The sequence below is a fragment of the Leucobacter fengyongliangi genome (assembly GCF_050971685.1).
GTDB lineage: Bacteria > Actinomycetota > Actinomycetes > Actinomycetales > Microbacteriaceae > Leucobacter.
The window spans coordinates 1-57,671 of sequence record NZ_JBPCEU010000001.1; the positions used below are offsets into that span (position 1 = coordinate 1).

Below are 57,671 nucleotides of genomic sequence, written 5' to 3' on the forward strand. Positions count from 1 at the left end.
CACCGGTGACTCACATAAGAATGCCCGCGTAATTCTCGAGCTTAGCTTGCCTGTTTCCTGCTCGCGCGGGCCGGCTTGACCCCGGCTGCCGCGTTTGGTGCTTTCGCGAGTTCGATCGCTTCGAGCGTGCGAGTCTTCTCGGCCGCGAGGTAGGTGAGGCGCTGCTGGATTCGGTCGATCTCGCGAGCGATGTGGGCCGGGTTCAAGCTGTCACGGTACCCGGTCAACTCGGCGGTCTTCTCGGCGCTGAGCACACCGGAACGCTGGAGCCGGTCGAATGGTGTCGCGAGCTCATCGTAGACACGTTTACGGCGCCCCCTTTGATCGGTCGCCCAACCGATGGGTTTCTTCGTGGGGGTGAGGAAATTATGGCGATCGTTCACCAGCGGCCATAACTCGTTCAATAGCTTCAGCAGAGGCGCGGTGTCGTACCTCCAGTAGAACGCGTACCGGCGCACGATCTGATTGTTTTTCGACTCGATCGTGGCCTGATCATTCTTCTTGTACGGCCGGGACCTCGTGAAGTAGATGTCAAGTTCTGCAGCCCAACCGATGACGTCGTAGTTGATGAACTCGGACCCGTTATCAAAATCCACCCCGGTCACCTCGAACGGCACTTCGCTGATGAATCGGTCGAGGGCGTCACGAATGTGCAGGTGTGCGTTGTTCCGGATCGAGCGCGTGTACGTCCAACCGGTGTGCATGTCGGTGAGATCAACACTGCGACAGAACTCACCCTTCAAGACGGGCCCGCAGTGTGCGACGGTGTCGCCCTCGAAGAACCCGGGTACGGCCTCGATCTCGTCACCGGCTTTCCTGATCGTGATCGAGTTCCGCAGCAGCGGGCCTGGCGTGGTGGTGGCGATCCCGCGGAGTGGGTCCCTCGCGCGGGCTGGGGCGAGGTAGCGGTCGATCGTGGCCGGTGACATTGCCAGCAACTCGTCCGCGACGTGGTGACTGTACCTGCCCCGGCCTGGGACCAGTTCGCCGTGCGCTTCCAGCAGCATGAGTTGGAGTTCCATTGACGCGGCCAAGTATTTCCCGCTGATCCCGCCCGCGAACGCCCACACTTTCTGCAGCACTTTCAACGCGTCATGTGAGTACTTCAGCGGGCGCGGCTTACGTTGCCGGGCCCCTACCCGACGCGGTTTCAGCGCAGCTTGTAACTGTCTGCGCGCGTTGTCTCTGGACCAGCCCGTGATCGCGCATACCTCGTCAAGGAGACGGCTCTTCTCCTTCTTGGCCGCTGCGGCATACTGCTTCGCGAACTTTCGTGTGATCTCGTGTCTGGCACGCATTGATAGCCCACTTCCCATGAAACTGATGATTCCGTTTCGCGGGCATTTTTACGTGATGCACCGGAAGTGTTTCGCGGGCATATTAGGTGAGGCACGTCGGATCGGTGCCCGGGAACACCGCGCGCGATAAGCTTGAGGGGTGACCAAAATCTCCCGTTTGTCAAAGAAAATCGGTGCAATCGCCGAGTCCGCCACCCTCAAGGTCGATGCCAAGGCGAAGGCCCTGCAGGCCGAGGGTCGCCCCGTCATCAGCTACGCCGCTGGCGAGCCTGACTTCGCGACCCCGGCTCACATCGTCGATGCCGCCCGCGCCGCGCTCGACGACCCGAAGAACTTCCGCTACACCGCGGCCGCGGGGCTTCCCGAGCTGCGCGAGGCGATCGCGACGAAGACGGCGCGCGACTCCGGCTGGGCGGTGCCCGCCTCGCAGGTTATCGTCACCAACGGTGGCAAGCAGGCGGTATACCAGGCCTTCCAGGTGCTGCTCGATCCGGGCGACGAGGTGCTGCTGCCCGCTCCGTATTGGACGACGTACCCCGAGGCGATCCAGCTGGCCGACGGCGTGCCGGTCGAGGTCTTCGCGGGCTCCGATCAGGGCTACAAGGTGACCGTCGATCAGCTCGAGGCCGCGCGCACCGAGCGCACCAAGGTGCTGCTGTTTGTCTCCCCCTCTAACCCCACCGGCGCGGTGTATTCGCCGGCCGAGACGAAGGCAATCGGCGAATGGGCCGAATCGCACGGGCTGTGGATTATCGCCGACGAGATCTACCAGAACCTGGTCTACGAGGGTGCGCGCGCGCAATCCATCGTCGAGGCCGTGCCAGCGCTCACCGACCGCACGATTCTCGTAAACGGAGTCGCGAAGTCGTATGCGATGACCGGATGGCGGCTGGGATGGATGGTCGGCCCCGCCGATGTGATGAAGGGTGCCGCGAACCTCCAGTCGCACCTGACCTCGAACGTAAACAACGTCGCCCAGCGCGGCGCGATCGCTGCGCTAAACGGGCCGCAGGAGCCGATCGAGCAGATGCGTTTGGCCTTCGACCGCCGTCGCAAACTCATCGTGAGCGAGCTCAACAAGGTGCCGGGGTTCCATTGCCCGACCCCCGAGGGCGCGTTCTACGCCTACGTCGACGTGACGGCAGCGCTTGGGCGCGAGATCGCGGGCGTCACGCCCACGACGTCGCTCGAGCTCGCCGACCTGATCCTCTCCGAGGCTGAGGTCGCCGCGGTTCCCGGCGAAGCGTTTGGCCCGAGCGGCTACCTGCGCTTCAGCTACGCGCTCGGCGACGACGCGCTGGTCGAGGGCATCCAGCGCATCCAGCGCCTACTCGGGGCGTAGCGTCGGGGCTCCTGCTCTCCACCGCCCACCTCCCACTTCCGACTTCCATCGGGTGGACAATGACGCGGGGTTCATACGTCGCGAACCCCGCGTCGTTGACCACCCCGCGACGTATCGCCGCGGCACGGAGGACTGCCACCCAGCGGAACCCGCTGATCCACTAGGAAATCGTGTACGATTTAGTGAACCACGACGAAGAAGCGAGAGCCAGCGATGACTGAGGTTTTTGCGCGCGAGCGCACCATGCACGATCTCCACACACGCCGAGTACGGGTGCTGCGCACCACCCCGGTGGCGCCGAGCATGGTGCGGATCACGCTCGGTGGTGACGATCTCGCGAGGTTCAGCGCCGACGGTCCCGCAGACCACGTCAAGGTATTCTTTCCCGACCCAGAGACTGGAGTGCTGACGGTTCCCGAGCCCGGTGGGTTCCGGAAGCCACGCGCTGAGGGGGCTCCCGCCATCATCCTGCGCGACTACACGCCACTCGCGTTCCGACCCGATGCCGAGGGCGGCCCCGAACTCGACCTCGACTTCGTCTTGCACGGAGACCACGGTGTTGCCGCGGCCTGGGCCGCCCGGGCGAAGCCAGGAGACGAGTTGGGCATCGGCGGGCCACGCGCGTCGGTTCTCGCCCCAGCCGGAGCCGACTCGGCGATCATTGTCGCCGACGAGTCGGCGCTCCCCGCAGCCACCCGCTGGCTGCAGGCGTTCGATGCCTCCGTGCCCGTGACGGGCCTGTTCTTCGTTAAGGATCCCGAGACCTCCGCGTATCTCGACGGGGCAGACGGCGAGAAGCGCGAGTTGCACTGGTTCACCGGAGCGGATCGCGCATCCGCACTCGAAGCTGCACTTCGCGCGCTGCCCATCGGCGAGCGCACCTTCGTGTTCCTTGCGGGCGAGGCAACCACCCTCATCCCACTGCGCCGCTACCTCCGCCGCGAGCTCGGCCTGAGCAAGGCACAGGCCGACGTACACGGGTACTGGAAGCGGGGCGAAGTCGCGCTCGATCATCACGCTCCGCTCGATCCGGCCGACCCCGAAGACTAATCGGTACGCCGCACACGCGACAGGGGGGCAGATCCACTGTGGATCTGCCCCCCCCGTCGCGTCAGCGATTAGCTAATGCTCAGCGCCCGTGTAGTAGCCGTCAGCGACCGTGAGCGCCTCGTCGAGGGCATCGAGGCCCTTCACGAGGTCTTCCTCGGAGATCACGAGCGGTGGCGCGAGCTGCAGGCGGTTGCCGGCCGCGAACGGCCATACCCCGCGTGCCTTGCATGCACCGACAACCGCGTTGAACGGGGCTGCCGCCTCGCCCGACGCGTTGAACGGCACGAGTGGTTCGCGCGTCTCGCGATCGAGCACGAGCTCGAGGGCCCAGAACAGCCCCTTGCCGCGGTACTCTCCGACGGAAGGATGCTTCTCGGCGAACTCACGCAGGCGCGGTTCGACGACGCGGACGCCGAGGTCGCGCACGCGCTCGATGATGCCCTCTGCCTCGAAGATGTCGAAGGTCGCGACGCCCGCCGCGCAGGCGAGCGGGTGCCCCGAGTAGGTGAGGCCGCCCGGGAAGGGGCGATCCACAAATGAATTGTGCACGGCCTCGCTGATGACCACACCACCGAGCGGCACGTACCCTGAGTTCACGCCCTTCGCGAAGGTCACAAGGTCGGGAGTCACGTCAAAGCCCTGGTAAGCGAACCACTCGCCGGTGCGGCCGAAACCGACCATGACCTCATCGCAGATCAGCAGGATGCCGTATTTGTCGCAGATCGCGCGCACGCCGGACAGGTAGCCGGGCGGCGGCACGAAGACACCATTTGTGCCGGTGACCGTCTCGAGCACGATCGCGGCGATCGTGCCGGGGCCCTCAAGCTGAACCTGCTGCTCGAGGTGTGCGAGCGCACGCTCGGTCTCCTGCTCGGGCGTCTCAGCCCAGAACGCGCTGCGGTACTGGTATGGCCCGAAGAAGTGCACGACCGAGGTGTCGATCGTGTCATTCGCCCAGCGACGCGGCTCACCGGTCATCGTGATCGCGGTGCCGGTCGAGCCATGGTACGAGCGGTAGCGGCTCATGATCTTGCGACGGCCGGTGTGCTGGCGCGCGAGACGCACCGCGTACTCGATCGCCTCGGCGCCACCATTGGTGAAGAACACCGAGCGGGCACCCTCGAAGGAGTGCTCGACGATGCGCTTCGCGAGTTCGCCGCGCGCGTCGTTGGCGAAGGCGGGCTGGATCGTGGTGAGGCGCCCGGCCTGCTCCTGGATCGCCTTCACGAGGCCAGGGTGCTGGTGCCCGAGATTCAGGTTCACGAGCTGCGACGAGAAATCGAGGTACTCGTTGCCGTCGTAATCCCAGAATCTTGCGCCCTCGCCCTTCGCGATGGGGAGCGGATTGATCTGCCCCTGCGCCGACCACGAGTGGAAGACGTAGCCCCGGTCGTTCGCGCGTACTTCGCGCTGAGCCTCGGTATCGCCGAACTCCTGCGGCGCACCGTACAGGTCGATGTAGTCAGTCATTGATTTCTCTCAAAGGTAGTGAATTGCACATGGGAAGAGCGTGGGTCAAAGGATCCCCTAAGCGGAGCCTGGCCGGGTCTGGCGGGAGCGGTGGGCGAAACGCCCACCGCGGATGGATCGGCTCCGCGTGCAGATCCTGCCCTCGCTCTGGCGAGCTACTGGTTGCTCGGGAATCCGAGATCCACCTTGGAGGTGGCGGGATCGGGCCAGCGCGTGGTGACGACCTTAGAGCGCGTGTAGAAGTGGATCGACTCCGGGCCGTAGATATGCGAGTCGCCGAACAGCGAGTCCTTCCATCCACCGAAGGAGAACGAGCCCACGGGCACGGGGATCGGCACGTTGATGCCGACCATGCCGGCCTCGACCTCGAACTCGAACTGGCGGGCGACGCCGCCGTCGCGGGTGAAGATCGCGGTGCCGTTGCCGAACTGGTGCTCGTTGATGATGCGCACACCCTCCTCGTAGGTGTCGACGCGCACGACGGCGAGCACCGGCCCGAAGATCTCATCTGAGTGGATCTTGCTGCCGGGCTTGACGTGATCGATGAGCGAGACCCCGGTGAAGAAGCCATTGCCCTCGAACTTGTGTTCGCGGCCGTCGACCACCACGGTCGCGCCCTCGGCCTCGGCGCCGGCCACGTACGACTCGACGCGATCCACTGCTTCGCGGGTGATGAGCGGACCCATCTCGCTGGCCGGATCGGTGCCGTCGCCGATGACGAGCTTCTTCATGCGGCTCTGGATCGCGGGCACCAGGTCATCGGCCACGCCACCCACGGCGACGACAACGGAGACCGCCATGCAGCGCTCGCCGGCCGAGCCGTACGCGGCCGAGACCGCGGCATCGGCCGCCATGTTGATGTCGGCATCGGGCAGCACCAGCATGTGGTTCTTCGCGCCGCCGAGGGCCTGCACGCGCTTGCCGTTGGCGGCCGCGCGCTCGTAGATGTACTTGGCGATGGGGGTGGAGCCGACGAAGCTGATGGCCTTGACGGTGCGGCTGTCGAGCAGCGTATCGACCGCGACCTTGTCGCCGTTGACCACGTTCAGCACGCCGTCGGGGAGGCCCGCCTCGCGGAAGAGGTCGGCGATGAAGATTGAGGCGGAGGGATCGCGCTCGGAGGGCTTCAGCACCACGGTGTTGCCGCACGAGATCGCGCTCGCAATCATCCACAGCGGCACCATGACCGGGAAGTTGAACGGGGTGATCGCCGCGACCACACCAACCGGCTGCTTCACCGAGTGCACGTCCACGCCGCCCGCGACCTGCTCGTCGCGCTCGCCCTTCAGCAGGTGCATGAGACCGGCCGCGAACTCGACGTTCTCGAGGCCGCGAGCAATCTCTCCGGCAGCGTCTGAGAGCACCTTGCCGTGCTCGCTCGTCACGATCGCCGCGAGCTCGGGGGTGCGCTCCTTGAGCAGCTGGCGCAGACGGAAGAAGACATCGGCACGCTTGGTGAGGCTCGTCGCGCGCCACCCGGGCAGCGCGGCCTGCGCCGCGGCGATGGCCTGCTCGACCGTCTCGGCCGAGGCGATTCCCACCTCGTGCTGTGCTTCGCCGGTTGCCGGGTTAAAGACAGTCTGGAAGCGCTCGCCGGCTTCGACCTTTTCGCCTGCGATCAGGTGGGGGATACGTGCCATGTGTGGATCCTCGGTTCTCTCGGTGCTGTTCTGCGGGTGTGTGAATCAATCAAAATGTCTGGGCCGCGGCGAGCCACTGGTTCCCAGTCTCGCAGGGAGAAGCGAGCGAGGCCACCGTCAGACCATCCGCATCTCAACACATCGTCGTACACTTTGTATGAGAGCCGGGTGTCGCTGGGCAGCCCGACCAGATTTCCTTGCGTCCAGCATTGGTGGGCAGTAGGTGCTGGAATAGGCGCGCATTCCAGCACCTACTGCCCAGCTAAACGATCCGAAGGAGCAGGCATGCGAGACACCGGCGACCAGACCGCCCTCCCGAGCGTGCGCGACGTGCTCGCGCTTCCCGAGTTGCAGGCGGGCCAGCCCGAACTGGTCGCGGGGTCGCAGGGGGTGGATCACGACGTGCGCTGGGCGCACGTCGCCGCGGGCTCGGGCGTGGCCGAGCTGCTCGATGGCGGTGAACTCATCCTCACCACTGGCGCGGGCTGGCCCAGTGATCCCCGTGAACTTGCCGACCTCGCCGAGGGGCTCGTCACCGCTGGCGCGACCGGAGTTGCGGCCATCGTGCTCGAGCTGGGCCAGAGGTTCACTGCGGCACCGGAAGCCCTGATCCACGCGTGCGAAGAAAACGGGGTGCCTCTGATCGTGCTGCACCGCGAGGTGCGCTTCGTGCAGATCACGCAGCGGGTACACCAGCGCATTCTTGCCGCGCAAAACGAGGCGCTGCAGGCGCGCGCCGAGGTGCACGCGATGCTCACCGAGCTGGGCCTCAACCGCAGCCCGGTTGACTATGTGGTCGAGCGGCTCGCTGAGACCCTCCGGGCCCCGGTGCTGCTCGAAGACACCGGGCACCGAATCGTGGCCTTCGCCGGGCTCGGAGCCGACCCTGCCGAGGCGCTCGCGCCGTGGGTGCGGGCCGACGGGCGGGAACCGCAGCCGCCGAAAGGCGAGACCTGGGAGCGAGTCGCCGTCGAGGCGCGCGGTCGACGCTGGGGGCACGTGACCGCGCTCGCTGGCCCGCCGCACCCGGCTGGCCGTCGCACAGTGCTTGAGCTCGGGGCCTTCGCGCTTGCCCTCGGTCGGCTCGCTGACGCAGAGGGTGACCAGTGGATGCAGCTGGGCTCGAAGCGGCTGTTCGAGGCGCTTCTCGGGGGCCGCTACCGCAGCGACGCGGAACTTGCCGCGCAGCTTGCCGCTTCCAGCCTCACGCTTGACGGACGCACCGTCATCGCCGCGACGCTGCGCGGCACTGGCGACTTCGGCGGGCACGCCACGCTCGAGCGCGCCACCCTCGAGACCGCGCTCCGGCGGGCGATCGCACCCGAGGGCCGGGCCCTGATTGCCCCCGATAATGAGGCAGCCGAGAGCGGGCACGTGCTGCTCGCCCTGCTCTCGTTTCCGACCGAAGACCCGAGGCTCATTTCGACAGTGGATCGCGACGTTCCGTCGCTCGCCACCCGCCTGGCACACGAGCTCGGCATGCTCGTGCCCGGCACGACCCCATCGTCGTGGCGGGCCCACCTCGCACTTGCCACACCCGCGCGAAGGCTGCGACAACTCGTCGCCGCGCTCGAACAGGTGCGCGCGGCGGGCCGGATCGCGCCCACCGGCGAGGTCGGTCGGGTGACGGTGCAACAGGCGGAACGTCAACCACTCGCACACCTCGTGCGCGCGCTTGCCGGCGCACCCGAGCTGCAGGAGTTCGCGACCGACACCCTCGCGCCGCTTCTGGCCCACGACCGGGCGGCCGGCGCGGCGGGTGATCTCCTGCGGGTGCTTGCCGCCTATACCGCTCACCCAACGAACCGCTCGCTCGCCGCGAAGGAGGCGCGGCTGTCTCGGTCGGTGTTTTACCAGCGACTCGCGCTGATCGAGGATCTTTTGGATGTGGATCTCAGCAGCGGTGAGACCATCGCGACGCTCACCGTCGCGCGGCTTGCGCTCGATACGCCGACTCACTCCCCGTAAGACAGAGGATCCAGGCCACCCCGTATCCCGGCCTGCTCACGATGCAGACGCCAATACGCTCCCTCGCGCGCAAGCAACTCAGCGTGCGTGCCACGCTCGACAATCCGACCTGCCTCCAGCACGAAAATGCGATCCGCATCGATCACGGTGGAGAGCCGATGCGCGATCGCGATCGTAGTTCGTCCCGATCGCGCAACGTCGAGTGCACGCTGCACGATCCGCTCGCTCACCGTGTCGAGCGCGCTCGTGGCCTCGTCAAGTACGAGTACCGCCGGGTCCTTCAACAGCACTCGAGCAATCGCGATCCGCTGCTTCTCGCCTCCCGATAGCCGGTACCCGCGTTCGCCGACAACCGTGTCATAACCCGCCTCGAACGACACGATCGTGTCGTGAATGTTGGCTGCCCGCGCAGCCGCCTCGAGTTCCGCGTCAGTTGCCTCGGGGCGGGCGTAGCGCAGATTCTCGGCGATGGTGGCGTGGAAGAGATACGGCTCCTGTGTGACCATGCCCACTTGCTCCATGAGCGAGACGTGACTGAGCTCGCGCACGTCATCACCCGCGAAACTCACCGTTCCGTCGGTCGCGTCATACAGGCGCGGGATGAGGTAGCTGATGGTGGTCTTGCCCGATCCACTGGGTCCAACGAATGCGACGAACTCACCGGGCTGCACACTGAATGACACCTCGTTCAAGGTGTGCAGGGAGTGCTCTGTTGCGTCGGGATAGCGGAAACACACCCGGTCGAATTCGATGAGTGGGGCCGCAGTCGGTGTGATGCCGTCCGAGGTTGCAGGCTGTGCGGGTGCGGCGGCAAGCAAACGCACCGGGCGGGCGTCTGGTCGATCCACAATCTGCGGCTTGAGATCGAGGTACTCGAAAATTCTTGCGAACAGCGCACCCGAAGTCTGCAAGTCGAGGGCGACGCGCATGAGCCCCATCATCGGGAACAGGAGGCGTGCTTGCACCGTTGTGAACGCGACGACCGTGCCAGCGGTGATGCCCACGTCGCCCCCCGTGATCAGCCACCCGGCGATGAGGTAGACGATCGCGGGCACCGCTGAGAGGAAGACCTGCACCACCGCAAAAAACCACTGCCCACTCATGGCGAGGCTCGTCTGCAGCGAGATGAGCCGCGAATTCTCGTCGGAATACCGCTCAGTTTCCTCCTGCTGTCGGGTAAACGACTTTGAGAGCAGTACGCCCGAGACGCTCAGCGCCTCCTGCGTGATGGCGCTCATATCCGAGAGCGATTCCTGCGTCCTGCCCGCAATCTTTGCACGCACCTGGCCCACGCGGCGCTGCGCAATCACGAGCGCCGGGAGCAGGATCACCGCAACGATGGTGAGTTGCCAGCTCAGCGCGAGCATCGCGATGAACGCCGCAATCACGGTCACCGTGTTGCCGATCACGCTCGAGACCGTGTTGGTGAGCACGCTGGCTACGCCGCCGACGTCGTTCTGCAACCGTGACTGGATGACTCCCGTCTTCGTGCGGGTGAAGAACGCCAGCTCCATCTTCTGCAGGTGCGCAAAGAGCCTCACCCGCAGCTCGCCCATCACTCGGTTACCGGTCCGCGCGGTCAACCGCGTCTGCACGATGCCGATGGCTGCGCTCGCCAAAAAAGTGAGCAGCATCACGCCAGAAAGCCACGCGATGACCGTCAGGTTCGGCGGACCACCCTTGGGAAACAGCCCCTCATCAAATATTCTCGCAGTGAGCAGCGGAGGAACGATTCCGAGAGCTGCGCCAACCACCACCAGCACCACGACCACGAGCAGCTGCACCCGGTACGGGATGAAGAGTTCCCGAATCCTCGCGCCCAGGTTGGCGATCTTCGGCGCCTCACTGTTCGCACGCTTCTGCGCCTCATAGTCGGCGCTAGACACCCGGGCTGCGCCTCGGGGCCCGCCACCGCCCATGCTCATGGTTCGAAGCCTATGCTCACCGCGGGCGCAGCGGGGAATGCTGCTGCACCCACGCGTACATCGAGACGGCGGCGGCGGCCGACGCGTTGATCGAGCGAGTGGATCCGTACTGCGTGATCTCCACCACCGCCTCGGCCGCGGCAATCGCCTCGGGGGTCAGCCCGGGCCCCTCTTGCCCGAAGAGCATCACGCAACGCTCGGGCCAGTCGAAGGTCTCCATGGGCACGCAGCCGGGCACGTTGTCGATCGCAATGATCGGAATCCCTTCGGCCGCGGCCCACGCGACGAGCGCGCCCACATCTTCGCGGTGCTCGACGTGCTGGTACCGGTCGGTCACCATCGCGCCGCGCTTGTTCCACCGACGACGACCCACGATGTGCACCGTGTCGGCGGCGAACGCGTTGGCGCTGCGCACGATGGACCCGATGTTCATGTCGTGCTGCCAGTTTTCGATCGCCACGTGAAACGGGTGCCGGTGCCGATCGAGATCCGTGCGGATCGCCTCCATGCGCCAGTACCGGTAGCGATCCACCACATTGCGGGTGTCGCCGTGCTCGAGCAGCTCGGGGTCGAAGTGGTCGCCCTCGGGCCACGCGTCACGCCCGCCCGGCCACGGGCCGATGCCGGATGTCGTGCGCTCGGGGTGCGGCTCGGCCTGCACTCCGGTCGGCGGTTCGATCGGCGGTTCGGGGTGCGCTTCGGTTGGCTGTTCGGGCTGCGCGGCCATATTTTCCAGTGGATCGCCGCTGCCGCTCGTGGTGTCTGTCACCCGCCCATTCTTCCACCTGGCGGGCAATGCCGTCGCCGGCCACGAAGTTCGCGCGTGCTGGGGTTCCGGAATCAGGGGCGAGGCCTTCGGTTTCCAGCCAGACGTTGCGTCTTCACGCCGTGGCCCCACAGGATGCCACATCGCTCAGCCGCAAAATGGCCAGAAACCGAAACCCCCGCCCCTGATCCCTGAGCGCGCGCGAGTCACTCGGAGGCTGCGGAAAGCTGATCCACCTCAGCGTGTGTGAGTTCGAGATCGAGCGATGCGAGGAGCGCGGGAAGCTGCGCGGTGTTGCGGGCGCTCGCGATGGGTGCGGCAACCGTGGGCTGCTGTCGGAGCCAAGCGAGCGCGACCGTCGCGACCTCGACTCCGTGTGCGGCGGCCACCTCGTCGAGTGCCGCGAGCACCGCGCGTCCGCGATCGTTCAAGTACGCTACCGATTCCTCGGCTCTGGGGCTCGCCCCTGGCGCATCGGCGTCTGTGACGTCGCGGTACTTTCCGGCCAGAAACCCGTGTGCGAGCGAGTAGTAGGGGAAGACCCCGAGCCCCTCGCGCTCTGCCACCGTGCGCTGGCCATCCGTCTCGAAGCCCCGCTCCATCAGGTTGTAGTGGGGCTGCAGCGCCACCGGCACATGGTAACCGCCCTCCCGGGCGATGCCGATCCACTCGCTCACGCGATCGGCTGTGAAGTTCGATAACCCGATCGCACGCACTTTGCCAGCATCGACCAACTCGGAGAACACGGCGACCGTCTCGGCCAGCGGGGTGTCGGGATCGTCTTGGTGAGCGTAGTAGAGATCGATTCTGTCGGTTCCGAGTCGCTGCAGTGACGCGTCGGCCGCGGCGCGCACGTTGTCGGGCGCGAGCCCCAAAAAATCGGGGTGGGAGAAGACCTTGGTCGCGATGGTGACGCGGTCTCGGCTGCCGCGGGCCGCGATCCACTCACCAATCAACGTCTCACTCTCGCCGCCCGTATTGCCGGGCACCCAGTGCGCGTAGCTGTCTGCGGTGTCGACAAAGTCTCCACCACCGGCAACGAACGCGTCGAGCACCGCAAACGTGGCCTCGCGGTCGGCGGTCCAGCCGAACACGTTGGCGCCGAGCGCGAATGGCGCGATCTCGATGCCGGAGTGACCAATTCGAGTGCGGTGAGCCATGGTGCTTCCTTTCGGGGTTGCCTTCACTCGGAGATTCTCGCGAGCCAGGGCCGATTCTGGCATTTCCGCCCTGAAATGTGCAGATCTCCGAGTGAGGCGAGGGTCTGGCTAACGCTGACGTTCCAGCCCTACTGGATGGTCTTCTCAACCGGACGCTTGGCGGCCGCCGCGCGCGCCTTCGGCTGATGAGAAGTCGCCGAGTCATCGCCGAGCCTCGCATCGAAGCCCTCGGGCACCAGGAAATCCTCGCGGCTGAGCTCGGAGATCGACTTGTGCCCCAGACCCAACACTGCAGAGTCGAGACCCATGCGCAGCAGGTCGAGCACATTCTCCACACCCGTCTGCCCATTCGCGCCGAGGCCCCACAGGTACGCGCGACCGATCAGCACTGCACGTGCGCCGAACGCGAGTGCCTTCGCGACATCCCCTCCGCGACGCACCCCACCGTCGAGCAGCACCTCAACCTGGTCGCCCACCGCGTCTGCGATCGGCCCGAGGCAGCGGATCGCGGCCGGTGTCGTGTCGAGGTTGTTGCCGCCGTGATTCGAGACCGAGATCGCGTCAACCCCGGCATCAACCGCGCGCTTCGCATCGTCAATGCGGGTCACGCCCTTCAGCATGAACGGGCCGCCCCACTCCTTGCGCAGCCACTCCACGTCCTCCCACGACGCGGGCGGGGTCTGCATCCACTCCCCGTACGCGCCAAAGAACGTCGGGGCCGGGCCGTCCGCAGGCTTCAGATTCGGCGCGGTGAGATCCGGCAGGCCCGCCTTCAGCCACTGCATCGTCCACTTCGGGCGGATCATGCCTTCCGGCGCGAACTTAATCAGCGCGGGCAGGTTCATCTTCTCGGGGATCGACGGGCTGCCCCAGTCGCGTCCAACCGAGAACGACCAGTCGGTGGTGAGGATCAGTCCCTTGGCACCAGCTGCCCGGGCACGCTCCACGCGAGCAAGAATCTGGTCCTTGGTACCCGTCCAATAGATCTGGAAGAAGGTGTTTTCGTTCGCCGCAGTTATCTCTTCGACCGGCTTTGACGCGAACGAGCTGAGCCCCATGATCGTGCCGCGGGCGGCCGCCGCGCGCGCCACGGCTACCTCACCGTCGGGGTGGATCGCCTGCACGCCCGTGGGGGAAATCATCACCGGCATGGAGACCGGGATTCCCATGATCGTCGTCGAAAGATCGCGCGGCGACTGATGGCCCGCCACGTGCGGCGCGAACTGCAGCTTCGCAAACGCATCCATGTTCTCCTGCGGGGTGCGCCCCCGCTCCGAACCCGCGACCAGCGCCGCGTACACCGACGGCGGGATGTTCCGCTTCGTGCGACGCTGCGCCTCAAGCACTGACTCAAACCAAGGGTTCTGCTTCCACGGCCACAAGCTCATTGGTCGTCTCACTTTCTTCGTCGTTGAATCTCAGCACCGATGCCGATAGGCGTTGCTGCGCAATGCGGTGAAGCTGCGCAACCCAATACCGACATCATAATGGCACCGAGTGCCAATAAGGAAGCGCATCTTGCAGATCACGTGTAGGCGCATCGCACGGCAGACCTCTAGCGCGTGTCGGTGCCAAACATGTGAGAAATCGCTGGCGCAACGTCTCTGTGGGTGCGGATGATCCGGCACATTCCTCGGCCCCGAGTCGCGAGTTGGCGCCCCAGGTCAATATCTTTCTCGCCACTCGCATCAAGCAGTACGTCGAGCCTGGGCAGCTTCGCGGCGAGGGGTCGCGGATCGGGCCCGGCGTTGTGCACGCAGTCCGATAGCAGCACCACGCGCGCGTGCTCAGCCGGCACTCCCGCGAGCTGCTTGGCCGCGATCTCAAGCGGAAACGCGACGTTGGTGAGCCCGCGGGCCGGAAGTCGGAGCACCCGATCCAGCAGCTCGCGTGGCCTGACCTCGTCACCCAGCTTCAGGAGCACCGCGGCATCCGACCAAAAGGCCACGACGGCGAGGGAATCGTGGGCGAGTTCCGCAGAGAGCGCTCCGACGGTCGCGGCCGCGGTCTTGATCCGCTCGCCCTTCATCGAACCAGATACATCGACGAGCAGCACCACCGAGCGGCGGGTGAGAAGGCGCTCGCGCACCTTGATGTCCTCGTCCTCCGGCACCGGTCTCTCGGCGAGCACCTCAATCGTCGCGTCGAGATCGATCTCGTCGGATGCCCCACGATACGGCACGCTGTGCAAGCGTCCCAGCCCGCGGATCGCCGCGCTGTCACGGCGTGGCTTCGGGATCGCGAGCCGCTCAGCAATCTGCCGCGCGAGGCGCTGCACCTCGGGGTCGAGCTGGGTGTCGGGATCGGCGAGACCGAATGCGTCAACCAGGCCCGCCGGTTCATCCGTTTCGCCGGGTGCGGAGCTTCCGGGCATGGGCGGTTTGCCCGTGGCGGTGGTGCCGTCTCCCGGCATCACCAGGCCTCCCTTACCGCTCATGTCGTGGAGCGCCGGGGCCTCATCCAGTTGCTTGGGCGTGCGCTTCAATGGTGCTCCGCGCTTCGAGCTCTTCCTGTCACTCCGTTTCCGAATGGGTGAGTCGGCGGCGATTTCTCTTCAACCCGGCGCGGCCTGGTGCGGATTCAGAATGAAATGGTCCTCCCAGATCTCGCGCAGCACCTGTTCCGGGGTGAGTTCGGCAGCTTCGTCGACGTGGATCCGGCCCGAGAGCCCCACGATCATCGCGTCGTAGAACATGTCGGCGTAGCCGTCGTCCTCTGCAGAAAGGATGTCACGGCCTGCCGCCAGTTGCACGACGATCATCGCGGTGTCGATCGCGCCGCGCACGCTGGAACCCTGCCGCACGTCGTCGTGCTCGCGGGTCGCGCGCGTAACCGCCACGGCATCGGCCGCGATCCGCTCACCAAACTCGCCACTCACGCCCGCGCGCCGCCGCACGATCTCGACCTCGGCGGCCTCGTCTTGATAGCCGATGGCCAGTCGGTTCAACCGATCGTGCACGCTGGTCGACAGCCGCGAGGTACCAACGTTGTCGTAGGGGTTCATCGAGGCGATCACTCGAAAGGTGGGAAGTGCCTGAATCTTGCCAACCCGCGGCACCGTGATCGAGCGGTCTGCCATAGCGGTGAGCAGCGTGTTCAGCGTGTCTTCGGGGGCGCGATTGAACTCTTCGATGTAGAGAAAACCGCCGGTCTGCATCGCCTCAAGCAACGGGCCCGCGACGAAGTTCTCGGGCGAGTAGTCTTCTCGCAGCACCCGCGAGGGATTGTGGTGCCCGACGAGTTTCGCCGGGGTGAGATCTGCGTTGCCCTCGACGAAGAGCAGCGGGATGCCCCATTCGGCGGTGATCGCCGACAGGATCGTGGTCTTGCTGGTGCCGGGAGGGCCCTCGAGCACGATGTCGCGACCGGCTGCCACCGCGGCGAGGGTCAGCTCGAGCTCTCTCTCACGTCCAACAACCCGGGACGCAATGCGATCCCGACTCGCCTTCGAAAGCTGCGGGGTGGTCGTCTGACCGCTCATCTTATTCCTCTCTACAAATAGATCGGTGCGGGCCGAATCACCGGCCCGCACCGAAACCAGCAAACTAGTACTGCGAGAGACCGCCGTCGACGGCCATCGCGTGGCCCGTGACCCACGCGGATTCATCGGATGCCAGGAAGAGGACAGCATTCGAGATCTCGCGGGCTTCCATCATGCCGGGGATCCACTGGGTGAGCATCCCCGTCAGCGAGGGATTCTCGGCCATGCCCTTGACAAAGCCGCTGTCTTCGACACCCATGATGCCCTGCGCCATTGGCGTGTCGACACCGCCGGGGTGCACGCTGTTGACGCGGATGCCGTCCTTCGCAAGTTCCTGCGCGAAGGACTTCGACATGCCGGTTACCCCGTACTTCGACATGTTGTAAGCCATGTTCCACGGGCCAGCCTTCAGGCCGTTTGCCGAGCTCGTGAGGATGATCGAGCCGCCATTGCCCGCCTCAAGCATGTGTGGCAACGCGGCCATCACCGAGTTCCACACACCGATGAGGTTGATATCGAGCGTGGTGCGCACAATCTCGGGAGTCATCGAGTGCCAGGGGCCAACGATGTCGACTCCGGCGTTGCCTGCGACGATGTCGAGTCGACCGAGTTCAGCCACGCCCTTGGCGACGACCGACTTCATCTTCTCGAGGTCGCGGACGTCGCAGGTTTCGGCGACGATGCGCCGATCGAGGGCCTCAACGAGACGAACCGTCTCTTTCATATCTTCAGCGTTGGCCGTGGCGTATGGCACATTCTCGACCTGGGTATCGATGTCGATCGCGATGATGTCGGCACCCTCTTCAGCAAGGCGAATGGCGTGAGCTCGACCCTGCCCCCGAGCGGCTCCGGTGATGAATGCGACCTTGCCCTGAACTCGTCCTGCCATGGTAAATCCTTCCAATCGGTGAATGTTCCGGTGGTGTTGATTTCCGCGGCCTCGTGCGTCGCCCCGTTGATCCGCACCGTGTTCGACTGAGCCTAATGACACTTGGTGCCAATTGGAAGGGGTGTCCGGCGAGTATCGGGTATACAGTCGGTAAATCGGGGAAATCGGGAATTAGTGGGAGGGATCAACCATGAACGACGGCCTACTCCCACCCACTCGCAGTGGTCGCGCCCCGGCAACGACGCACGGTGAACTCAGTCACGTCGCGCTCACGTTGTTCTTCGAACGCGGCTTCGATCGCACCACCATCGACGAAATTGTGACCGTGGCCGGCATCGGTCGGCGCACCTTTTTCCGCTACTTTCCGTCGAAGAACGATCTGCCCTGGGGCGACTTCGAGTTCTTGCTCGACAAGATGCGCGCGACCCTAGACGAAATCGACCATCGCGAGCCCCTCATCGAGGCGCTCCGAAAAGCCGTCCTCGAGTTCAATAGGTTCCCCCCCGACGAGCTTCCCTACCACCGCAACCGCATGTGGCTCCTCCTCAACGTGCCATCGCTCGTGGCTCACTCCACCCTGCGTTACGCCGCCTGGCGAGGCGTCATTGCCGAGTACGTCGCCGAGCGCCGCGGCGAGCGCCCCGATGACCTCACCCCGCAGACCATCGCATGGGCCTGCCTCGGTATCTGCCTCGGGGCCTACGAGCAGTGGCTCGCCCACGAAGAAGCCGATCTGCTCGAGCTGCTCGACACCTCATTTGGCACCGCGGAGGCGATCTTTGGGGTCGCGGACGCGCGGCCGACCCCGGGCATCACCGCCACATGACCCACACGCTCGTCGTCGGGGGCGGGGCTGCGGGGGCGGCGCTCGCCGCCAGGCTCAGCGAGGATCCACAGCGACAGGTCACGCTGGTCGAGGCCGGACCGGCCGGATCCACCCCGCAAGAATTGCTCGACGGCGGGACACTCCCAGCCGCCGTGCCCGGCCACCCGGCCAACTGGGCATTTGAAGCAGAGCTCACGCCGGGAGTTCCACACACGGTGCCCCGCGGCAAGTTGCTGGGTGGATCGAGCGCCATCAACGGCGGCTACTTCATCCGCGCGCGCCCCGCAGATTTCGCGCGATGGGCCAAGTGTGGCGGGCCAGCGTGGGAATACAAGCGAGCGCTCCCCGTGCTGGGAGCACTTGAAAACGATCTCGATTTCGCGGGTCAGCCGGGCCACGGAGCACACGGACCGATGCAGGTCGCCCGTCCCAACCAAACGGGCGATCCTACGGCGGCATTTCTTCTCGCCGCGCGCGAACTGGGATTCCCCGCAGAATCAGACAAGAACGCCGCCGCTGCCATACCCGGTGCCGGCCCCGTGCCGTCAAACATCATCGACGGGGTGCGGAGGAACACGGCGCGCGCGTATCTCGAGCCCGTGCGCGACCGACCGAACCTGCGCATCCTCGGCGACACCCAGGTGCTGCGCGTGCGCATCGAACTCGGGCGCGCCACGGGGGTCGAGACGAGCGCTGGCAGCATCCCGGCCGACGAGGTGGTGCTCTGCGCGGGCTCGGTTGCCACCCCGCAGCTGCTGATGCTCAGCGGCATCGGACCCGCCGAGCACCTCGCCCAGCTTGGCATCGCGGTAGTCGCCGATCTCCCCGTCGGAGAGCGATTCAGCGATCATCCCAACCTCACGGTCGACTGGATCCCCTCCCGCTCCTTGCTCGCTGAGAGCGAGCGGTTCGCGTTCCCCGCAGCACTGAACTTCGATTCCTCCGGTGCCGCCGGCGAGCACCCCGAGGGTGACCTCGAGGTGCTGCTATCCGTCAAACCTGCGGGGGCGTTGTTCACTGGTGTTTCGAACGCGGATCCCTGGCCGGGCACCGACACAATGCAGCTCTTCGTCGCGCTGCAGCAACCGCGCAGCCGCGGACGGGTGAGTCTTGTCAGCGCTGATCCACTCGCTCGCCCTCGCATCGAGTACCGATATCTCGAGGAACCCGAAGACCGAGCACGCATGCGGATCGGTGTGCGCACCGCCGCGAACCTGCTGCGCACGCAGGCATTCGCGGCGCTCTTCGATCGCTTCGTTTCCCTCAACGAGCCGATTCTTGCCGACGACGCGCGGCTCGATGCGTGGATCCGCGCGCACCTGGGCACCGCGATTCACCTCAGTGGATCCGCGCCGATGGGCCCCGTGGTCGACGGCGCGGGGCGCGTGCGCGGCATCGAGGGGTTGTGGGTTGCCGACACCTCGATCTTGCCAACCGTGCCCTCGCGTGGCCCGTTCAACACCGCGGTGTTTATTGGGGAGTTGATTGCGCGGCAGATGCGCGATCCCGGTGCCACGCTCTGAGGGCCGCCGGGTCGTCGGTGATGATGAGGTCGATGCCGCTGTCTGCAGCGAACTGCCACTCGTCCGGCGAGTTCAGGGTGTACACGGCGACGCCCAGCCCCTCGGCACGGAGCCGCTCGACGGCACCCGGCACGGCCGCAAAGAGGGCGCCCTTCGCGCCCACGCACGAGACCCCGAGGTCGAGTGCCAGATCGACGATCTCATCGCCGAGCTCGCGGGTCAGCAGGGCGCGAGCGAACTCGGGGGCAACGCGCTGCAGTGCCTCCATGGTGGCGAGGTTGAACGACTGCAGCACGACGCGATTCACCATTTGCCGATCACGCAGGTGTTCGATCACGGGCACGAGTTGCGCGTCACTCCAGTCGTCCTTCAGTTCAATCAGCACGGCGACCGGTGCGGGTGCCAGCACCGCGGCGGCCTCCTCGAAAGTGGGCACCCGCTCCCCCGCGAACGCCGGATCGAAGTCACTTCCCGCATCCATCGAACGGATCTGCCCCAGGGTGTATTCGCGCACCCATCCCATGCCGTTGGTGGTGCGGTCGAGTGTGGGATCGTGCATGAGAATCGCACGACCATCCTGGGTGCGCCGAAGATCGATCTCGACGAAATCGGCCCCGGTTTGCACCGCCGCTTCGATACCCGCGAGGGTGTTCTCGGGTGCGAGGAGCGCTGCGCCGCGGTGTGACACGATCGCGGGGGCAGCCTCCCGTTGCAACGCACCGTGCGCCTGCAGCGTGCTCGCGGCGGCGGCGTGTGGGGTCGCACCGACATCGACAACGAGAAGTGCGGTGAGTACCCAGGAAAAGACGCCGATTCGGGCGACACTCTGGCGTATGCTTCTGCGCGGCGGCCAGACAGAGTCGCTGTTCCTGCGCGGGCGAGGACCCGCCTGCACCCCGCTCGTTCCCGGCATCCCGGTTCCCCCTTCGCCTCACGCAACGCTGCGTGTGACGACTACCCTATCCGGATTCGTTACCGTTTTGTGATATTAGTTCGAGCATCACTTTCCTTCCCTGCTTCCGCCCTCCCCGGCACACTGCCCGCCAACACGCCACCCACTCCCCAGCCGCCACACTCACGTCGGGTATTTCACTCCAGTCGGAGAGATTCCCCAGTTTCTATCCGACCGAAGTCAGACACCCGACGTGGGTGGATGACCCTGGGGAAGGAGATGCCTCCGCTCGCGAGAGGTAGCGGAGATCGAGGCAATCGCCCTAGCGGCGAGTGGCGGAGAGCACGGTGAAGGTGCGGTCGCGCGCGAGTTCTCGCACGGGGCCGATGACGCGTTCGACCAGGGGCCGGTAGCGCAGGTGCGAGTTGAACACGAGCCGCAGCTCGCCGCCAGGCGCGAGCGCTCGAGCGCTCGACTCGATGAGCCGGTGCGCGATCCCCGCGTGCACGGTCGCGCCCGCGTGGAATGGGGGGTTCAGCAGAATGAGATCGGCCCAGCCGTCGGGAACCGCTTCCGTCGCATCGGCACGGTGGATCGCGACGCGAGCCTCTAGGCCGGCCGCCCCCGCGGTGAGACGCGTGGCCGCCACCGCTGCCGCGGACTGATCGGTCGCGATCACCCGCGCCTGGGGAAAGTCGAGCGCCGCCGCAGTCGCCAGCACCCCGTTTCCGCAGCCGAGGTCAACGATGCGGTGCGCGGCTGCCGGGGGTTCATCGCGCAGCGTGTGCAGCAGCAGGCGACTGCCGTGGTCGAGCGCCGACCCACCGAAGGTCGCCCCGAACGCGGCCACGCGAAAGCGAAGGTCTGGGTCGGCGCCCCAGGTAGGAAACGAGTGCGAGTCGTCGCGCGTAGCAGTCTCGTCCCGCCTAGCACCAGTGATCCGCGCATCAACAGGGGTGCCCGCGACCTGATGGCTCGCATGGCGCTTCCCTGGCTCCGCCGCCAGGGGCCACGGCGCACGCGCGGTGAGCACCCGCGACTTGCGCCATCCCAACCCGGCGCTGACCTCACCGAAGCTGCGCGCCAGCACCGCGTTCATGCCGTGCGACATGTGCTTGATCCGCCCCCCAGCAAGCAGCGTCACCTCGGAGTGAGCGTAGCGAGCCACCAACTGGGCGATCTCGTCGAGCGCGGAGAGCCCCCGCGGCAGCTGCAGGAGCACGAGCCGAGCGCCCGAAAGCAGCGGTGCGTCGAGCGCGTGAGAGGTGAACGTGTCGCTCAGCCCGAGTCGCTCGGCGTTCCGCGCGAGGGCTCGCTCGCCCAAGAGCGGATCTTGGTGGGCGCGAATCCCGCGCGCACCAAGTCGCACCGCCGCGCCGAGAGTCAGTGCACCGTGGCGGTCGCCGATGGTCACTACCGTGCCGGGGAGCGCCTCGTGCCCGGAAGCGATCCACTCGGATGCGGACTCGAGCAGCAGCTCGTCGGTCGCGTCAAACGCCTCCAGCTCGGCCGCATCGAAGTCTGGTTCGCGCGAGAGCTGCGCGAAAAGCGCGTGGAGGTCGGTCACCGACCCATTCTCGCACTGCTGCCGCGTGCCGAGTGGGGGGCGCGACAGCTCTCACCTCCTGGCCCCCCGAGAAGTCGCATTTCCACGACGCCTCGCCCGTAGGTGGTGGAGTTAGGACCCCTCGGCGGGGCAGAGCGGGGGAAAGCGGGTGGGGGAAGGGCGAACGGCACCACTGCACCTACTCGCCGAAGAAAGCGTTCCTGATGCGGGATCCGCGGTCGCGCAGCAGCGCCTCGCACGTGTCCGTCTCGATGATGCGCCCGCGCTGCATGATGTGCGCGGTCGTGCCGATCTGCAGCGCCAACTCGGCGAACTGCTCGACGAGCAGGATACCCATCCCAGATGCCGCCAGGCTCGAGAGCGTCCCCATCAGGTTCTGCACCGTACGTGGCGCGAGCCCGAGCGACAACTCATCAACCAACAAGACCTTCGGCTGAGTCGCGAGTGCGCGCGCAATGATGAGCATTTGCTGCTCGCCGCCAGAGAGCAACCCCGCGCGCAGATTCCGCTTGTCGGCGAGGCGCGGGAAGAGCTCGAAGGCCCGCTCACGCGCCTGCCGAGACCGATCCACCACCGCGAGATTCTGCGCAACCGTCAGTTTCGAGAACACCGAGCGCCCCTGTTCGGAGTAGGCCAGCCCCCGAGCTGCGCGGCGGTGCGGGGGTGCGCTGTGGATCCGCCTGCCCCCCAGGGTGATCGCGCCCGTGGCTGCGGGCAGCACCCCCGCGATGCCATCGAGCAGGGTGGTCTTCCCGGCACCGTTCGTACCCAGCAGCACCGTGATCTCGCCCGGCGGAACCGCGAGCGTCACGTCGCGGCAAATCATGAGGTCGCCGCGTTTCACGGTGAGCCCGTCCACCCGAAGCCCGTCCGACCCAAACACCTCTGCACTCATGGCTTCCCCGCCCGATTCGCTCGTCACCGCTCGACCTCCTGCCCGAGGTAGGCGGCAGCGACCCGCGGGTCAGCGAGCACCTGGGCAACTCCGCCGCTGGCAATGACGCCCCCGTCATCGAGCACCGTCGCACGGTCCGATGCTGCGCGCACGAATTCCATGTCGTGCTCGATGAGCAGCACAGCGCAGCCAAACTCAGCGGGGATTCGCCGCACCCGCTCGGCAAGCCCCAGCCGCTCGTCCTCCCCCAGCCCCGCGGCCGGCTCGTCGAGCAGCACGATCTTGGGCCCGGCGGCCAGCGCTCCGGCAATTTCAAGCAGACGCCGCGATCCACTATCAATGAGGCGGATCGGCACGCGACAGTCAGGCAGCCCGAGGAACTCGTGCACCCGCGGAATTGCTGCCAGATCGGCGCGGCCAGCGGCGAGCCGCAGGTACTCGTCGACCGTCAGTGCGTCGATCGATCTGAGGTGCTGGAAGGTACGTCGCATGCCGGTCCGAGCACGCTCGCGGGCGGTCAACCCGTCGAGTGGATCGCCCCCCAGTCGAACGACCCCGCCGTATCTCGGCAGGAACCCGCTCACGGCATCGACCAGCGTCGTCTTGCCGGCCCCGTTTGGGCCGATGAGCGCGTGCACCTCACCCTGGGCCACCGTCAGGTCGACCGCGTCCAGCACTCGGTTCGGCCCGTATTCGACGGTCAGTGCAGTGACCTCGAGACACGGCTCAGCGGGCAGGCTCTGGCCAAGCACCTGGGTCGGGGGCGCTGCGGAGGCCTGGCTGGCGGGCAGCGTCGTCGGGAGATTCTCTGTCGAATGGCCCCCGCTATTCGCGCGCGAGGTCAGCGGCCCGAGCTCGCAGGTGACGCGTGCGTCGCGGAACGCGCGCCCCTGCAACTTCGCGGCGAACTGCTCGGCCAGCCCGCCATTGCCCCGGCGCAGCACATCGAACGCGCCAAGCGCGAGCAGGGCGTTGCCGACGTCGAGCGGAAGACCGATGCGCCGCAGCAGTTCGGGCATAAACACCGTGAGCGCACCGGCGAGCACGGCCCCGCTGAAGAGGCTCGCACCGGCGAGCACCGCGGTCGCGAGCACCAGCATCGAGGTCAGCGGGGTGAAGACCTGCGGGGTGAGCAACCCGTACTGCCCGGCGAGCAGCCCTCCACTGGCCCCGGCAAGGCCGGCTCCCACCCCTAGCGCGCTCGCCTTCGCGGGGCCGACCCGCACGCCGAGTGCCGCCGCTGCCCGTTCGCTTGCGCGCACCGCGGCCCAGCCGAGTCCGTGCCTGCTGCGGCCGAGCCCCACCACAGCGAGCTGCAGCAGTATCACCAGCGTCCAGGCGAGGGCGAAGAACCAGCGCGGGTCGTCAAACGGGGCAGAGGGGAGCACCGGCGTGCCCTCGCCGACACCGGGAAACGTGCCCTGCCGCAGCACCAGGTCGAGCGCGGCCGCAAACCCCAGGGTCACGACCGCAAGCTCGACGCCGCGGATGCGGGCGGTGACGGCCCCGAGCAGCCAGCCGATCGGAGCGGCAGCAGCACCCCCGATGAGTACGAGCAGCGGGAATGGCGCACCCGGCCATGCGAGTGCGATCCACGACACTACCCACCCACCGATCGCGGCGAAGGACATCTGACACAGCGTGATGATGCCCGCCTGGTTCGTCACGAGCCCGATGCTGCGCGCGACGATCGCACTGACGGCCACGGTGGAACACAGGTAGACCCAATACGTGGGAAGGATGAGCCCCAGCGTGAGCAGCGCGGCGATGAATGCGAGCCACGCGAAGAGCCCCGGCCTAACGAGCCGCATCCCACACCTCACGCCTGCGCATCCAGATCAGCGCGGCGATGATGACCACGAACGGGATCGCCCCGCGGTAGTCGGAGACAAGATCGATTCGGGATCCGGCACCCTCAATCGCGCCGATAGAAAGGCCGCCGAGCACCGCGATCCACACGTTGGAGAACGCCCCGAGCAGGCCCGCGGCGAGCGCCGGCACCACGAGAAAAGACATCGACTCGAATGTCGGGTTGCGGGTGGGGGCGATGAGGAGCAGCGCGAGGGTGGAGAGCATCCCCGTCGCGGCCCAGACCCCGAGAGACAGCCCGCGGGTGTTAATGCCGAGCAGTTGCACCGTGGTGGGTCGCTCCGACATGGCCTGCAGGCGGATGCCCGCCCGGGTGAAGCGGAGGATCAACGACAGCCCCGCAGCGATCGCGATCGCGGCCGCCAGCGCAACGACCGTGGTCAGTGAAATACGCACCCCGGCGAGCTCGAACGCCGTCGTGGGCACGAGGCTCGGCATGACCCGCGGCGCGTCTCCGAAAAGTCGATAGCCTGCGGCGAGCAGCACCACGAACAGCACCACCGAGACGACCGCACGAACGGTTTCGGAGGGCGCCCCAAACCAGCGCGCGATCGCCAGACCGGCAAGCCCCGCGACGGCTCCAGCGATGACGAGCCCGCCGAGCACCGCAAGCGGCAGCGGCAGCCCGGCTTCTGCCAACGCAAAACACGAATACGCACCGACCGCACCGACCGCCGCCTGACCGAAGTTCAGCACTCCGACGAGTCGATAGAGCGTCACCACGCAGACAGCCAAAATGGCATAGGCGGATCCCGACACAAGGCCGGAGATCACCCCGTCAAGCACGGGGCAACGCCTGGGTGCGCGATCGCTTCATGGTGGTTCAGCCTATGGGGCGATGACCCAGTCGCTGACGGTCTCCCACCCGGCATCGGTCGCCTGGACCATCACGCTGGCACGGTTCGGCTGGTGCGCGGTGGCCTCCCCGAAGGTGAAGGGCATGCCGAGCAACGGGTGTGCGATCTCGTCGAGACTGCGGAATGCCGCCGTAACGGATTCGCGGGTGATCTCGCCGTCGATGCTGCGAAGCACGTCGACCAGAATCTCGGCGCTGACAAACCCACCAATCGACAGGGATGTCAGGGGAACATCGGCAGCAGTGAGTGTCGACCGCAGATCGTCGAGCGCCGGGTCATCACCGCTGAATGGAATGAATTCTGAATTCACATAGAGCCCGAGGGTGCCCTGCTGCGTCAAGGTTTCGAGGGCCGTTTCGGTGTAGGCCGAGGCGAGCGTCAGCCAGTCTGCCGTTTCGAGCAGGCCCTGCTGCTTCACCGTGTTCATGAACGCGACCGCGGCCGCCTCATGGGCGTTGAAGATGACCGCGTCGCAGCCAGCATCTCGCACCGCGAGGATCGCGGGCGTCGGATCGTCGCCGAGCACGACTGAGGTGTCGATGTGGGCGGCGGTGCTGCCGGTATCCTTCTCCCAGCGCTCGATCAGTGCGAGGTAGGGATCGGTGAGGCCCGCGCTGTTCAGAATGACGGGGCACACTCGCTCATGCCCGAGTTCCTCCGAGGCGAAGTAGAGCAGGCTCGCGTACCCCTGAATCGTGCCGTTGTTCACCGGAGCGATGTTCACTGATTCGAAGCAGCTGGGCTCGACACCGGTGCCCATGATGGAGACCACTTCGCGCTGCGCGTAGAACGCCGCGTTCGCGCTGCACTCGACGAGGCTCGCCGAGCCCGCCAGCGCGACGACCTCGTTCTCATCGACGAGCCGGCGGCCCGCCTGAGCCGCCTGAGCCGGGTCGGCCCCGTCATCCTCAGATATGTACTCGATCATGCGGCCGTCGATGCCGCCCTCGGCGTTGACCCGGTCAAACACCGCATGTGCCGCCGCGGGAACCTCTGGGAACGGTGCGGGGCCGGTAAGCGAGCTGACCGCGCCAACCCTGATGGGCTCCGCGTTCGCGGCATCGCCTCCGGCTGCTGAGCCATCGCTCGCGGCGGTGCAGCCTGCCAGTAAGAGACCGGCAACGGCGGTGAGCGAGACGAGCGCGAGGCTTCGGGTTCGGGTACGGTGCAACGACATTTCGAGCTGTCCTCTTTCGGTGAACGGAAAAGCGATGGGAGTTTAGGAATCTAATTTCTTGGGCCAACTCGGGAAGCGCACGCGGGGTGTCACCACGTTCGGCACACGCTTGCGGATCGCATTTCTGATGACTCCCGTGCCATACGAGGCATCATCGACCATTCTGAGCGCGAGGCTCTGCACGGGGCCGAGCCTCGTGGGCCGAAGCAGGTGATCGCGCACCGGCTCCCACATCATCGAGGCCGCGACCCCGCGCGCGAGACGCGATTTCGGGGTCGCAGCGAGCACGGCCCAGCCGACGGGCCACCAGTCCCGTCGCAGCAGGTGACCCATCCAGAACGCGTCAGACCACAGCGAGCGCGCGGTCATCTCGGCGGCCACCACCGCGGGTACTTCGCGGCCGAGTATGCGCCGCTGCCGGGCGAACTCGTAGCCTGCGATTCCGGCCGCGATCCAGGGGTGACGAGTCGAGAGCGCGGCTACCACCGCGAGCCCCGAAAGGGAGGGCCGTGCGGGGATCAGGTGCCCCGGGTGGCGCATTTCGAGTTCTGCAGCTGATCCGCCGTACATTGCACGCCGAATCGCGAAGTCCTTCAGGGAGGTGCGCACCCGGTGATAGTTCACGACGTCGGGCGCGTAGCGCACGGTCCATCCAGCCTCGTGCATGCGCCAAAACAAGTCGACGTCTTCGCCGACGCGCATTCCGGGCTCAAAGGGTGGATCGGTGACCGCCGCGCGACGCACGATCGCGGAAGCGGTCGGCAGCCAGCCAGCCGCGGCACCGATCATCACGCGGCTCGGGTCGGGGCCCATATCGAGCTCCGATCGGGTCTCCTCGTACAGCTCAATGGTCGAGGTGCCACGCAGGTCGGGTCGCACCCGCGGCCCCACCGCCCCGATGAGTGGATCGTCGAACAGTGGGCGCAATCGCGCCACCCAGTCGGGGCTCGCAATCGCGTCGGAGTCGATGAAGGCGACAAATGGGGCACTCGTGGCCTGAAACCCGGTGGTGCGGGCCTCGCCCGGCCCGCCGTTGACCTTGTGCACGATGAGCTTGGCGCCGTGCTTTGCGGCGATGCGCTTGATGCGCGTCGCGTCGGGCTTCGGCGAGGCATCATCGACCACGATGACGGGCAGGCCCTCGGCCTGCAGCGATGCCAGGCAGTTCTCCAGCGCCTCAGCGTCACGGTAGACGGGCACCACGACCTCGACGTCGTTCACCGCGCGATCGGCGATGGGCAGCGGATCAGCGATGCCGTGATCGAGCAGAAAGACAGCCGCGTCTTGTTCTTCCGGCGTGGTGGCCGTGAGCCCAGCCCGATCGGCGGCGAACAGTTTTCGCGCAAACGGCCTCACCGTCTGCGGCAGCACGGTCACCTCCCAGGGTGATCCCCCCAGCACCACCCTGCCCACTCGCAGGCTCACGCCGCTGGTCCAGCCGAGAGGAATGCGTGTCGTGAAGTCAGCGGATGCCCGGTCACGGGTCGGCGGCCCTGGGACGGGCGGCATCCCTCGAAGTTGGTGCATGATCCGCCCCTTCGCGATTCGAATTCAGAGAAACAGTCTCTGCCATTACGTTCCTTGATAGATACTAATGACACCAGGTGTCAAAAAGAAAACTTGGCAGAATGAATCAGATTGCATCCGCGCGGAAAGGCAAACCAGAGTGGCACAGGAATCAGGTGAGTCCCCCCGCCTGGGGCGCACGCCAGCCACCAGCCAGCGCGAAATCAGCCGAACGGCAATCAAGTTGTTTTTGGAACACGGGTTCGAAGAAACCTTCGTTGACGACATCGCTCAAGCTGCGGGCATCAGTCGACGCACGTTCTTTCGGTATTTCCCCTCGAAGAACGACCTGCCCTGGGGCGAGTTTGACGAACTCATCGATGCGTTGCGTCAACGTCTCGCCGGCGCAGACCCGAAGCTGTCGATTGAAGCCGCAGTGCGTCAGGCGATCATCGAAGTCAACAACTACCCGGAGGACGAGCGCGTCTATCACCGCCACCGCATGGGTCTGCTGCTCACGGTGCCCTCACTGGCCGCGCACTCGACGCTGCGTTACGCTGCCTGGCGCCAGGTGGTCGCAGAGTTCGTAGCGGATCGGCGGGGCGAGCGCATCGCCTCGCTCGCCCCGCAGGCCATCGCTTGGGCTTGCCTCGGGCTGTGCATCAGCGCGTACGAGCAGTGGCTCGCCGATGAAACATCAGACCTCGGGGACCTCCTGTGCAGCGCATTCGCCGCCGCCGGGTCGGTGTTCGGAGTGGTCGACGGGCAAGGCGAAGAAGAACAGTAACTCGGGCCTGCGCAGCGTCGTCAGTCGCTGATGGGTGATTTACTGTGCTTCGGGCCGCCAGACCACGAGATCGGCACTGCGCCTCGTCCGGGTGCCACGCCGCATCGAGATGACCTCGCCTGCAGCGCCCGCGGCGAACACGCGTCGCTCGGGTCGGCTGAGCAGCTCGTCGCTGAGAGCACGCTCGAGTTCACGCACGCGAGCCTGCAGCTCAGCCACGCGATTCTCAAGCTGCAGCACGCGCCTGATGCCTTCGAGGCTCAGCCCCTCGGCAGACAGGCGCGCGACCTCGCGCAGCTGCTCGACATCGTGCAGTGAGTACCGTCGGGTATTCCCGCTGGTGCGCTGTGGGGAGACCAAACCGATGCGGTCATACTGGCGCAGGGTTTGCGGGTGCATGTCGGAAAGCTCCGCCGCCTGCGTGATCGCAAACACCGGGGTGTAGCGATCCATCTGGTGGCTCATTGCACCTCCTCCTTGCGCTTCCTTCGTGATCTCGCTGCGTGTGTGGTGTTGATTTCGATTGTGGATCGGAGCCAGTCAGCCCTGGGCCCTAACTCCAACCGGCAGTTTGACCTTCAACCGGCAGTTTTCGTACTGTGCCGCTGACTCAAGGTAAAACTGCCGGTTGGAGGTAACTGGACGTTGGGGCCCGCCTATCCTCGAGCCCGCGCCAACAAGTCCTCACGCGGATTCTCCTGTGGCTCGAGCTCGCGGAACGCCTCTAGCGCGGCCCGCGCCTCATCGCTCAGGTGCGACGGCACCGCCACCTGTACCTCAGCGAGCAGATCGCCAGTGCCCTTCGAGGAGTGCACGCCGCGACCCTTCACGCGCAGCACGCGGCCACTCGGGGTGCCCGGCTGGATACGCAGCTTCACCGGGTCTCCACCGAGTGTCGGTACCTCGATCGTGGCGCCGAGGGCAGCCTCGGAGAAGGTCACCGGCACGCTGAGTCGCAGGTTCTGCCCATCGCGCTCAAACACCGGGTGCTTGCGCACGTGTACCGTCAGGATGATGTCTCCGGCCGGCCCGCCATCGGGGCTTGGTTCACCCTTGCCGCGCACCTTGATCTTCTGTCCGTCGGATACCCCCGCGGGGATCTTGACTTTGACCTGGCCATTCGCCGACTGCAGGGTGACGGTATTGCCGCGCACTGCCGTCTCGAAGTCGAGCGTGGTGGTCGCCTGAATATTGCGCCCGGGACGTGGCCCGCGCGGTGCACCACCCCCACCGAACATGCCGAAGAGGTCTTCGAAACCGGCAGCGCCACCCTGCTGGGAGGTGAACTGCGGGCCGCGCCCACCTCCAGCGCCGCCACCGCCGAACATTCCTCCGAAGACGTCTTCAAAGCCCTGGCCGCCACCGCCACCACCCGAGGTGAAGCGTGCACCGCCGTGACCCATCGCGCGCATCTGATCGTATTCGGCGCGCTGCTCTTTGTCGGAGAGTACCGAGTAGGCCTCACTGATCTCCTTGAACTTCGCCTCAGCCGCAGCATCGCCAGCATTCGAGTCGGGGTGGTACTGCCGCGCGAGCTTGCGGTAGACCTTCTTCAGCTCGGCATCAGTCGCCCCACGCGTGACGCCGAGGATCTGGTAGAAATCCTTATCAAACCAGTCTTGGCTAGCCATCTTCGCCCACCGCCACCGCAACCTTGGCGGGGCGCAGTTCGACGGCGCCGATGCGGTACCCGCGTTCGATCACGTCGAGCACCGTCGGGGTCTCGGTACCGGGCACCGGAACCTGCGCGATTGCCTCGTGGATCTGTGGATCGAAGGGGTCCCCCTTGTCACCAAAGCTGACCACCCCGAACTTCTCCATGGACAAGCGAAGCTTCGTGGCGATCGTCGCGAAGGCGCTGCCCTCTTCCAGATCGCCGTGCTGCTCGGCACGGTCGAGGTCATCGAGCACTCCCAGCAGCGAGCTCACCACCGAGCCGACCGTGCGCTGACGGTCGATCTCAGCGTTCGCCTCGGTGCGCTTGCGATAGTTCGCGTACTCCGCGTTGACGCGACGCAGATCCTCAAGGTACGGGTTGTCTTCGGGCGCGGCCTCCGCCGCACCGCTGACACCGGAAGCTTCCGGATCGCCCTCCGCATCCGCAGACTGCTCGGCGGCAAGGATATCCTCGACCGTCAGTTCGTCTGAGTGCGGCACAGGGCCGGAGGAATACTCCGGCCCTGTGGGAACCTCGTCGCCAGCTGCGTTCTCGCTCGGCTGTCGCTGTTCCTCTGCAGTCATTGTTACTTCTTCTCCTCGTCGTCTTCTACGACCTCGGCATCGACCACGTCTTCGTCATTTGACTCCTCCGCAGCAGGTCCCGACTCGGGAGCCTCATCCTTTGCGGCCTCGTAGATCGCCTGGCCGAGCTTTGACTGGCTCTCGTTGAGACGGTCAGCAGCGTCCTTGATCGCTGCGTCGTCGTCACCCGCAAGAGCTTCCTTCAGCGAATCCAGGTCGCCCTGCACCTCAGTCTTGACGTCCTCGGGCAGCTTGTCCTCGTTCTCCTGGATCAGCTTCTCAACCGAGTAGGCGAGCTGCTCAGCAGAGTTGCGCTGTTCGAGGGCCTCGGCGCGCTTCTTGTCTTCAGCGGCGTGCTCTTCGGCCTCGCGCACCATGCGCTCGATGTCTTCCTTCGAGAGGCTCGATCCACCAGAAATCGTGATGGTCTGCTCTTTGCCGGTGCCCTTGTCTTTCGCGGAGACCTGCACGATGCCGTTGGCGTCGATATCGAAGGTCACCTCCACCTGCGGCACTCCGCGCGGCGCCGGAGCGATACCCGTGAGCTCGAAGGTGCCCAGCGGCTTGTTGTCGCGGGTGAACTCACGCTCGCCCTGGAACACCTGGATGGACACGGACGGCTGGTTGTCGTCGGCAGTCGTGAAGGTTTCGCTGCGCTTCGTCGGGATCGCAGTGTTGCGCTCGATGAGCTTGGTCATGCGGCCACCCTTGGTCTCGATACCGAGCGACAGGGGGGTGACGTCGATGAGCAGCACGTCCTTACGCTCACCCTTCAGCACGCCAGCCTGCAGGGCTGCGCCCACGGCCACGACCTCGTCGGGGTTAACACCCTTGTTGGGCTCGCGGCCACCGGTGAGCTGCTTCACGAGGGTGCTCACGGCAGGCATACGGGTGGATCCACCCACGAGCACGACGTGGGCGATGTCTGCAACGCTGACACCGGCCTCAGCAATGACATCGAGGAACGGCTTGCGCGTGCGCTCGAGCAGATCTTTGGTCAGCTCTTCGAACTTCGCACGCGACAGGGTCTCGTCGAGGTTCGCGGGGCCATTCTCTGTGAGCGAGAGGTAGGGCAACTGGATCTGTGCGCTCATCGAGCTCGACAGTTCCTTCTTCGCCTGCTCGGCAGCTTCCTTCAGACGCTGCAGGGCGATCTTGTCGCCCGACACGTCGACGCCCGAGGTCGCCTTGAACTGCTGGATGAGCCAGTCGACAATGCGCTGATCCCAGTCATCGCCACCGAGGCGGTTATCGCCTGCGGTCGAGCGCACCTGGATCGTCGCGAAGTCGTCGTCTTTGCCCACCTCGAGGAGGGAAACGTCGAAGGTACCGCCGCCGAGGTCAAATACGAGAATGAGCTCATCTTCTTTGCCCTTGTCGAGGCCGTACGCGAGCGCCGCAGCGGTCGGCTCGTTGACAATGCGCAGCACGTTGAGGCCCGCGATCTCACCGGCCTCCTTGGTGGCCTGACGCTCAGCATCGTTGAAGTACGCGGGTACGGTGATGACCGCGTCGGTGACCTTGTCACCCAGGTAGGTCTCGGCGTCGCGCTTCAGCTTCATGAGCGTGCGCGCGCTGATCTCCTGCGCGGTGTACTTCTTGCCGTCGATCTCCTGCGTCCAGTCGGTGCCCATGTGGCGCTTGACCGAGGCGATGGTGCGATCCACGTTCGTCACGGCCTGACGCTTGGCGGTCTCGCCGACGAGCACCTCGCCATCCTTCGTGAAGGCGACGATCGAGGGGGTGGTGCGGAAGCCCTCGGCGTTCGAGATAACGGTGGGCTCGCCACCCTCGAGGACAGCTACCACCGAGTTGGTGGTGCCGAGGTCGATACCTACTGCTCGTGACATAGTGCGTTCTCCTTGTGTGGGTGCTCGATGCGGGCGCTTGGCCCAGGGTCTGAACCGGCTCACGACGACCCCGTGGAGTCAAGTTGAGCCTGATGTACTCAAGTTTAGCCCGGCAGCGGATCACGTCAAGTCAGAATTGCAAAACTTGAGTCGATCTCACTCAACTCTCAGATTGTGGATCACGGCGGGCACCCTCACGGTTCCATCGGTTACCCTCGGAACACCAGGCCGCGAAGGAGGGGTGAGGTGACGAACGTTTGGCAAGCCCTGCGAAGGGGTGAGTCGGCCCGCGAGCGAAGACGACAGCTGGAACAGGCGCACGAACACTTCATTGCAGGCTCGCGCCTCAGCGAAGACCCGGAGCGGCAAATCCACGCTGCCGCCCGGGCCGCGCTCCGGCCGGTGGTGCTCGAATCATGGCTGCGAGCGCAGCACGGCACCATAGACCCCGACCGCACCCCCAGCCAGCTCGCACTTGGTGAAGCTGAGCTTCGAGAGATCCTGGCAGGACAGCCCATCGGCCGGGTCTTACCAGTCGTGCAGCGCCTGCTTCTTGACGAAGCCACCGAATCGGGATTCATCGTCGCCGTCGGCGACGCAGCCGGACGCCTCTTGTGGATCGACGGCGACGCACGGATGCGCACGCGCGCCGCCGGCATGGGCTTCCTCGCCGGCATGGACTGGTCTGAACGCGCGGTGGGCACCAGCGCCCCCGGGAGTGCGCTCGCGCTCGATCACGCAATCCAGGTCCTCGGCGCCGAACACTACAACCGGGCGGTGCACGCCTGGAGTTGCACGGCAACCCCGGTGCACGATCCCACGACCGGCGCGATCCTCGGGGTCATCGACGTCACCGGAGGCGACGGAGCTGCGTCACCCCACGTGCTTCCGTTAGTGGAGGCCACGCGCGCAGCCGTCGAAGCGGAACTCAAGCTCGACGCGCTTCGCGGCCTGATCGAACGGGATCGATCGCAGGTGCGGCCCCGCCAGCGCTCGCGGGCAGCGTCAGGCGATCCCCGACTTCTCGTGCTGGGTCATGATCCGGCGCTGCTCGAAAGCGGTTCGAGTTCCCTCCCGCTTACCGGACGGCACGCGGAGATTCTCCTCGCACTCTCTGCCGCACCACAGGGCCTCTCCGCCCGCACCCTCGCAGAACTGGTGTACGGGTCGGCAGAATCCGAGTCCACACTGCGCGCAGAAATCGTGCGGCTGCGAAAGTGGCTTGCACCGCTGCACACTGACATCACCGTGACCTCCCGGCCGTACAAGCTGAGCGTACCCATTCGTGTCGACGCGACCGAGATGCTTACTGCCCTGGGCCGCGGAGCGCATCGGCTCGCTCTCGCGGCCTACGCCGGACCGGTGCTGCCCAGCTCGTCGGCACCAATTGCAGATTCCCTGCGCGAGGAAGTGAGCGCAACCCTGCGCGAGGCCATGCTGCAAACGGCCGCCGCGGATCCGCTCGCCGAGTACGCGCAGACTTGGGCGACCGACGATCGCGAGGTCTGGGAGACCCTACTTCACGTGCTCCCACCGCTCAGCCCGAAGCGGGCACGTGTGGTCGCGAAGCTGGAGTCGTTGTCGGTGTAACCAGGTGCATGCAACGTTGGTGCAACGGTGCTGCGCGTAGCCTGCATTCCACCGAACGCGAACGACTCGCATCGGTTGCCTCACGTGCACAATCCAGACAACGAAGTCGAGGGAACACACATGACCGTCTATGCCGCACCCGGCCAGCCAGATTCGCTGGTCACGTTCAAAAGCCGCTACGAGAACTACATCGGCGGTGAGTGGATCGCCCCCGTGAAAGGGATGTACTTCGAGAACGTCACCCCGATCACCGGGAAAGCCTTCTGCGAGGTGGCACGGAGCACCGCCGAAGACATCGAACTCGCGCTCGACGCGGCCCATGCTGCTGCCCCAGGTTGGGGCAAGACCAGCCCCTCCGAACGCGCGGTGATCCTGAACCGCATCGCGGATCGTATGGAGCAGAATCTCGAGTTGCTCGCCGTCGCCGAAACCTGGGACAACGGAAAAGCGGTGCGCGAAACCCTCAACGCAGATATTCCGCTCGCGATCGATCACTTTCGTTACTTTGCCGGCGCCATCCGCGCACAGGAGGGTGGTGTGTCACAGCTCAATGAGGATCTCGTCGCTTACCACTTCCACGAGCCGCTCGGAGTGGTCGGCCAGATCATCCCCTGGAACTTCCCGATCCTCATGGCGACGTGGAAACTCGCCCCCGCACTTGCGGCCGGGAATGCCATCGTGCTGAAGCCAGCCGAGCAGACCCCCGCGTCGATCCTCGTGATGTTCGAGCTCATTGGCGACCTGCTCCCGGCGGGCGTGGTGAACATCGTCAACGGGTTCGGCGTCGAGGCGGGAAAGCCGCTCGCGTCGAACAAGAGAATCCGCAAGATCGCATTCACGGGCGAAACCACCACGGGCCGCCTCATCATGCAGTACGCCTCGGAGAACATCATTCCCGTAACGCTTGAACTCGGGGGCAAGAGCCCCAATATCTTCTTCGACGATGTCATGGCGAAGGATGATGCGTACTTCGACAAGGCCCAAGAGGGCTTCACCATGTTCGCACTCAACCAGGGCGAGGTCTGCACCTGCCCGTCGCGGGCGCTGATCCAGGAGTCGATCGCCGGCGATTTCCTCGACGCGGTCGTGGAGCGCACGCGTCGGATCACTCGTGGCAACCCTCTCGACACCGACACCATGGTCGGGGCTCAAGCATCGAACGATCAGTTTGAGAAGATCAAGTCCTACCTTGATATCGGAAGGCAGGAGGGGGCGCAGGTACTCATTGGCGGGGATGTCGAGGATCTCGGAGGGGAGTTCTCGGGTGGGTTCTACATCCAGCCGACGATCTTCCGCGGGGATAATTCGATGCGCATCTTCCAGGAGGAGATTTTCGGTCCAGTAGTTTCGGCGACCACCTTTACCGATTTCGACGATGCGATCCGCATCGCGAACGACACCTTGTATGGTCTCGGCGCGGGAGTATGGAGCCGCAACGGCAACACCGCGTATCGGGCCGGTCGCGCAATCCAGGCCGGACGTGTGTGGGTAAACAATTACCACGCATACCCCGCTCACGCAGCATTCGGTGGGTACAAGTCGAGCGGCATCGGGCGGGAAAACCACCTGATGATGCTCGATCACTACCAGCAGACGAAGAACCTGCTCGTCAGCTACCGCGAAACCGCAGACGGATTCTTCTAAACCGATGAACACGAAGGTTGACGCAGACGATGCGTGCGACCTCCCCGCGGGGGCGTCGACGGAGCCAATTGCTGGCTGCGTCGACGCCCGACCGGAGGTCGCGGGCGAGACGGAGAGCCGCCTTGCATTCACCCCCGCTGCCCTGGAACTGATCGAGCGGCTGTGGGTGATCCACGGGCCGCTGATGTTCCACCAGTCGGGTGGCTGCTGCGACGGGAGCGCGCCAATGTGTTACCCGGAGGGCGAGTTCAAAACGGGAGGTCAAGACATCCTGCTCGGCACTCTGGTGCTCCCCGCGCTCGGAGGAACAGCCGCGACACGTGAAATTGGCTTCTGGATGTCTCGTGAGCAATTCGCCGCCTGGGCACACACCCATCTGACCATCGATGCGGTTCCCGGACGCGGGGCCGGGTTCTCTCTTGAGGCCCCAGAGGGCAAACGGTTCCTGATCCGCTCGCGATTGCTCTAGATGGGCCGACGAGGCGGCCCGCTGCGCTACCTGTGCGTTCCTCGCATCGGCTAGTGTGACCCCCATGAGCGAAGCCACGAGCCCGAGCCGGATCTACCCGGCGAATGCGGCCGGATCCACCCCCGAAATGGTGACGGTAAAGAAGCGCACCGTGTTCGCCTGGTCACTCTGGGATTGGGGATCCGCCGCGTTCAATGCGGTCGTGACAACCTTTGTATTCGCGGTCTATCTGACGAGCGAATCGTTCGGGCCCGAAGCAGTGACCTCAGCCCGCCTCGGCACCGCACTGCTGATTGCGGGCATCGTAGTGGCACTGCTGGCACCCGTAATCGGCAAACTCACCGATGCGGCTGGGCGGCGCAAGACCTGGCTTGGCATCAATACCGCCGTGGTCGTGGCCGCAACCGCGCTGCTCGTGTTGGTTGCTCCGGCCGAACAGTACCTGCTGCTCGGGCTCGTACTGCTCGCCATTGGCAACGTCGCGTTTGAATTTGCGAGCGTCAGCTACAACTCGATGCTGCGACAGATCTCGACGAACGCGAACGTCGGCAAGGTGTCGGGCTTCGGGTGGGGCATGGGATACCTCGGTGGCATCGTGCTGCTTGCGATCATCCTCGTCGGGTTCATCTTTCCCGACGTCGGCTGGTTTGGGGTCACCTCGGAGGACGGCTGGAACGTGCGCGTCGCGATGATCATCGCCGCGGCCTGGTTCGCGCTCTTCTCAATCCCGGTGTTTCTCGCCGTGCCCGAGATCCCGGCGCTGCCGGAGTCGCAGCGCCAAAAGGTGACTGTCTTCGGCGCGTATCGCGAGCTCTTCCAAAGCGTCTCGGAGCTCTGGAAGAACGCGCGCCAGACCCTCTACTTCCTGATCGCGAGCGCGGTGTTTCGTGACGGTCTCGCCGGGGTATTCACGTTCGGCGGCGTGATTGCGGCGCTGAGCTTCGGGTTCGATAGTTCGACGGTCATCATCTTCGCGATCGCCGCCAACGTCGTCGCCGGCCTCGCAACGATTCTGATGGGGCTGCTCGAGGATCGCCTCGGCGCGAAGAACGTCATGGTGACCTCGATCCTCCTCATGATCATCTGCGCACTGCTCGTGTTCCTCCTGAATCCGCTCGGCACCTGGGTGTTTTGGGTCTTCGGCTTGGCGCTGTGTATCTTCGTCGGCCCAGTGCAGTCAGCGAGTCGGTCGTACCTGGCGAAGCTCATCCCGGCGGGCCGTGAGGGCGAGATCTTCGGGCTCTACGCCACGACCGGGCGCGCGGTGTCCTTCCTCGCGCCGGCAGCATTCACCCTCTCCGTCGCACTGGGCGGCGCGGCGATCTTTGGAATCGTCGGTATCGCAATGGTGCTGCTCCTCGGGCTGCTCCTGCTGCTCCCGGTCAGCGCGCACCGGTCAGCCGCCACAACCGAGTAATCTGGGCAGGTGCCCCGCCCCGAACTCAGCCCTGAACAGTCGGCCGTCTTCGAGCGGATCGAACACACTCGCGAGCACGTATTCGTCACGGGGCGTGCGGGCACCGGCAAGTCGACGATCCTGAACCATCTTGCCTGGCACACGAGCAAGATCATTGCAGTGTGTGCGCCGACCGGCGTGGCCGCGCTGAACGTGGGTGGCCAGACGATCCACTCGTTGCTGCGACTCCCCACCGGGGTGATTGCGGATCACGACCTCGACCAGCCCGCAGAGCTCAAGAAGATGCTTGCCGCGATCGACACCCTCGTCATCGACGAGATCTCGATGGTGTCTGCCGACCTGATGGACGCGATCGACCGCTCGCTGCGGCAGGCTCGCGGCAAGCGCCACGACCCGTTTGGGGGCGTGCAGATCATCATGTTCGGCGACCCGTATCAGCTGCCTCCAGTGCCGCCGCGCGATCCACACGAGCGCGCCTACTTCGACGACACCTACCGGTCGCTCTGGTTCTTCGACGCGAAGGCGTGGGCTGATGCGCCACTCGCGATCATCGAACTCGTCGAGGTGCACCGGCAGCGCGACGACCGGTTCAAGCAGATTCTCGGGGCTGTGCGGCACGGCGAGGTGACCGCCGACATGGCGGAGGAGCTCAACGCCGCGGGCGCCCGGCCCGCCCCCGAGGGCGTCATCACGCTCGCGACCACCAATGCCACGGTCTCCCGCATCAACGCCGAGCGCCTGGCGAAGATCACCGGAACGCCGCTGAAGGCCGTCGCCGAGATCAATGGCGAGTTTCGCGAGAACACGTACCCGGCCGACGAGGTGCTCGAGCTGAAGCCGGGCGCGCAGGTGATGTTCTTGCGCAACGATTCGGACGGGCGCTGGGTGAACGGCACCATCGGCACGGTCTCGCGCGTCACCGGTACCGTCTGGGTGGAAGTTGGCGACGAGGAGTTCGAGGTCGAGCCCACCACCTGGGAGCGCTACCGCTACCGCTACGATGCCGAGACGAAGAAGCTCGAGAAGGAGGTCGTGGCCGAGTTCGAGCAGTTCCCGCTGCGCCTCGCGTGGGCGGTGACCGTGCACAAGTCGCAGGGTCACACGTATGACGCGGCGGTGGTGGATCTCGGCCCGCGGGCATTCACGGCCGGGCAGACCTACGTCGCCCTGAGCCGGGTGCGATCCATCGAAGGGCTCTACCTGCGCCGACCGCTCGAGCCGCGTGACGTGATCGTCGACCCGAACGTGGTGCGGTTCATGCGAGCCGCTGGCCAGGCCGGCATCGTCTCGCACGAGGCGCCTGCATAATCACCTCGTTGGTCTGAGTCAGCCAAGGCCCGACCGGGTGTGCCGCTTACGCGCGATCGGGCGCGTCTGTCGCGGCCTGCGCTGCGTCGTGATCGAGCACTGCGGTGAGCGTACGCACCTCGTGCTGTCGCGCCTCCGTCTCGACGAGATCCGGGTCAGCTCCAGCCTCGATCAAGTCAATTATCGCCTCGTGCTCCGCGATCGAGGCAACCGCGCGACCCGGCGCATACCAAAACGCCGAACGTCGAATGATGTCCATGCGTAACCACTCCTGGTGCACCATGCCCATCAGTCGCTCGTCGTCGCAGCGCGAGCAGAGCAACTCGTGAAACTGCCGGTTGAGCGACCCGAACCGAGCTGTGTCGTAGGCTTCGAGCGACTCGCGCATCGCCGCGTTCAACTCGCGCGCCCTCGCCAGATCGTCTGCCGTCAGTCGCTCGGCCGAAAGTGCGGTCGCGAGCCCCTCAAGCCGCGCGAGCAACCTGATGGTGCGCTTCCACGCGTCGGCGTCAAAGGTCTTCACGAGCGCGCCAACGTTGGGCACGATGTCGACCCAGCCCTCGGCCTCAAGCCGGCGCAACGACTCTCGCCACGGCACCGAACTGATGCCGTGTTCGCGGCCCAATTGGTCGATCACCAAGCGGAAGCCGGGACCGTACGTTCCGTCCATGATGCGCTGCTTCAGAATGTCGTAGGCCTGCTCCGACTTCGACTTTACTAGCTCCGCCATTGGCGTTCCTCTCGCTCCTGCGGGGCCCCAGGGTAGGGAGACAACGCAGTCTGCGCATCACTGTGGACACTGCCCAAATCCTATCAATTATCGCGCGCGATCCCCAGTGAATCCCCGCAGTCCTGCCGTGAATCTCACGATCAGGGCGTCTCTCGTGGCCCCCGGAGACGCTAGAGGCGTACCTCGGGCTGCACTAGGGCCCGAGGGGGCTGGGTTCAGGCCGTGCGGGCGATCAGCTCGCGCACCGTGCGGAGGTTGCGCGCGGTGCCCGGGACGCCGAGCGCGCGGTCGAGCACCGTCCTCGTAAGCTTCGTCCGAGCGGCACCACCTGCGCCGTAGTGGATCCACAGGTCGTTGCCGACCATCGCGAGCCGCTCCCCCTCACCGAGCCTCGGCGCGAGCGTCTCGATCGCTTCCCCGCGCGCGGGCCCCGCGAGGAACATCGCGTGCACGCGGGTCTCGTCCTCCGGCAGTGGATCGACGAACGGACGCGCCTGGGCCGATGCGGCGAGCTCCTCGTGCAGGCGCAGAATCACGGGGGTGTCGACCCCGAACTCCCGCGCGATGAGCGCACGCACCTCGTCGCAGGCATCGGCCGGCACGGGTGGCAGGTCGCAGATGATGTTTCCGCTCTGGATGTAGGTTTCGATGTCGGTGAGCGCCGTCTGCGCGGCGAGCGCGGACCTGAGCTCGGCCATGGGCACGCGGCCTGTGCCGCCCACGTTCACAGCGCGAAGCAGTAAAACACAGTGTGGCATCTTCTTTCCCGGGGCTCGGCGGTGGGTGGTCACCGCTCACTAGTCGAAGCGGAGACTTTCGTCGCGGATTTCGCCGCGGCCTTCGCCGCGCGCTTGCTCTCGCGCACTCTCAGGAGCGAATCAGGCGAAACGATGTCAGCCACGCTCCGAAAGCTGCCCTCCTCCCCGTAGGGGTCCGAGGCCTCGCGCCACCCGGCCCCGGCGAAACCCACCTGCTTGCCGAGCAGCGCAAGGAAGATACGCGCCTTCTGCTCACCGAAGCCGGGCAGTTTCTTCAGTCGCTTTAGCACCGTCGGACCGTCGGGGTTGCCGTCAGTCCAGATCGCTGCGGCATCGCCGCCCCACTGGTCACGCAGCACCTGCGCCAGCTCCTGCACCCGGCCAGCCATCGAACCCGGGAACCGATGCACCGCGGGGGTCTGCTTGAACACCGCGACGAACTCCTCGGGATCCGCGCCGGCGATCGCTGCCACGTCGAGCGTGCCGAGCCGCTCCTTGATCTTCAACGGGCCCGCGAACGCGAGCTCCATCGCGACCTGCTGGTCGAGCAGCATTCCGACCAGCAGCGCGAACGGGTCGCTGGTCAGGAGCGCATCGGCGGCTTCGTTGTCGGTGAGGTGCAGTGCCATGCCCTCAGTCTGTCACTCTCAGGCAGACCCGGCCAGATGCAGTCCACTGTGGGGTCGAGCAGTGGATGCGCCGACCGCCCTGTCTCATGGCACGGTTGCGGGGAGGGTCCCGCGCTGTCGAACTAAGCCTTAGAAAGCTCGGTGTCACCGTCAGCGAGTTCAAGCGACTCGATCGCGGGCAACACCTCACCGAGAATCGCGGCGGCGTTCTCGCCGGGTTCGAGCGACTCAACACCACTGAGCTTGCGTTGCAACGCGCGGGTGCGCGTGCCAGCCTGCTCCACCGTGTTCTGGACGGTCTTGAGCTGCTTCCCCACCTTGTCCCACACGTCGCCATACTTTTCGAACTCGCTCTTGGCGGCACTCAGCACCTTCCACACCTCGCTCGAACGCTTCTCGATCGCAAGCGTGCGGAACCCCATCTGCAAGCTATTCAGCAGCGACATCAGGGTCGTCGGCCCGACCACGGCAATGCGATGTTCGTTCTGCAGCTTGGAGACGAAGCCCGGGCGACGCATGACCTCGGCAAAGAGCCCCTCGGTGGGGAAGTACATCACGCCAAAGTCTGTGGTGTGCGGCGGATCCACATATTTGCTCGAGATGAGCTTCGCCTGCGCGAGCACCGCGCGTTCGATGTCGCGCCCGGCGATGTCGATCGCGGAGAGGTCGCCAGACTCCTGCGCGGTGAGCAGGCGCTCGTAGTCTTCCTGCGGAAATTTCGAGTCGATCGGCAGCCACACCGGAGTCTCACCGTCACCCGCGCCCGGCAGCTTCACCGCGAACTCGACGCGCTCGTTCGAATCGGGCAACACCGCCACGTTTTCGGCGTACTGGTCTGAGGTCAGCACGTCTTGCAGCTGCCGCGCGAGCTGCACCTCGCCCCAACCGCCGCGCGACTTCACGTTCGTGAGCACCCGCTTCAAGCCCCCCACATCGGTCGCGAGGGTCTGCATCTCACCCAGGCCCTTCTGCACCTGCTCCAGCCGCTCACTGACGAGCGAGAACGACTCGCCCAGGCGCTTCTCGAGCGTGCCCTGCAGTTTTTCGTCGACCGTCTCGCGCATCTTTTCGAGCTTCGCTTCGTTGCCCAGTCGTAGCTTCTCGAGTTCGACGCTGAGCGTCTCGCGCAATTCGGCCTGCTTCTTCACATTGGTATCTGTCAGCCCCCGAATTTGCTTCGCGTTCTCATCTAGCGCGGTCCTCAGCGTGCCCTGCAGCCTCTCATCGACGGTTTCACGCACCTTTTCGAGCTTGGTTTCAGTGTCAGTGCGGATCGCTTCGAGCCGCCCCTCCACCGATTTGCGCAGTTCGGTGCCCTGCGCCCCGAGTTCCTCACGCAGCTGCGCGCTCGCCATGGTGCGCGCCTCACGCTCGCGGGACAATTCGGCCGCCTGCGACTCGCTCGCCGCGCGCACCGCCTGGCCAAGTTCGACGCGCTGCGCCTGCAGGTCTTGACGCAGCAGGGCGGTGCCGGCCTGCTGCTCTTCACGCAGCACTCGCACGAGCGCCTCGAGCTCGCCGACTGAACCCGACTTACCCCTGCCCCACCGCACGAGCACCGCAGCCAGCACCCCGAGCACCGCCAGCAGATTCAGCACCAGCAGTACGATCACAACCACGTCCATGTTTTCTCCGCTGTTCTCCGCTGTTCACCGCGATCAGCCGGTGTTCGGCTGTACACGTAACCTATAGGCGCGCACTGACATTCTCGCGAGCCCTATCGCACCGCAGTGCGACGCATACAGAGCCAGGTGCCCGCGAGCGCAAGCAGAGCTACTCCGATTGCTCCGACCGCGACCATCGGCAGCGTCATCGCCGCAAAGATCTCACCGAGGCGAGGCGCAAAGAAGAGCAGGAGAAGCGCCGCCGCAAGCCCAAGTACCAGCCCCAGCACTGTTGGTCCCTTCGCTCCGAATCTCACCCATACCGCCCCGAAGATCCCGCCGATTGAGAGTGACACAAAGGTGCCTATGAACGCGCTCGCGAGCAACTGCCAGGGGTTTCCGGCGCCGACCACGTAGGTATCGAGCACGTACAGTCCGAAGAACCAGTGGTTAGTCGCGAGTTCGAGTCCCAATAGCGCGACCATGAGTAGCGAGATATACGCCGCCTGCACGAGGTGTGCGAGCGCGGTGCCCGCAACAAATGCCCGGCGCGTGGTGCCGAGTGCAAGGGCAAATGGGAAGGTGGTGGAGACCGCCTGCACGCCTAAATAGATCAGAAACCCGGGCAGCGCCCAGAACATGGCTTGATTTGAGCGGGCACCATCAACGTAGCCGGGGGTGGATGGATCCACACCCGAGCGCTGGATCGCGAGCGCAATGATCGCCGAGATCACCAACACGATCAGAAGAATGCTCGCCGGAACGATGAAAGTGATGTCCGGCTTATTCATCTGCAGCCGGGTGACCTTAAGAGCGCGGTTCATGATCGGGTCTCCTCAGTGTTCGGTACGCTCGGTGCGCTGTGCGCGTGCGCGGGGTAGGCGTCAGGCCACTCGGGCCCGTTTTCAGAGGTTTCATGTGCATCGAAACCATAGGCAGCCACGAGTTCTTGTAGCGATACCTGCCCCAGATCGAGCCCGGCCGCGGCAGCAGCCTCGCGGTCCTCCGCGGTCACTCGTCCTTCGACCACCGCAGTGGCGAGGCCACCCACACGGTGACGAGCAAGCACCCTGCGACCCGCGACAAACCCCTCGAGCATCTCGGCCCGGCCCGCTACCTGGAATGCCAGACCTCGCAATTCGTCGACCTCGGCATCCTGCACCACTCGGCCGCGATCCAGGATCACGACCCGCTCAAGCAACCGATCCATCTCACTAATCAGGTGCGTTGAGATGACGAAGGTGCGCGGGTGTTCGCTGAAATCGCGGAGCAGCATGTCATAGAAGTACGTGCGGGCGGTGGCGTCGAGCCCGAGGTAGGGCTCGTCGAAAAAAGTGATGGGTGCACGCGAGGCAAGACCCAACACGATACCGAGCGCCGAGAATTGCCCGCGCGAGAACTTCTTAATGATCGTCTTCTGAGGAATTCGGAAGAGACCGACCAGTTCATTCGCAAGCTTGCCGTCCCAGTTGGGGTAGAAGATTGCCGCAGCTCGCAGAGCGTGCTTGAGCTTATAGTCATCGGGGTAGCGCTGGTTGTCTCGGATGAAGCACAGCTGTTCGAGCACGCTCGCGTGTTCGAAGGGAGCCTGTCCATCGATCAGCACTGATCCCTCGGTGGGCAGATCTTGCGCGGTCGCGAGCGACATGAACGTGGTCTTTCCTGCGCCGTTGCGTCCAAGAAGTCCCGTGATGGTGTTTCGGTGTATTCGCACGCTCACGTCGTCGAGCGCCCGGACGTCCCGGTGCACTCGCGTAAGCCCGCGAGTCTCGATGGCGATGGTCATAGTGTGCCCCTTTCGGCGTGGTCTGCAGCGATTTCTGTGCGCGAAACATGTTCTCGCGCGCTGTCAATGAGGCGGATCACCTCTGCCGTGCTGAGGCCGAGTGCGGCCGCCTCCGCAAGGAGCGGACTGATGTAGTCAGTCACGAACTCGCGGGTGCGCTCAGCCATGATCCGAGATCTTGCTCCTTCAGCAACGAACATGCCAATGCCACGGCGTTTGACCAGCACCTCTCGGTCGACGAGCAGATTCAGTGCCTTGCCCGCCGTGGCGGGGTTGATGCGAAAGTATGCAGCCAGCTCATTGGTCGATGGCACCTGCTCGGCTTCGGCGTAGGTGCCCAGCAGGATGTCGTGTGCGAGCCGGTCCGCCAACTGTTGAAAGATGGGCCGCGATTCGTCGAACACTCGGTACCTCGCATTCTCTGGATCTGTGGGCCAGGCTTCGTAAGTCAACTTCTCTGGTTCATTACTTCACTAACTAACCTACACACCTCAAGCGTGTGTGGCAAGCCCGAGGCGTGGCAGTCAAGCCACGTAGACTCAGCGACGGGAACGCACTCGTGACCCGCCGATGTCGCAAAGGGGCCATATGCATTCACCGTCAGAGTTGCACGATCTGCTCTCCCTGCTCGACACGGCCTTGCGTAGTCGACCCAACACTCCCGAAGCGCTGTCGGAACTGACGGGGATGACCCACACCCAGACACGATCAAGCCTCGAGCAGCTCGAGGTGCTCGGATTCGTCAGCGTGACCAGCGATGTCATCACCTATCGCCGCCCTGAAGCCGCAGCCTCAGGGCTCACCGAACGCTTGCTCGCCGATGTCGACGCCCACCTCACCCAGACCCTCGGGCGAGCGCAGCTCGCGCTCGGCGCCGTACCCGGCCTGGTGCAGGCATGGGCCGAGGGAACCGCAGCCGCCCCGAACTTGCAGGTCGACGTCGCGCACGGCCCCTGGGCTCCTGCCGACATGTGGCGGCTGCAATCCACTCGCCGGGTTCCGCAGGTCAGCGATGTCTGCATGCCAGACACCCGCGCGTTGTTCTCACCCCAGAACCAGCATCAGGCCGCGTTCTGGGAGGGCCGCGCTGGTCACAAGGTCGAGGTTCGCCTCCTCATGAGCCTCGCGGATGCGACCAACCCCGCCGCGGCTGAGCGAGTGCAAGGTGAACTCGTCTCGGGCGTGAAGATTCGCATGCACCCGAGGCCGCCAAGTTTCTTCTGGATCACAGATAACGACACGGTGGGCCTGCCCCTCTCCTGGGGAGAAGTCTGGCCGCAAACGGTGGTTGCGATTCAGTCACCCACGCTTGCCGCCGCATTCACCTGGATCTACGAGCGCGTGTGGGCCGAAGCGATCTCAGTGGAATCTCTGATGCATCAGCACGGGCAGCCGTGGGACGGGATGCTCCTCCTCATGAACAAAGGGCTCACCATGGATGCAGCCGCGGCCGCGCTTGGGCTTGCACCGCGCACGGGGCGCAGGCGCGTGGCCGACGCGATGGCGCACTTCGAGGTTTCCAGCCACTTCTCACTCGGGGCCGCGTGGCAAGCACAGGTGCTGCGCGACCAAGAAGCTCCGAGCGAGACCTAATCGGGCGCACCGCACCCCTGGGCAAACGGTCAGTCATCGGTGACGACCTCACCCAGAAGAAGTGGATCTACCGCACACCCTGCGGTCGCCTCAGCAAACGCCAGTGGAAAGCCGTCCGCATCCTTCACCTCAATGCGGGCGTGTGGGTCGCTCGCTCGAGCCTCTTCGCACAGCGCCACCGCGTGCACGGGTTCTTGGGCGCCGCTCACTGACATGAGCGCCGCAGCGCCCTCCCCCGAATACATCACCTGCATGTGTTCAAGCGTCGGCAGCTGCACGTCTCGGGAGATGCCTTCGGCGCCGGCAGCAGGCGGCAGTGCGGCACCTGATACCTCGGGTCCGCAGACAATGACCGCCCACTCGTGCAAGAGATCGCGCGCTTCTCCCCAGCGCTCAACCTCGGCGATGTTGGCCGCCGCATCACGGGGTGGCGCCGCAGCATCGGTCGTTTCACGCGGCTGGGCGAACACGTCGAGCGCCGGGTGCAGCTCCTCCAGCACATAGGGTCGCAGCGCCTCGGCGAGTGCCGCCGGATCGGCAGCGGTCACGAGCGGATCCACCGCTTGGCTCGCCGCAGTCTGCGCGGCGACAGCCTCGGTGTCGAGGAAGAGCTGTGCGGCGAGGAGACACTCGGAACTGGCCAGCCGTGCAGATCCATCCCAGTCCGCTTGCGGCGCGCACCCAGCAAGACCCAGCGGAAGAACTGGCGAGAGACTGGCGAGAAGCAACAGGCTGGTGCGACGACGGCGGATCATGGCGGACGCACGCGATCGCGAGGGAGGTCTGACATCGCCCCTGGCCTGGGGTCGCCGGTGCGCAGCTCCCGCGCGGGCCCGTCGGGGCCGGCTCACCAGCGTCCCCGTTCCTGCTGGGACAAACGAGGATCCGTGAGTAGCCGATCCACCCATCCGCGTCGCAAGCTCGCGAAGCGCATCGTCGCCGCCGCCAATCGCGTCGGTGACGAACCCGGGCACCGCCCGCTGCAGGCAATCGGTGTAGCCCGACCAATCACCCCAGGCGGATGACGCGTCGCTGTCCCAGGACACAGCTCCGCCTTCGACTGCTTCGAAGACCACCATGCCGGTTGCCAACACCGGCCCAGTCACCCGTGACAGGGTCGCCAGGCCCAACTTGCCCTGATAAAACTTGAGCTTTGCCGCCATAACGGCGCCCGTGTCGCCCGCGGCCATCGCCTTCTGCGTAGCGCCGACCTGACTCGCGGCATCGGAGATGTTGGTGATGCGATAGGTGCGCTGCTTCGCCGCTTCGGCAGCAAGCCCCGCGCCACCCACGGTGGTTCCAGAAGATGCACCCATTCCCCAGGTTCCGACGCAGCCCAACACCGCAAACGGAAGATTCAGTAGCTGTTTCGTGTAGTGCAACCAGGCAACATCGCCTGGGCTCACCCCAGCCGCTTCAAGAATCATTCCGGCCATCGACATCACGTCAGCCAAGCCCATCACGACGCCGAGTGGCGGAAGATATTTCAGATACTCCGTCGCTGCTGCTGCACCGAATCCGACGATCTTCTTGCCAAAGATCGCAACATCGCTACCAAAGCTCTCGAACTTCTCTCCGGTCGATAGTGAACGAAAGGTATTCTCGACCCTGGAATCTCCGTTGATGTACACGATCGCAGGGTTAATTCTCCCGGCCTCCACAACGTCGCCCCGCCAGCCCGTCCAGACCCGGTCGCTCACACCTCGAGTCTGGATCAACACTTCGGTGCCCTGAATGAAGCGACCCGACTTTTCAGAGGGTCCGGCCATCTTCCGCATCGCGGCAAAGTTGCGCGACTGCCCCTCTTGAGTGCCGCCGTACCGGTTGAGCAGCCAATCGTTGGAATACTCCTTCGTGGCGACCTGACCTTCGAATCCCGGGCAATTCGGCTCCGGATAGAACGAGATGCGCCCCGCATACCCTTGCAGTGACAGGTCTGCGCACTGGACGTCGTAGTTCACCGCAATCGTGCGTGAGGGGGCCCTACCATCGAGCGTCACAGTGGTCTGCACGCCTGGCGCAAAGTCGTCATCGAAGCCGGTTGACTCGTCCACCGTGGATCCGTCCTGAACGTCTTCGGCCACAGCCGGCTCCGTAGCGAGCTGCTCGACGCGTGGCACAGCCGCATCGTGCAGCACCGAGCCCGCATCCACCTCACCTGACCAGCCGGTGAAGGCAAAGCCCAGCGGATTTCCGAAGGCCCACAGCTCCACCTGGGTGCCCGCGATCCACGCGTTCGGCGCGAACGGACAGTTCGGCGCGGGATGCACCATGAGGAGCTCGCCGGATTCATCCTCGTAGTCCTCAATCACTCGTCCGCTTTCGTCGCGCACGTTGATCTGGAACTCGATCTGTTGACACGCGATAGCCTTCGCGGTCAGGCTGGTGAATCCGAGGGGGAGCTGCACCTGGCTCGCCAGCACCGTGTCGCTGACACTTCGCGGCGGGGTGCTGCTCATCAGTGTCGATCCGTCGGTGTTGCGGACTTCGATCTGGCCTCGACCTCTGCCAGAGGTGATCTGCCACCCAATGAGCGGATTCATCCCGTCTACCGGTTCCGCGGCAATCGTGAGTGAGGCGTGACGGAGTTCCGGATTGTCGTCGCCGGGTGTTCCGCCGGGCAGAGTTCCTGTGAGCCAGAGGTCGGGCCCCTGCTCCAGCCCACCCGAGGCACAGACACTCGGAACGTTGTTCGGGGTCGCCGTCACGCGCAACACATCTTTCGACACCGCGTAGAGCGTCACCGGGACCCGACAGTCAGCGGCAAATGAGTATCGCGGTTGGAGCGTCAGGGGTCGCGAGACAGTGAATTCTTGCTCGGCTCCGACCCGCATTGAGGGTTCGGTGGTTCCTGCTTGTCCCGCCCTGGAGCCGACCACCACCCATCCTGCGAGTGATGCCTGTTCACCGAAATATCGGGTGTCTTTCACGCGCCGACTGTCGTTGAGATCAAGGAAGTCGGGGGCTGAGACGGTCACCTCGGTTCCCTCTTCAAAGTACGCGGTCGCCGCATCGGGCAGGTTCGCTCCCGCCAGGAAGTTTCCGGCAGTGCCCGCAAGCGACCGAGTGGTGAGCGCAGCACGTGGGTGCGGGCACGTCGTTGTGGTGTCAATTGCAGCAACGTCTGGCACGACCATGCCGTCACTCGCGAGACCGTGCCGAACGCCCACTGCGTGACACACACCGAAGTCGGCCGACACCAACTGAGCGGACGCCCCGGCGCGCACACGCAGGGTGCTCACCTGTTCGTTTCCTCCACGCTGGGCGCCCAGTTCCGCGAGACGATTGTGCCGAGCAAGCGCCGCGGCGACCACGCCCGAGCCGTTCGCCGCCACCAACGCGTCAAAGGACCCGTCAGCTCCCATCCACTCGCGAACAAATGACAGCGACTTGGCTGGCTGCGGTTCGGGTTGGGCATAAAACTCGAGGAGCGTGTCTGCGAACCAGCCCTGCGTGCCGCCCCGAGGCTCAGCACAGTTGGGTGCGTTCAAGAGCGTGAGTGACCCCGGGCCCGAGGCCACCGCCGATACCGGATAGCACGTGGGCCCAAAGGTGACGTTCACTGCGTTGCTTGCCTGCGAGATCGCGGGCACCGTGACACGGGAAACGCCGACTCGAGCTGCGACCGTACTGCGGAAGTCGTAAATTTGGGTATCTGAACGACCGGGCGCAAGCTCGAAATTGAGCTCGGTACCGAGCAGGTATCGCGCACTGTGCGACTGCGTCACAGTTCCCGCATTTGCGTCGAACGCAACGGAGGTGAACCAACTGGTCGATGAGGTGGATCCCGGCGCCTGGGCGAGTGGACAGTTGGGGGCGGGGCCCAGGCCTGAGGGTGCCCCCTCAAACCCGGGCAACAGCACGGAACCCGACGTGCCGCGCACGACGGTGCTCTGGACGAGCACCGTGGCGCAGTTGAAGGTCTGGCGGAACGCGGCACTTGCCCAATTCGCCGCAGCGCTCACTCGCAGCACATCGGAGCCGGAAGCCGTCTCGATGCGTTCCGGCGCCTTCCAGTCGAACGAGGGCTCGCCGCTCGACACTGCCTGTGTCACGAACCCCAACTCGGTGCCGGCAGCAAATCCAGTCGCCGCCTGCCCTGGCTCGCCGCAGTTGTAGGGACGATCGGGCGAGAGCGTGCCAGCGCCCGCGGGTGACACACTGAGTTCAACGACCACACACTCGCGCGGCGTGAGCGCGCCACTCCACTCTGCCGCAGCGTAGCGTTCGTCGCCGGGGTAGCTCAACGTAACCTGCACGAGTGCCTGCTGCGCACCAGCCATGCTCAGGGCAAAATCGCACGCACCCATCCAGATGCCCGTCTCGCACCCGTCGAAGCTGGCTGTCGGTACGGAGCCAGCCGGCGACGCGGTAAGCATGAGTTCGCCCGTGGGTGCACGTTGACCGCTCTCCGCCCCCCAGACGGTCCATCCAGCGCGCACCGCATCTCCTGCGGTCGGGCGAAGGCCCCACCCGCCTGCGGCCGCGAGCGTTCCGTCGAGCGTGAGGTGGCGGTGTCGCACCGTCACCTGCACGGTCGCAGCAGACACGGCTGATTCGTAGCTGGCGTCACTGGGATCGGGCACAAATGTTGCGTGCAGCGTCCGTGTCCCGGCGGTGGGCCAGACAAGCTGACACCCGGTCTCTGGCAGCAACGCGTCTGGCGCCACACTCACGGTGCAGCTCGCACCGCCAAGCTCGCCATCACTCACGACCAGGGTGCCGCGCGGCTCGGGAAGCCACGGGTGAGCTGCGGTAACCCCAGGCCGTACCGTGAGCGGATCGTCCCAGTCGATACTCGCGTGGTCCACCTCGAGGCTGACCACAGGCGCGAGAAGCCCCACGGTGAACGAGAACTGTCGTTCGACGGCCGCGTGCGGATCTCCCTCGCCTGGCACATAGGCAATGTCGATCGCGTGGGAGCCCGCGCCGAGCGATGGGAACGTCACGTTTGCGATGGAGGCCTGCGCAACAGAGACGGGCACCAGCGGGAACAGCCCCAGATCCACTCCATCGAGCGTGACCTGTACCGTGCCCGCGGGCAGCGCCCCACTGACGTGATCGGGGTGCTCGCGCACTGTCACACTCCGAACGAACGATTCTCCAGGTACGATTCCGTCGAGTCCGAGCAGTTCGAGGGATGCGGGCACGGGTTCGACCCGGTGGGGTACCGGGTCACTCGTTGCCCCGCTCAGTCGGTCAGCAGTGGCATCACTCGGGGTGAACCGCGCAACGAAACTGTGCGCCCCGATGGGCAGCTGCGCGGGAAGCATCTCGAGGGACGCTCGCCGCATCTGCTCGGTAACGGCAACTGTGCCGAGTGAGGTTTCAACACCGTCGGTCAAACGCACGAACTCGACGGTCCCGAGCGCCGCATCAGCGAGCGGATCCGGCACCCACGGAATCTCAATATCGGCGTCAAGCCGCACGCTCTCGCTCCACAGGCTCGAACCAGTGCCCGTCACTGCGAGTTCGAAGGCCGGGATATGAGCCGTCACTGAGAGTGCCCCCAGATCTGACGTGCGATCCACAAACCACGGGTCATTGCTGTATGCAGCTTGGAGCATGTGGGTTCCGACCCCAAGCCTGGCTGCATCGAAGGAGAGGTGGACTGAGCTGCCGGTGCCCAAGGTGGAGCTTGCGCCAGGAATGGGGATGCCGTCTGCCAGGAGTTGCACCGTGCCACCCGTTGGGGTGAGCGTGCTGGGAGCGACACCCGCGACGGTGACGATCGTCTCGACGGCTCCGGCGTACGCCACGGTAGGGTGCGCCAGTGTCAGCGTCACCGCGGCGCTCGCTCGCGAAACCTGATGCACGGCCGCGGCGCTCTCCGAGCCGGCGAACCTCGCATCTGCGTCAAACACCGCACGGATCGTCCCGGTACCAAGAGCGGGCGGGAGGGAAGCGGTGGCGGTGTTCCCGCCCGCCAGATCAATGGTGGTCACCAGTTCTGCGCCCGAGAAAATGCGCACCGACCCGCTCGTCACGAGCTCCGAAAGTTCGCCCGTGACGTTAGTGCGAACCTCGACCGAGAAATCGACGGCCTCGCCAATCACGCTTGAGGGAGCACTCACCAACACCGCGGTGCGGGTCGGGATGCGCTCCACGGACTGACTGACGGTCACCGCGTCAGGGAGATAGTGCTGATCTCCGAGATACTCGACCCGCAGATCGTGCGTTCCCAAACCCAGATTCGGCACTGACACCGCGCCCAGCAGGCCCTCTGCGAGCACCACGTCTGCTGCGCTCACGCGCACGAGACCGGTCGGCGCGGGGAGGCCCTCAGCTGGAACGTGAGCCCCCGGATGCACCGAGACCAGATATGTGACCTCGTCTCCGAGCCAGGAAGGGTTTCTACTCATTCGCTGGAGGGATATCGAGCTTTCGACCGCCGCCGTCACTGAGTACGGCAGGCTCGTCGTGCTCGCGCGAAACCGCCCGGCCGCACCTTGGTATGAGGCCGAAACGGTGCGTGTTCCGAAGGTAGCATTGGACAACGTCAGCTGCGCCACTCCCTCGGCGTCCACCTCGACGGTCTGGTCCACCACTCCCACGGTGAACCGCACACTGCCCAGAGAAACGGCGCCGGCACCTGGCTCGAGGGAAGCGACCCTCGCGGTAAAGGTCACGGACTCTCCGGGTGTCGCGATTGGCACCGAGGGGGTCACACTCACCTGGGTGTGATCGGCGGCGAGCGCGAGGTATTCCTGTGCCTCGGCACCGGGATGGTCATCATCTCCCGAATACACTGCGCGAAGGCCGTAGCGCAGCTGCCCGCCATGCGACTCCCCGGCCTCCGTGGTGATCGTCGTGTCGAACACGGCCGTGCCGTCCGGTCCGAGCACTGCTTCCCCCAGCTCGTCTTCACCTCCAAAAAAGGTCACGGTTCCAGTCGGCACCCCTCCGTCGGCCCCTGAATCTACCGTCGCAACGAGTCGCAGCGGATGGCCGCGGAGCCAGTCAAACTCATGATCGGTTTCCATCGCGAGCGTGACCGAGCTTGTGGCACCCGCGGTCTCCACCTCGAGTTCGGCCTGCGAGGCGCGGAAGTGCTCGCTCCCTGAATAGACCGCGCGCACCAGGTAGTTCTCGGTGCCGGGGGCTGACGCATCGATCACCGCCTGCCCAGATGCCGAGTCCCCCGATGTCACCGGAACCGTGATCTGTTCCGCACCCGTAAAGAGGGTGACGGTGCCCGACAGAGGTGCGCCGCCGCCATTCACAGAACGAATGTCGATCGTGTACCGCACAGGGCCACCCCGCAGGGGCTGCTCCGGATCCACGGCGATGGTCAGACTCGTGTCTACGGCACCTTCGGTGAGCACGGTGCCCGCGCACGACGCATCTGCGACATCGATCAGGGTGGGAGTGCCGCTCCACACATCGATGTCTACGCCGTGGCAAGCAGGAACGGTGTTGTTGATGAAACGTGAATCGTCAACAGCAATGTGCGACACCGAGTCGGGCCCGGAGCCATGTGCCCAGAGGGCGCTCGCTCCTGAGGTCGCATGGTTGCCCTGCAGCGTCACATCACTCAGGCGGATGCTCCCGCGGATCGCCTCGACCGCCGCACCGCTTCCGGGCCCTGGAGCATAGCCGTTGCGCAGCGTCAGGCTCACGAGCTCAGAATTCCATGCCGGCGAGTCGTAGCGAAACAGCTGGGTCATATTCGCGCCATCGATCGTCAGCCCGCCGCCGTCAATCGTGACGAACATGGTGATCGAGATGGGCGATGCGAGGAGGACAGTTCCCGCTGCGATGCCTGCATTCGCGGTCACGATACGGCTGATGCCCGAGGGACGCCAGGTGTTGTTCTCTTCGACCGCGGCACGGAGCGTGCAGGTGCCGACTGCGGTTTCACACCAGCCATCGCCGGGAACTGAGTCGGACTCGTCACCCAGCGCATCGACGCAGAAGCTCAGTGGGGGTTTGGAAAGCTGCGGATAGTTGTGTGCCTCGGTGGCATCGGGAGCCCAGGCACACGCCGCACTTCCGAGGCTGATGCCCGGGTACCACCACTGCGTGCCTCCGCTACCGCCTTCGCCACCTTCGCCCTCTCCGGATCCACCCTCAGCACCACCCTCGCCGGATCCACCTTCGCCACCTTCACTCGGCTCGGCAGGCGGCAGCTCGCTAGAGATCACTCCCCCGCTCGCATGATCCTCCTCGGCCCACGCAGGTTGAACAGGTGCCCCCGCGAGAAGCCCGACCACCAGCGCGCCAGCGACACTCCCCGCGACAACCGCGGTGAAGGGAGACCGGCGCAGGATCGGGACAGGAAGTGCGTAGGCCGGCGGCACGCGCCCGCCCACCGATTCGAGGTAGACCGCGACGAGCAGTGCGATGGGAATCACCGTCACGGTGAGTTGAGCGAGAATGAGGAGTGCTGAGATCCACTGTGGTGAAAGACCGGTAACAGCGAGGGCGGCAATTCCCGCCTGCACCGCCGCATAAATCAGCGCCCCGCCGCCGGCGAACGCGACGGCACGCCAGCCCCGGCCGCGCACGAGCTCATTGGAGCGTCGGAGCGTCGCCACCGGGCCGTGCCGTTCGCACGCAGACACGGGCAACACAAGCAGAAATCGCATCCAAAGCGCCGCGGCGAGCCCGAACGGGATCGCCGCGGTCACCAGCCAACGCCAAGAGGGCCACCGCGTCGACACCTTCGTGCGGACTTGCCAGAGACTCGTACCCGCCCGGGCGACAAGTCCGACTATCCCCACCACGCTCACCACCGGCGCGAGCACCACCAGCGCTGCGAGTACCAGGATGGCAAGAGCCAAGGCGCCCAGGTATGCAGGGGTGCGCGAGCCTCCGCGCACGAGTTCTGAGAACACACCCCCTCGTTCCGTGCCCCGGCTCGTTCCCGCAAGCACCGCTGCCGTGGCGAGGTAACCCGCCCCCGCAATGGCGGCAAGCACAAGCCCCGCGGGCAGACCGACTTGGAGCACCAAGCTCAACACCCCGGGTGCCGTCAGGGCACCCTCGGCAAACAGCGAGCCGCGTTGAGCCCAGGCAAGTTCAGAAACGAAGAGGATGGCGACGGCACTCACTAACGCCGCGAGCCCGCTCATGAGCGCCAGTACGGCGACCGCTGGGCCAAAGCCAGACCGGGTCATATCGAGTGCGCGACGAAGTGTCGCTCGTCGCGCATGCTGCTGGCGTGCCATCGTGCTGCCCCTTTGCGTTCGGAGTGCGCCCTGCACCTCCGATTCAGTTCCCGCAGATCAGAGAGTAAACCCCAGAGTGTGGCCAAATGTGGCCACAGTCCGGTATCGGCCACGAGCGCCTCCGGTCAGATTCAAACTTCTCCCGGCATTCCGGCCCCGCCGCGCTGGCGAACGTGCGGAATCTGGACCTCGAGCCGAAGACAGCAACCCGGCTACAGTGGGTGCATGGCGCTCCTGATCCCTTTCAACGGCATTCATCCGCAGGTCGACCCCACCGCGTGGCTCGCACCGAATGCAACCCTGATCGGCGACGTACGCGTCGGCCCGGGTGCCAGCGTGTGGTTCGGCGCGGTGCTACGCGGCGACATGGATCGCATCGAGCTCGGAGCGGGCAGCAACCTGCAAGACAATGTCGTCGTGCACACCGACCACGGCGTATCGACCATCATCGGCGAGAACGTTGGGGTCGGCCACCTCGCCCTCATTCACGGTGCGACCATTGGCGACGGCTGCCTCATCGGCATGGGCGCCAAGCTCCTGAACAACTCGGTGATCGGCGCTGGCGCGTTCGTCGCGGCGAGCGCACTCGTGCTCGAGGGGCAGCAGGTCGAGCCCGGACACCTCGTGGCAGGTCTGCCCGCGAAGGACCGCGGCCCTATGGGCGAGGAGATGGCCGAGCGCGTGCGCTCGAACGCCTTCCATTACCAGGAGCTTGCGGCCCAGTACCGCGCCTCGGGCATGTGACCAGGCGGACGCCGCGGCGATCCACCGGGGAGTAAATTACCGGCGCAACTTGGCCATCACCCTGTCACTGGCAGCAGTAGGGCTACGACCGTCGGGTCCACCGGAAGGTGAGGAGGCTCACCATGAGCCCCACGACGAGCCACACCCCGAGGTTGAGCGCAACGAGCCCAAGGTCCCAGGTGCCACCCTGTTCCGCCTCCGCGAAGTGCTCGGGGAGAAACACGCTGCGCATGCCCTGCGCAAGCCACTTCAAGGGAAACACCGCGGCGATATTCTGCAGCCACTCGGGCAGCATCGTGAACATGAGGTAGACCCCCGAGATGAACTGCAGAATGAGCACAATTGGCAGTACCACCGCGGTTGCACTACGCGATGAGCGGGGCAGGGCCGAGAGTGCCACCCCGAGCAAGGCCATGGTCACGATGCCGAGCAGGAACACCCAGGCAAACCGCAGCCACAGTTCGGGTTCGGTCGGCAGTCGCACCCCCAGCACGAGCGCGGCGAAGATGAACAGCAGCCCAATTTGCAGGATCGTGGTGCCAACCAGCATCCCCACCTTCCCCAGAAAATAGCTCACCGGCGAAATCGGCGTGCCCCCGAGTCGTTTCAGCCACCCCTCGCTCTTCTCGCGCGCGATATCGACCGCGAGATTCTGTAGGCCTGAAAGCAGGATCGCTGCCGCCACCATGCCCGGAAGGTAATACTCGGCCATCGAGATGCCTCCCGTGCCGTCGGGCCGCACACCGACGTCACCCTGAGCCGAGAATGCGGTACCGAAGATGGCGAGCAGCAGCACCGGGAAGAGGAACGTGAAGAAGACGGTATCTGCGGTGCGAAAATACGCGCGCAGCTCGAGCCGGGCCGAGGCGATCGCTCCGCTCAGCACGCCGGGCACACGGGGGTGGATCGCGCTCGTTACTCCACCGGAAGCCGGAAGGCCTGCGCTCGCACCCGCACCACCGCCAGCACTCTCGCCGCTGCCGCCTGCGTTCGTGACGCGGGCGCTCATGCCGCGACCTCCCCTTCGTGGTCGCCGATGAGGGCGAGATAGATGTCTTCGAGCTCGGGCCTGCGCACCTGCAGCTCGGCGGGCTCGCCGCCCATGTGCTGCTGCAGCTGCGCGACCAGTTGGGCAGGTCGCTCCGTGCGCTCCTCACGCACAGCACCGCTGGCATCCCGCCAGCTCACCACGGGCACTCGCGCCTCTGCTCCTCCAAGTTCCGCGGGAGGCGCCTCCGCCACGATTCGCC

Annotated in this window: 44 protein-coding genes (1 of these 44 running past the window's edge); 13 read left to right on the forward strand and 31 right to left on the reverse strand. The window is 65.5% G+C overall.

Annotated elements, in window-relative coordinates; all coding sequences use genetic code 11:
- Window positions 1-41: 41 nt before the first annotated feature.
- Entirely contained in the window at window positions 42-1,298 is a 1,257-nt protein-coding gene (locus ACR0R4_RS00005) for an integrase catalytic domain-containing protein (RefSeq protein ID WP_433645266.1), read from the reverse strand.
- A gap of 139 nt (window positions 1,299-1,437) precedes the next feature.
- Here ACR0R4_RS00005 and ACR0R4_RS00010 point away from each other — a divergent pair, with 139 nt between their 5' ends.
- On the forward strand, window positions 1,438-2,640 hold the full coding sequence (locus ACR0R4_RS00010) for a pyridoxal phosphate-dependent aminotransferase (RefSeq protein WP_433645267.1): 1,203 nt from the start codon (window positions 1,438-1,440) through the stop codon (window positions 2,638-2,640).
- 213 nt (window positions 2,641-2,853) lie between these two features.
- Window positions 2,854-3,690: a siderophore-interacting protein gene (locus ACR0R4_RS00015; RefSeq protein WP_433645268.1), complete on the forward strand. Its 837-nt coding sequence runs from the start codon at window positions 2,854-2,856 to the stop codon at window positions 3,688-3,690.
- A gap of 72 nt (window positions 3,691-3,762) precedes the next feature.
- Here the strand turns inward: ACR0R4_RS00015 and ACR0R4_RS00020 are convergent, their stop codons facing one another.
- Window positions 3,763-5,160 carry an aspartate aminotransferase family protein gene (locus tag ACR0R4_RS00020; RefSeq protein ID WP_433645269.1) on the reverse strand — a complete coding sequence of 466 codons (1,398 nt, stop codon included), beginning with the start codon at window positions 5,158-5,160 and terminating at the stop codon, window positions 3,763-3,765.
- A gap of 155 nt (window positions 5,161-5,315) precedes the next feature.
- Entirely contained in the window at window positions 5,316-6,800 is a 1,485-nt protein-coding gene (locus ACR0R4_RS00025) for a CoA-acylating methylmalonate-semialdehyde dehydrogenase (protein ID WP_433645270.1), read from the reverse strand.
- Window positions 6,801-7,085: 285 nt separating this feature from the next.
- Here ACR0R4_RS00025 and ACR0R4_RS00030 point away from each other — a divergent pair, with 285 nt between their 5' ends.
- Window positions 7,086-8,768 (forward strand): PucR family transcriptional regulator, encoded by a 1,683-nt coding sequence (locus ACR0R4_RS00030; protein WP_433645271.1) that lies wholly within the window; start codon window positions 7,086-7,088, stop codon window positions 8,766-8,768.
- Here ACR0R4_RS00030 and ACR0R4_RS00035 read toward each other — a convergent pair.
- The 7 genes from ACR0R4_RS00035 to ACR0R4_RS00065 form a co-directional block, all read right to left on the reverse strand.
- Entirely contained in the window at window positions 8,756-10,693 is a 1,938-nt protein-coding gene (locus tag ACR0R4_RS00035; protein WP_433645272.1) for an ABC transporter ATP-binding protein, read from the reverse strand. The genes ACR0R4_RS00030 and ACR0R4_RS00035 overlap by 13 nt on opposite strands.
- A 16-nt stretch (window positions 10,694-10,709) precedes the next feature.
- Entirely contained in the window at window positions 10,710-11,420 is a 711-nt protein-coding gene (locus ACR0R4_RS00040; RefSeq protein ID WP_433645631.1) for a TrmH family RNA methyltransferase, read from the reverse strand.
- 245 nt (window positions 11,421-11,665) lie between these two features.
- Entirely contained in the window at window positions 11,666-12,619 is a 954-nt protein-coding gene (locus ACR0R4_RS00045) for an aldo/keto reductase (protein ID WP_433645273.1), read from the reverse strand.
- Window positions 12,620-12,747: 128 nt separating this feature from the next.
- Window positions 12,748-14,007, reverse strand: a complete 1,260-nt coding sequence (mftD, locus tag ACR0R4_RS00050) for a pre-mycofactocin synthase MftD (protein ID WP_433645274.1) — start codon at window positions 14,005-14,007, stop codon at window positions 12,748-12,750.
- A 167-nt stretch (window positions 14,008-14,174) separates the two neighbouring features.
- Window positions 14,175-15,104: a vWA domain-containing protein gene (locus tag ACR0R4_RS00055; protein ID WP_433645275.1), complete on the reverse strand. Its 930-nt coding sequence runs from the start codon at window positions 15,102-15,104 to the stop codon at window positions 14,175-14,177.
- A gap of 69 nt (window positions 15,105-15,173) precedes the next feature.
- Window positions 15,174-16,100 carry an AAA family ATPase gene (locus ACR0R4_RS00060; RefSeq protein WP_433645276.1) on the reverse strand — a complete coding sequence of 309 codons (927 nt, stop codon included), beginning with the start codon at window positions 16,098-16,100 and terminating at the stop codon, window positions 15,174-15,176.
- A 64-nt stretch (window positions 16,101-16,164) separates the two neighbouring features.
- Window positions 16,165-16,989, reverse strand: coding sequence for a mycofactocin-coupled SDR family oxidoreductase (locus ACR0R4_RS00065; protein WP_433645277.1), 825 nt, complete (start codon window positions 16,987-16,989; stop codon window positions 16,165-16,167).
- A gap of 190 nt (window positions 16,990-17,179) precedes the next feature.
- On the opposite strand from ACR0R4_RS00065, the gene mftR (ACR0R4_RS00070) reads away from it, so the two are divergent.
- Together mftR (ACR0R4_RS00070) and mftG are read left to right on the forward strand one after the other, a co-directional pair.
- Window positions 17,180-17,815, forward strand: a complete 636-nt coding sequence (gene mftR / locus ACR0R4_RS00070) for a mycofactocin system transcriptional regulator MftR (RefSeq protein ID WP_433645278.1) — start codon at window positions 17,180-17,182, stop codon at window positions 17,813-17,815.
- Complete coding sequence (gene mftG / locus ACR0R4_RS00075; RefSeq protein WP_433645279.1) at window positions 17,812-19,338, forward strand: mycofactocin dehydrogenase MftG; 1,527 nt, start codon at window positions 17,812-17,814, stop codon at window positions 19,336-19,338. The genes mftR (ACR0R4_RS00070) and mftG overlap by 4 nt, the downstream gene beginning before the upstream one ends.
- Here mftG and ACR0R4_RS00080 read toward each other — a convergent pair.
- From ACR0R4_RS00080 to mftF, 7 genes are all read right to left on the reverse strand, one after another.
- Complete coding sequence (locus ACR0R4_RS00080) at window positions 19,286-20,251, reverse strand: glycerophosphodiester phosphodiesterase (RefSeq protein ID WP_433645280.1); 966 nt, start codon at window positions 20,249-20,251, stop codon at window positions 19,286-19,288. The genes mftG and ACR0R4_RS00080 overlap by 53 nt on opposite strands.
- A 301-nt stretch (window positions 20,252-20,552) precedes the next feature.
- Window positions 20,553-21,797 (reverse strand): class I SAM-dependent methyltransferase, encoded by a 1,245-nt coding sequence (locus ACR0R4_RS00085; protein WP_433645281.1) that lies wholly within the window; start codon window positions 21,795-21,797, stop codon window positions 20,553-20,555.
- Between the two features lie 178 nt (window positions 21,798-21,975).
- Window positions 21,976-22,719: an ABC transporter ATP-binding protein gene (locus tag ACR0R4_RS00090; RefSeq protein WP_433645282.1), complete on the reverse strand. Its 744-nt coding sequence runs from the start codon at window positions 22,717-22,719 to the stop codon at window positions 21,976-21,978.
- Window positions 22,716-24,503 (reverse strand): branched-chain amino acid ABC transporter ATP-binding protein/permease, encoded by a 1,788-nt coding sequence (locus ACR0R4_RS00095; protein ID WP_433645283.1) that lies wholly within the window; start codon window positions 24,501-24,503, stop codon window positions 22,716-22,718. Before ACR0R4_RS00095 ends, ACR0R4_RS00090 begins: the two co-directional genes overlap by 4 nt.
- A complete protein-coding gene (locus tag ACR0R4_RS00100) occupies window positions 24,490-25,347 on the reverse strand; it encodes a branched-chain amino acid ABC transporter permease (RefSeq protein WP_433645284.1) in 858 nt (285 codons plus the stop codon). The genes ACR0R4_RS00095 and ACR0R4_RS00100 overlap by 14 nt, the downstream gene beginning before the upstream one ends.
- Window positions 25,348-25,389: 42 nt before the next feature.
- Window positions 25,390-26,595, reverse strand: a complete 1,206-nt coding sequence (locus tag ACR0R4_RS00105; protein ID WP_433645285.1) for an ABC transporter substrate-binding protein — start codon at window positions 26,593-26,595, stop codon at window positions 25,390-25,392.
- Window positions 26,596-26,637: 42 nt separating this feature from the next.
- The gene (mftF, locus tag ACR0R4_RS00110) at window positions 26,638-28,122 is read right to left on the reverse strand and encodes a mycofactocin biosynthesis glycosyltransferase MftF (RefSeq protein WP_433645286.1); all 1,485 of its coding nucleotides are present in this window, start codon (window positions 28,120-28,122) and stop codon (window positions 26,638-26,640) included.
- 139 nt (window positions 28,123-28,261) lie between these two features.
- Here mftF and mftR (ACR0R4_RS00115) point away from each other — a divergent pair, with 139 nt between their 5' ends.
- Window positions 28,262-28,888, forward strand: a complete 627-nt coding sequence (mftR, locus tag ACR0R4_RS00115; protein WP_433645287.1) for a mycofactocin system transcriptional regulator MftR — start codon at window positions 28,262-28,264, stop codon at window positions 28,886-28,888.
- Window positions 28,889-28,927: 39 nt separating this feature from the next.
- Here mftR (ACR0R4_RS00115) and ACR0R4_RS00120 read toward each other — a convergent pair whose 3' ends face one another.
- The 4 genes from ACR0R4_RS00120 to dnaK all read right to left on the reverse strand — a co-directional run bounded on the left by ACR0R4_RS00120 (window position 28,928) and on the right by dnaK (window position 32,979).
- On the reverse strand, window positions 28,928-29,341 hold the full coding sequence (locus tag ACR0R4_RS00120) for a heat shock protein transcriptional repressor HspR (RefSeq protein ID WP_433645632.1): 414 nt from the start codon (window positions 29,339-29,341) through the stop codon (window positions 28,928-28,930).
- 203 nt (window positions 29,342-29,544) lie between these two features.
- Window positions 29,545-30,519, reverse strand: coding sequence for a DnaJ C-terminal domain-containing protein (locus tag ACR0R4_RS00125; RefSeq protein ID WP_433645288.1), 975 nt, complete (start codon window positions 30,517-30,519; stop codon window positions 29,545-29,547).
- Entirely contained in the window at window positions 30,512-31,129 is a 618-nt protein-coding gene (locus ACR0R4_RS00130) for a nucleotide exchange factor GrpE (protein ID WP_433645289.1), read from the reverse strand. The genes ACR0R4_RS00125 and ACR0R4_RS00130 overlap by 8 nt, the downstream gene beginning before the upstream one ends.
- 2 nt (window positions 31,130-31,131) lie before the next feature.
- Window positions 31,132-32,979 (reverse strand): molecular chaperone DnaK, encoded by a 1,848-nt coding sequence (gene dnaK, locus ACR0R4_RS00135; protein ID WP_433645290.1) that lies wholly within the window; start codon window positions 32,977-32,979, stop codon window positions 31,132-31,134.
- A 246-nt stretch (window positions 32,980-33,225) separates the two neighbouring features.
- Here dnaK and ACR0R4_RS00140 point away from each other — a divergent pair, with 246 nt between their 5' ends.
- From ACR0R4_RS00140 to ACR0R4_RS00160, 5 genes are all read left to right on the forward strand, one after another.
- Complete coding sequence (locus tag ACR0R4_RS00140) at window positions 33,226-34,569, forward strand: hypothetical protein (RefSeq protein WP_433645291.1); 1,344 nt, start codon at window positions 33,226-33,228, stop codon at window positions 34,567-34,569.
- Between the two features lie 120 nt (window positions 34,570-34,689).
- On the forward strand, window positions 34,690-36,213 hold the full coding sequence (exaC, locus tag ACR0R4_RS00145) for an acetaldehyde dehydrogenase ExaC (RefSeq protein WP_433645292.1): 1,524 nt from the start codon (window positions 34,690-34,692) through the stop codon (window positions 36,211-36,213).
- 4 nt (window positions 36,214-36,217) lie between these two features.
- A complete protein-coding gene (locus ACR0R4_RS00150) occupies window positions 36,218-36,682 on the forward strand; it encodes a DUF779 domain-containing protein (RefSeq protein WP_433645293.1) in 465 nt (154 codons plus the stop codon).
- Between the two features lie 64 nt (window positions 36,683-36,746).
- A complete protein-coding gene (locus tag ACR0R4_RS00155) occupies window positions 36,747-38,099 on the forward strand; it encodes an MFS transporter (protein ID WP_433645294.1) in 1,353 nt (450 codons plus the stop codon).
- 9 nt (window positions 38,100-38,108) lie between these two features.
- Window positions 38,109-39,407 carry an ATP-dependent DNA helicase gene (locus tag ACR0R4_RS00160; RefSeq protein ID WP_433645295.1) on the forward strand — a complete coding sequence of 433 codons (1,299 nt, stop codon included), beginning with the start codon at window positions 38,109-38,111 and terminating at the stop codon, window positions 39,405-39,407.
- Between the two features lie 46 nt (window positions 39,408-39,453).
- Here ACR0R4_RS00160 and ACR0R4_RS00165 read toward each other — a convergent pair whose 3' ends face one another.
- The 7 genes from ACR0R4_RS00165 to ACR0R4_RS00195 form a co-directional block, all read right to left on the reverse strand.
- A complete protein-coding gene (locus ACR0R4_RS00165) occupies window positions 39,454-40,137 on the reverse strand; it encodes a GntR family transcriptional regulator (protein WP_433645296.1) in 684 nt (227 codons plus the stop codon).
- Between the two features lie 215 nt (window positions 40,138-40,352).
- Window positions 40,353-40,928 carry a DUF1697 domain-containing protein gene (locus ACR0R4_RS00170; RefSeq protein ID WP_433645297.1) on the reverse strand — a complete coding sequence of 192 codons (576 nt, stop codon included), beginning with the start codon at window positions 40,926-40,928 and terminating at the stop codon, window positions 40,353-40,355.
- Window positions 40,925-41,524 carry an HhH-GPD-type base excision DNA repair protein gene (locus tag ACR0R4_RS00175; protein WP_433645298.1) on the reverse strand — a complete coding sequence of 200 codons (600 nt, stop codon included), beginning with the start codon at window positions 41,522-41,524 and terminating at the stop codon, window positions 40,925-40,927. The genes ACR0R4_RS00170 and ACR0R4_RS00175 overlap by 4 nt, the downstream gene beginning before the upstream one ends.
- A 122-nt stretch (window positions 41,525-41,646) precedes the next feature.
- Entirely contained in the window at window positions 41,647-43,149 is a 1,503-nt protein-coding gene (locus ACR0R4_RS00180) for a DNA recombination protein RmuC (protein WP_433645299.1), read from the reverse strand.
- A 92-nt stretch (window positions 43,150-43,241) separates the two neighbouring features.
- Window positions 43,242-43,952, reverse strand: coding sequence for a hypothetical protein (locus ACR0R4_RS00185; protein WP_433645300.1), 711 nt, complete (start codon window positions 43,950-43,952; stop codon window positions 43,242-43,244).
- Window positions 43,949-44,914 carry an ATP-binding cassette domain-containing protein gene (locus tag ACR0R4_RS00190; protein WP_433645301.1) on the reverse strand — a complete coding sequence of 322 codons (966 nt, stop codon included), beginning with the start codon at window positions 44,912-44,914 and terminating at the stop codon, window positions 43,949-43,951. Before ACR0R4_RS00190 ends, ACR0R4_RS00185 begins: the two co-directional genes overlap by 4 nt.
- Entirely contained in the window at window positions 44,911-45,318 is a 408-nt protein-coding gene (locus tag ACR0R4_RS00195; RefSeq protein WP_433645302.1) for a GntR family transcriptional regulator, read from the reverse strand. The genes ACR0R4_RS00190 and ACR0R4_RS00195 overlap by 4 nt, the downstream gene beginning before the upstream one ends.
- Before the next feature lie 184 nt (window positions 45,319-45,502).
- Here ACR0R4_RS00195 and ACR0R4_RS00200 point away from each other — a divergent pair, with 184 nt between their 5' ends.
- A complete protein-coding gene (locus ACR0R4_RS00200) occupies window positions 45,503-46,507 on the forward strand; it encodes a hypothetical protein (protein ID WP_433645303.1) in 1,005 nt (334 codons plus the stop codon).
- A gap of 29 nt (window positions 46,508-46,536) precedes the next feature.
- Here the strand turns inward: ACR0R4_RS00200 and ACR0R4_RS00205 are convergent, their stop codons facing one another.
- Window positions 46,537-55,677: an Ig-like domain repeat protein gene (locus ACR0R4_RS00205; protein WP_433645304.1), complete on the reverse strand. Its 9,141-nt coding sequence runs from the start codon at window positions 55,675-55,677 to the stop codon at window positions 46,537-46,539.
- A gap of 225 nt (window positions 55,678-55,902) precedes the next feature.
- Between ACR0R4_RS00205 and ACR0R4_RS00210 the strand changes: the two genes are divergently transcribed.
- A complete protein-coding gene (locus ACR0R4_RS00210) occupies window positions 55,903-56,421 on the forward strand; it encodes a gamma carbonic anhydrase family protein (RefSeq protein ID WP_433645305.1) in 519 nt (172 codons plus the stop codon).
- A gap of 82 nt (window positions 56,422-56,503) precedes the next feature.
- Here ACR0R4_RS00210 and ACR0R4_RS00215 read toward each other — a convergent pair whose 3' ends face one another.
- On the reverse strand, window positions 56,504-57,430 hold the full coding sequence (locus ACR0R4_RS00215; protein ID WP_433645306.1) for an ABC transporter permease: 927 nt from the start codon (window positions 57,428-57,430) through the stop codon (window positions 56,504-56,506).
- Window positions 57,427-57,671, reverse strand: the final stretch of a protein-coding gene (locus ACR0R4_RS00220) for an ABC transporter ATP-binding protein (protein ID WP_433645307.1). 649 nt of this gene lie beyond the right edge of the window; only the last 245 of its 894 coding nucleotides appear in the window; its start codon lies beyond the right edge, outside the window; its stop codon occupies window positions 57,427-57,429. Before ACR0R4_RS00220 ends, ACR0R4_RS00215 begins: the two co-directional genes overlap by 4 nt.

Excerpts from the sequence above, each read along its gene's own strand:
- ACR0R4_RS00005 (WP_433645266.1), bottom strand. The coding sequence starts at position 1,298 with ATGCGTGCCAGACACGAGATCACACGAAAGTTCGCGAAGCAGTATGCC.
- ACR0R4_RS00015 (WP_433645268.1), top strand. The coding sequence starts at position 2,854 with ATGACTGAGGTTTTTGCGCGCGAGCGCACCATGCACGATCTCCACACA.
- ACR0R4_RS00020 (WP_433645269.1), bottom strand. The coding sequence starts at position 5,160 with ATGACTGACTACATCGACCTGTACGGTGCGCCGCAGGAGTTCGGCGAT.
- ACR0R4_RS00025 (WP_433645270.1), bottom strand. The coding sequence starts at position 6,800 with ATGGCACGTATCCCCCACCTGATCGCAGGCGAAAAGGTCGAAGCCGGC.
- ACR0R4_RS00030 (WP_433645271.1), top strand. The coding sequence starts at position 7,086 with ATGCGAGACACCGGCGACCAGACCGCCCTCCCGAGCGTGCGCGACGTG.
- ACR0R4_RS00035 (WP_433645272.1), bottom strand. The coding sequence starts at position 10,693 with ATGAGCATGGGCGGTGGCGGGCCCCGAGGCGCAGCCCGGGTGTCTAGC.
- ACR0R4_RS00040 (WP_433645631.1), bottom strand. The coding sequence starts at position 11,420 with ATGGCCGCGCAGCCCGAACAGCCAACCGAAGCGCACCCCGAACCGCCG.
- ACR0R4_RS00045 (WP_433645273.1), bottom strand. The coding sequence starts at position 12,619 with ATGGCTCACCGCACTCGAATTGGTCACTCCGGCATCGAGATCGCGCCA.
- mftD (WP_433645274.1), bottom strand. The coding sequence starts at position 14,007 with ATGAGCTTGTGGCCGTGGAAGCAGAACCCTTGGTTTGAGTCAGTGCTT.
- ACR0R4_RS00060 (WP_433645276.1), bottom strand. The coding sequence starts at position 16,100 with ATGAGCGGTCAGACGACCACCCCGCAGCTTTCGAAGGCGAGTCGGGAT.
- ACR0R4_RS00065 (WP_433645277.1), bottom strand. The coding sequence starts at position 16,989 with ATGGCAGGACGAGTTCAGGGCAAGGTCGCATTCATCACCGGAGCCGCT.
- mftR (WP_433645278.1), top strand. The coding sequence starts at position 17,180 with ATGAACGACGGCCTACTCCCACCCACTCGCAGTGGTCGCGCCCCGGCA.
- mftG (WP_433645279.1), top strand. The coding sequence starts at position 17,812 with ATGACCCACACGCTCGTCGTCGGGGGCGGGGCTGCGGGGGCGGCGCTC.
- ACR0R4_RS00080 (WP_433645280.1), bottom strand. The coding sequence starts at position 20,251 with ATGCCGGGAACGAGCGGGGTGCAGGCGGGTCCTCGCCCGCGCAGGAAC.
- ACR0R4_RS00095 (WP_433645283.1), bottom strand. The coding sequence starts at position 24,503 with ATGCGGCTCGTTAGGCCGGGGCTCTTCGCGTGGCTCGCATTCATCGCC.
- ACR0R4_RS00105 (WP_433645285.1), bottom strand. The coding sequence starts at position 26,595 with ATGTCGTTGCACCGTACCCGAACCCGAAGCCTCGCGCTCGTCTCGCTC.
- mftF (WP_433645286.1), bottom strand. The coding sequence starts at position 28,122 with ATGCACCAACTTCGAGGGATGCCGCCCGTCCCAGGGCCGCCGACCCGT.
- ACR0R4_RS00120 (WP_433645632.1), bottom strand. The coding sequence starts at position 29,341 with ATGGATCGCTACACCCCGGTGTTTGCGATCACGCAGGCGGCGGAGCTT.
- ACR0R4_RS00125 (WP_433645288.1), bottom strand. The coding sequence starts at position 30,519 with ATGGCTAGCCAAGACTGGTTTGATAAGGATTTCTACCAGATCCTCGGC.
- ACR0R4_RS00130 (WP_433645289.1), bottom strand. The coding sequence starts at position 31,129 with ATGACTGCAGAGGAACAGCGACAGCCGAGCGAGAACGCAGCTGGCGAC.
- dnaK (WP_433645290.1), bottom strand. The coding sequence starts at position 32,979 with ATGTCACGAGCAGTAGGTATCGACCTCGGCACCACCAACTCGGTGGTA.
- exaC (WP_433645292.1), top strand. The coding sequence starts at position 34,690 with ATGACCGTCTATGCCGCACCCGGCCAGCCAGATTCGCTGGTCACGTTC.
- ACR0R4_RS00150 (WP_433645293.1), top strand. The coding sequence starts at position 36,218 with ATGAACACGAAGGTTGACGCAGACGATGCGTGCGACCTCCCCGCGGGG.
- ACR0R4_RS00155 (WP_433645294.1), top strand. The coding sequence starts at position 36,747 with ATGAGCGAAGCCACGAGCCCGAGCCGGATCTACCCGGCGAATGCGGCC.
- ACR0R4_RS00165 (WP_433645296.1), bottom strand. The coding sequence starts at position 40,137 with ATGGCGGAGCTAGTAAAGTCGAAGTCGGAGCAGGCCTACGACATTCTG.
- ACR0R4_RS00175 (WP_433645298.1), bottom strand. The coding sequence starts at position 41,524 with ATGGCACTGCACCTCACCGACAACGAAGCCGCCGATGCGCTCCTGACC.
- ACR0R4_RS00180 (WP_433645299.1), bottom strand. The coding sequence starts at position 43,149 with ATGGACGTGGTTGTGATCGTACTGCTGGTGCTGAATCTGCTGGCGGTG.
- ACR0R4_RS00185 (WP_433645300.1), bottom strand. The coding sequence starts at position 43,952 with ATGAACCGCGCTCTTAAGGTCACCCGGCTGCAGATGAATAAGCCGGAC.
- ACR0R4_RS00190 (WP_433645301.1), bottom strand. The coding sequence starts at position 44,914 with ATGACCATCGCCATCGAGACTCGCGGGCTTACGCGAGTGCACCGGGAC.
- ACR0R4_RS00200 (WP_433645303.1), top strand. The coding sequence starts at position 45,503 with ATGCATTCACCGTCAGAGTTGCACGATCTGCTCTCCCTGCTCGACACG.
- ACR0R4_RS00205 (WP_433645304.1), bottom strand. The coding sequence starts at position 55,677 with ATGGCACGCCAGCAGCATGCGCGACGAGCGACACTTCGTCGCGCACTC.
- ACR0R4_RS00210 (WP_433645305.1), top strand. The coding sequence starts at position 55,903 with ATGGCGCTCCTGATCCCTTTCAACGGCATTCATCCGCAGGTCGACCCC.
- ACR0R4_RS00215 (WP_433645306.1), bottom strand. The coding sequence starts at position 57,430 with ATGAGCGCCCGCGTCACGAACGCAGGCGGCAGCGGCGAGAGTGCTGGC.